Below are 53,365 nucleotides of genomic sequence, written 5' to 3' on the forward strand. Positions count from 1 at the left end.
CTCCACCTCGTGGCCGAGCGCGACCATCGCGTTGGCCTGGTTGATGACGGTACGGATCGTCCCGCCCTGCCCATAGGCATGCAGCAGCAGATATCGGATCTTCATGAGTATCCCCAGCTCCGGCACATGGCCCGGAGCGTCTCGGGCACCTCCTCAGGTGTGGGAAGTTCGCGGCCCGGCTGCACGCTGCCGGAGCGGATCTTGTCTCGCCAGTCGCCGAGCCCCTTGGTGAGGACGTCAGGCCGGCCGTACGCGAGCATCTCCGGCTCCCAGGGGACGCCCAGGAACTCGCAGACGGCTCTCGTCTCGCGCTCGGGATCGGCGGTCAGGTCCTCATAGCGCACGGTCAGGCCGGTGTGCGCCTTTCTGGCCCGCTGGACCGCCTTCATGTAGCGCAGCGCGTCGGCCGCCGCCGCTTCGCGGTCGCGCTTGTCCGGGGCGGCCTCGTACCAGGAGGCGGCGATGGAGGCCGGGTGGCGCAGCAGGAAGACGAAGCGCGCGTCGGGCCAGCAGGTGGCGATGCGCTCGTGGGCGAAGGCGTTGGCCGGGGTCTTGTCCACGATGTGCCGCTTGCCGCTGCGGATCAGTTCGCGGTGGAGCACCCGGTCCCAGAGCAGGTGTTCCAGGTCGGCCCGGTTGTGGCCGAGCGCCGCCATCGACCGTTCCGCCAGTGACGTCCCGAACTCGACCCCGAGCCGGCGCACATGCAGCTCGTGCGGGGCGTGGACCAGGGAGTGGGCGTCGAGCATCGCGCGCAGCAGGGTGGAGCCCGATCTGACGGGCGACAGGATGAACACCGGCTCGCTCAACAGCCTGTCGGCGGGGTCGGCAGGTGGTCTTGCCGGGCTCTCCGGAGCCGCCTTGCTGACCCGCGAGAACTGGACGCCGGCATATTTGCCGAGCGCCTTGTTGATCTTGTGCTGCCAGGTCATGCGCTTGGAGGTTACCCAGCGTTCCTGGCAATTGGCTGGCAGCGGACAATCGGCGCGGGTCAGGTGAAGAGGGAGTTAACGCTGGTGCAGCAGCGGGTGATCGCCTGCGGGCGGGCAGGTGAGCGGACCCGGCGACCGTGCGTACGCGCCATAAAGTCGCATCCGCAGGCGGACGAGGAGGAACCCGATGGCGCACGGCTACCCCACATCGGTGCCCTACCGGGCGGGCACCGACGGTTACCACACCTTCCGCATCCCGGCGGCGGTGGTGACCGGGGCCGGCACGATCCTGGCCTTCGCCGAGGGGCGGCACGGCTCGGCCGGCGACTCGGGCCACATCGACATCGTGCTCAAGAGGTCGACCGACGGCGGTGCCACGTGGGACGGACCGCGCGTGGTCGCCTCAGAACCGCGCAAGGGCACCGCGGGTAACCCGGCCCCCATCGTGACCCGCGACGGCCGGATCGTCCTGGTGTACGTGCGCAACGGCCCCGCCGCCACCGAGGACAAGATCAGGCGCGGGCAGGTCGCCGCCGCCGATGGCCGCCGCGTGTACATGCAGGCGAGCGACGACGACGGCGTCACCTGGTCGGCGCCCCGCGAGATCACCGCGAGCGCGAAGCGGCCCGAGTGGCGCTGGTACGCCACCGGCCCCGGCCACGCGGTCGAGCTGCGGCAGGGGCCGCACGCGGGCCGCCTCGTGGTCCCCGCCAACCACTCGGTGCCCCCGACCGGTCGCGACAACGGCACGGAGGGCAAGTACAACGGCGGCCACTGCCTGCTGAGCGACGACGGCGGCACCTCGTGGCGCATCGGGTACGTCGACGGCAACAACGACGGTTACCTCAACATCAACGAGTCCACGGCCACCGAGCTGCCGGACGGCCGCCTCTACGTCAACTCCCGCACCGACTCCACCGCTCCCGGCAACCGGGCCGACGCCTACTCGGCCGACGGCGGGCAGACGCTCGAAGCGCCGTTCCGCCCGCAGGCCGATCTGGTCTGCCCGGTCGTGGAGGGCAGCGTGCTGCAGTGCGACGCGCCGGACGTCCTGCTGTTCTCCGCCCCCGGGACGCCCGACGCCAGGGCGGTGATGACGGTACGGGCCAGCGCGGACGGCGGCGTCACGTGGCGGCCCGTGCACACGGTGTCGGGCCTGCCCGCGGCGTACTCGGACCTGGTCAGGGTGGACGCGGACACGGTCGGGCTGCTGTACGAGACGGGTGACACCAGCGCCTACTCGACCATCGCCTTCCGCCGCGTCCCCATCGCCGAGCTCACCTGATCCGGCTCTCCAGCCAGGGCCGCAGGATCGGCAGGACATTGGCCACCTGCATCGCCCGTATGTGGTCGAGGCCGTCGAGCACGCGCACCTCCCAGCCGAGCGCTTCGAGCTCGGCGCGCCGGTTGACCATCGGCCCGGCGATGTCCACGTCCACGCCGCCCCACCGCTCGCCGTACTCGATCTTGTCGGCCGAGCCCGCGAAGCACAGGCGCGGGCAGCTCAGGCTCGCCTGCGCCGCCCGGTCGTCGAAGTCCTGCAGACCCTCGTAGAGCGTGACGAACTGCCTGGTCTGGGCCTCCGTCATGGTGACCTCGGCGGAGTCCCAGTCGTACTCGTTCTCGGCCTTGGGCTCCTCCTCCTTCTTCGGGGCGGGGTCCTGGCCGGACATCTCGTAGGTGGCCATGGTCACGCTGAGCATCTCCGCGTACGGTCCGTCGAGCGGCGGGTAGCCGCCCATGACGAGCGCCGACAGCCGGTCGGTCCTGATCGCCAGCTGCAACCCACTGAGCGCGAGCCACGAGTAGCCGTAGTAGGCGAACCGGTCGGCGTCCACTGCGTCGGCGACGGCGAGCAGGTCGGCGGCGATGTTGGCCGGGGTCAGCGTGTCCGGCTTGGGGGTGGCCAGGACGTGGCCCTCGTAGTCGAAGGCGACGACCCTGAACGCGTCCGACAGCCCGTCGATGAGGTTGCGGCCGAGCGCCGGGTCGACGCCCCATTTACGCATGTCGTCGGCCTTGGTGCCGTCGATCGGCACCGGGTTGACCGGCAGCAGCACTGTCGGGCCCCGGCCGTGCACCTCCAGGTGGATCGTGCTTCCGTCGTGCAGTTTGGCCTCGGTCATCAAGGATCTCCTTCTAACTCCATACGCTGTAAACCAATCATCCACACAATAGCTTATGCCGTAAAGAGTTGAGGGTGGCGACTAGCCAAGTTTCCGCAATACGCGATAGCATTCCATTATTCGGAATACGCTAGGAGAATCCATGGCCGAGGCCCAGTCGCCGGTGGGCAGCGTCGACCGCGCCCTGCTGATCCTGCAGGAGATCGGCAAGCACAGCCGGGGGGTGACACTCGACGAGCTGGCCACCCGGCTCGGCCTGCCCAAGAGCTCGCTCCACCGGCTGCTCGGCGCGCTCAAGCATCGCGGTTTCGCCGCGCAGCCCGAACCCAGCGGGCCCTACTTCCTCGGCACCGAGATGCTCGCCACGGCCTTCAGATTCTACGAAACCATGGACCTGCGCACGCTGGTGCGCCCGTTGCTGCTGCGGCTGAGCGAGGAGTTCGCCGAGACCGTGCACATGGCCATGCTGGACGGCGGCGAGGTCGTCTACCTGGACAAGGTCGAGGCGGTGCGGTCCATCACGATGACCTCCGTGGTCGGCGGGCGCAACGCGGCCCACTGCACGGGCGTGGGCAAGGCGCTGCTGGCGTGGACCTACCCGACCGACGAGGCGATCAAGGCATGGGCCGACCGCTACGGCCCGCTCGCGACCAGGACCCGCAACACGATCACGAACCCGGCCAAGCTGGCCACGCACCTGGACCAGGTCCGGCAGCGCGGCTACGCGCTCGACATGGAGGAGAACGAACCCGGCGTGCGCTGCGTGTCCGCCCCGGTCTTCCTGGGGCGGACGGCTCCCGTCGCCGCGGTGAGCGTGACCGCGATCAAGGACAGGATGTCACCGGCCCGGATGGAAGAGGTGGGCCACACCCTGCGGCGGGCGGTCGCGGAGCAGGGCTGACCAGCGGCCACGATCTGCGGTGGGCGGTCGCGGCGGCAGGGCTGATCGGTTGACAGTGCGATCTTCCGGGTGATCTCCTGGCACTCTGACTGGAATGACGTTCTGACATACGGAACAAGGGAGTGGCGATGGAGGTCGTACCCGTTCCGCACGCGCGGCTGGGTGAGGGGCCGTGCTGGGACGAGCGGACGGGGACGCTGCTCTGGGTGGACATCCCCGCGGGCCTGGTGCACCGGCTCGACCCCGCCGACGGCTCGCACGAGTCGATCGACGTGGGGCAGCCGGTGGGCGTGGCGGTTCCGCGTGCGTCCGGCGGGCTGGCGCTCGCCGTCAGGGACGGTTTCGCCGTACACGATGGAGAGCTGATCGACGGGGAGCTGACCGTCGTCGCGCCCGTGACGGCGGCCGAACCACCCGGAAACCGGATGAACGACGGCGCGTGCGATCGCGCGGGCCGGTTCTTCGCCGGGACCATGGCGCAGGACGACACTCCTGGCGCGGGCTCGCTCTACCGCCTCGACCCCGACCGCCGTGTCGAGCGGATCCTCGACGGCGTCACGATCTCCAACGGCATCGGGTGGAGCCCCGACGAGCGGCTGCTCTACTACGTGGACACGCTCACGGACCGGGTCGACGTCTTCGACTACGACCCGGCGACCGGTCAGGTCGCGGATCGCCGGTTGTTCGCCGTGCTCCCGAGCCCCGACGGCCTCACGGTAGACGCGTCGGGGCATGTGTGGGTGGCGCTGTGGGGCGGCGGGAAGGTGGTCCGGCTGCGGCCGGACGGGCAGCCCGACCTGACGGTGGAGGTGCCCGCCACCAACGTGACGAGCTGCGCCTTCGGCGGCCCCGACCTCGACATCCTGTACGTCACCACCGCCTGGGACGGTCGGACCGGCGGCGAGCTGTGGCGGCGGCGCACCTCGTTCACCGGCCTGCCCGCCAACCCCTACCGCGACCTGAACCCGTGACCGCGACCTCAGCCCCCGCCCCGATCAGCCCTTGACCGCGCCGGTCAGCGCCTGGACGAACCGGCGCTGGCCGAACAGGAACACGCCCAGCACCGGCAGCGTCGTCAGCACCGTGCCCGCCATGATCGCCGGCCAGTCGGCCCGGTGCTGGCCCTGGAACGACGTCAACCCCACCTGCACGGTGTAGTTGGCGTCCGAGTTGATCGCCACCACCGGCCAGAACAGGTCGTTCCAGGCGGTGATGAACGTGATGACCGCCAGCGCGGCCAGCGCGGGCCGCGCCACCGGTAGCACCACCTTGAAGAACACCCCGTACCGCGAGCAGCCGTCGATCCGCGCGGCCTCCTCCAGCTCCCTCGGGAAGGACTGGAAGAACGAGGTCATCAGGAAGATGCCGACCGCCGAGCTGAGCTGCGGCACGATGAGCGCGCCGAGCGTGTCGGTCAGCCCGACCTTGTTGAAGATCAGGAAGGTCGGGATCACCGTGAGCTGGAAGGGGATCAGCGCGGTGGCGATGACCAGGACCAGCGTGATCCTGGAGCCGGTGAACCTGATCCTGGCGAACGCGTAGCCCGCCAGGCTGCAGAGCGCCAGCTGGGCCAGCACGATGGCGCCGGACACGATCACGCTGTTGAGGAACCAGCGGGGGAAGTTCGAGCCGTTGAGCACCGTACGGTAGCCGCCCAGGTCGATGCCCTCCGGCCAGAACGGCGGCGGGAACCGGTTGAGCTCGCCCTGGGTCATCACCGAGCTGAGGATCATCCAGACGAACGGCAGCACGGTCACCACCGACATCGGCAGGAGCACAAGATGCCACTTGCTGGGCAGGCGGAGCTTCACGCCATGGCCCCCTTCCTGCGCGCGACCAGGAAGCCGCCGACGATCAGCACCAGGGTGCCGACGAACAGGACGTACGCCACGGCCGCGCCGTAGCCGGCCGTGAAGTAGTTGAAGGCGAGCTGCCAGATGTAGTAGACGATCGTCACGGTCGCGTTGGCCGGGCCGCCCTTGGTCGTGGTCATGACCAGGTCGAAGAACTGCAGCGCGTCGATCACGCCCCAGACCGTGAGGAAGAGCGTCATCGGCCGTACGGACGGCACGATGATGTGCCGGAACGTGGTCCACCGGCCCGCCCCGTCGATCGAGGCGGCCTCCAGGATCTCCTTGTTGATCTCCTGGATCGCGGCCAGATAGATCACCACCGCGAACCCGAACCGGGTCCAGAAGAAGATCAGGGTGAGCACGAACATGGCCTGCGAAGGGCTGCTCAGCAACCCCTGCACCGGCAGCCCGAGCTTGACGAACAGCCCGTTCATCAGCCCGAAGTCCCGGTCGAAGATGTAGCCCATCAGCAGCCCGGCCGAGGTCGCCGAGGCGATGTAGGGCACCAGGAAGCAGGTCCGGTAGAACCCGATCCCGCGTACCTTCCTGTTCAGCAGCACCGCCACGAGCAGGCCCGCGATCAGCGACGCCGGGATGTAGAGCACGACGAGCAGCCCGGTGTTGCGCAGCGCCTGGAAGAAGACGGGGTCCTCCAGCAGCGCCCGGTAGTTGGCCAGCCCCACGTTCCGCCCCGGCGTCTGCAGGTCGGAGTCGGTGAAGGACAGCGCGAGCGCCCACACCATCGGGACCAGCGAGAAGCCGAGGATGATCAGCGAGGCGGGGCCGGCGAAGGTCCAGCCGGCGACGTTCTCGGCGAGTCTGCGGCGGTCGCGTGGCTGCCGGTGGCCGACGGCGGCCCGGTCCAGGGCCGGCGCGGTGCTGTTCACGATCCTGGTACGGCGAGCGCCGCGTCGGCCTTGGCGGCCGCCTCGTCCAGGGCCGTCTTGGGATCGGCCTTGCCGAGCAGGGTCTGCGCGATGGCCTCGGCCACGAACGCCGACACCCGCGGATATCGGGTCGTCGGCGGCCTGACCCGCTTGGCGTTGGTCAGGTTGGTGGAGATCACCTCGATGCCTGGATATTTCGTGAGGTAGTCCTGGTAGCCGGGCAGCTTGGTGATCGACTCGCGGATGGGCAGCGAACCGGTGTCCTTCATCCACTCCAGCTGCTGTTCGGCCGCGGTCAGCCAGGTCAGGAACGTGGCGGCGGCCTTGACCCGCCGGTCGTCGTGCTTGAACACCACCCAGTTGTCGGGTCCGGAGACCGTCTCGTGGTTGCCGTTCGTACCGGGGAGCTGGGCGACGCCGTAGTCGACCTTGGCGGCCTGCAGGTCGGGCAGTACCCACGGGCCGGCCAGGAACATGCCGAGCCGGCCGGATTCGAAGAGCTTCTGGCCCTTCTCGGCCGGGCTGGAGTCCAGGTAGAGCGACTTGTCGTCGATGGCCATGCCGCGCAGCAGGCCGAGCGCCTGCTGCCCGGCGGCGGAGTTGAAGACGGCCTTCTTGCGGTCGGGGGAGAGCACGTCGCCGCCCGCCTGCCAGACCAGCGGCCACAGACCCCAGACGGCCTCCTCGCCACCGCTGATCGCCCAGGTGGTGCCGAAGGTGCCGGACCCGGCGTCGGTGGTCTTCTTGGCGATCGCCCGGAAGTCGTCCCAGGTCCAGTCGGGCTTCGGCGCCTCGATTCCCGCCTTGGCCAGCAGCTTCTTGTTGTACAGGACCACCATGTTGTCGACCACCGCCGGGAAGCCGATGACCTTGCCCTCGACGGTGGCCGCTTCCCGCTCGCTGGCCCAGAAGTCCGCCCAGCCGACGGCCGGATCCTTCGCGTACTGCGTGAGGTCGGCCGTCTTCGGGTTCCTGGCCAGGTTGGGCGCCCAGGACCCGTAGAGATAGGCGATGTCGGGATAGGCGTCGGAGGTGAGCGCGGCGGTGAGCTTGGGCAGCATGCCGTCGGCGGTCGCGGCCCCGGACTCGAGGCTCACCTTGATGTCCGGATGGGCCTGGTTGAACTGGGCCACCAGCTTCGCGATCGACTTGGCGGCGGCGTCCGACTGGCCGTCCCAGACGGTGATCCGCACCGGGCCGCCCGCCTGCTCACTCCCGGCCGCCGAGCCGCAGCCGGTGGCGAGCAGGGCGATGCCCGTGACGGTGGCCAGGGCGCGCCTCATCGGACGCCCTCGGGAAGGAGGTCGCCGTGGGCGGCGATCATCTCGTCCACGAGGTCGTGGATCTGCTGGAGGGTGAGCGTGGCGGCGGCGTTCGGGTCGAGCATGGCCGCGTGGTAGACGTGGTCGCGGCGGCCTTCGAGCGCCGCCCGTACCGTCAGGTCGCCGACGTTCAGGAACGTCTGGTTCAGCGCGGCGAGCTGGGGCGGCAGGTCGCCGATCCGGGTCGGGCGCATCCCCGACCGGTCGACCAGGCAGGGCACCTCGACGCAGGCGTCGGGCGGCAGGTTACCGATCAGCCCGTCGTTGCGTACGTTGCCGTGGACCACCCGGCGGGTGCCGGTCTCGATCGAGTGGATGACCTCGGAGGCCAGCTCCATCGCGGGCTCGATCTCCACGCCCTCGCCGGCCGCCAGGCGCCGCTTGGTCTCCTCGTAGGTGTCGAGGTTCTCCTCCGACCAGCGCAGGTAGATGTCCACCGGGATGCGGAAGTGCGCCACCTGGTCGTCGTGGTGCAGGAACCAGGGCAGGTATTCCGAGCCGTGCTCGCTCGACTCGGTGGGGAAGTAGCCGAAGCGGCGGTACATCTCCACCCGCACGGTCCTGCGCAGGTCGGGATCCCGGGCGATCACGTCGTCGAGCGCCGGGTACAGGTCCTGGCCACCGTGCTCGAACCGCAGCACGAACGCCTGGTGGTTGGCCCCGGCCGTGACGAAGGAGACCTCGTCCTCGGGTACGCCCACGAGCGAGGCGAGGCGCGCCTGCGTGTCGCGCACCGAGTGGCAGAGCCCGACGACCCGCTTGAAGGGGGTGCCCTGGTAGACGGCCCGGGGGATCATCGCCATCGGGTTGGTGTAGTTGAGCAGTAGTGCGTCCGGCGCCAGCTCGGCCAGGTCGTTCCCCAGCCCGACCATCACCGGGATCGTACGGAGCGCGCGGAAGATGCCGCCGATGCCGAGGGTGTCGGCGATCGTCTGGCGCAGGCCGTAGCGGCGCGGGATCTCGAAGTCGACGCGGGTCGCGGCGTGCCCGCCGACCGCGATCTCGTTGATGACGTAGTCGGCGCCGTCCACGGCGGCGCGGCGGTCGAGATGGGCCTCCACCTTGGCGCCGAGGCCGAGCGCGGCGACCATCCACTCGGCCATGGCCGCCGCGGTGGCGAGCCGCTCGGGGTTGATGTCATGGAGGACCAAGGTCGAGTCCCCCAGCTCGGGGAAGGTCAGGATGTCGGAGAGGACGTTTTTGGTGAATTCGACGCTGCCGGCGCCGATGAAGACGATGCGTGCCATCGGGCTCTTTCCCTCCACGGACCACGGCGGGCGTGAGGGCCCGCTGCGTGCGGCGAGTATAGCCATCCATCCACGATACAGACTAGCATTCCGCTGTGCGGAAAGCTTTGGAAGAACCGCCTGGTGGGCGTTGCACGCCTTTTGTGAGGAATTCTCGACATCGAGACAAGATTGACAACGTGTGATCTTGCCCTATTTCCTTGAGGCCGGAATAGCATTCCACCACTCGGAATAGAAGGTGTGAGTATGGTCAACCTCCGATCGTTCTTCACCCGGACCGCCGTGGCCGCGGCGCTGGTCATCGCGCCGGTGGCGGTCCTCGGCGCAGCCGAATCGGCCGCCGCCGCCACGACCACTTCCACCGCCGACGCTCGTGCGGCGATCTGGAAGCCCCCGCTGCAGAGCCGCTGGCAGTACCAGCTCCAGGGCAACTCCGCCTACCCCGCCACCGGCGGCGTCAACGTCGACATCTGCCAGGTCCCGCAGACCGGGGGCGCCTGCGTGAAGCCGACGGTGTTCGACATCGACCTCTACGCGGACGCCGATGTGGTGGGCAACAACACCACGCTCAACACCGCCGCCGTCTCGGCCATCCACGCGAAGGGTGCCAAGGCGATCTGCTACGTCGACGCCGGCTCGATCGAGGAGTACCGGCCCGACTACCAGACGTTCGTCGACTGGGACAACAGCCACGGCAATTCCCTGCTGGGCAAGCCGTTCAGCGAGGAGTTCCCGAACGAGCGCTGGGCCAACATCAACAACGACAAGGGCCAGCGGAACTTCCTGCTGACGATGATGGCGGCCCGGGTCGACAAGTGCGCCCAGGCCGGGTTCGACGGCGTCGAGTTCGACGTGGTGAACGCGCACGAGGAGGGCAAGTCGGTCACCGGCTGGACGGTCACCCCGGCCACCCAGCTCATCTTCAACCGGGCCCTGGCCGCCCTGGGTCACGCCAAGGGCCTGTCGGTGGCGCTGAAGAACGACCTCTCCCAGGTGTCCGACCTGGTGGGCGACTTCGACTACGCGGTCAACGAGCAGTGCTTCGAGTTCGACGAGTGCGGGGAGCTGACGCCGTTCATCCGGGCGGGCAAGCCGGTGTTCCAGGTGGAGTATCTGACCTCGCCGTCCGGCTTCTGCAGCAAGGCGGCCACGCTCAACGTCAACGCCATCAAGAAGGCGACCGACTACTCCCTCAAGGATCTGCCCTACAAGCCCTGTAGGTAGGCGGGCGAGGTGGCCCCGCCGGGGGTGGGGCCACCTTTCCGTGAAACAGAACGCTGTTCCGGGCTACCTGCGGTTCATGAGCAGGCGCCAGGGGCTCGTGGAACCTGCAGACCTTTCCGAATAGCAGAATGCTCGTGCGCATAGCGGAACCAATGCTACGTTCGGAGCCGAGCCGCGACAGTGGAGGGCCTCATGCGTGGACTGGCAGGGAAGCGGGTGCTGATCAGTGGTGGCAGCAGCGGCATCGGCGCCGCCACCGCGCGCCGGTTCCTGGAGGAGGGCGCCCGGGTCGTCCTCGGCGGCCTCGACGAAGCCGAGGTGGACCAGGCGGTGACCGAGCTGGCTCCGCTGGGCGAGGTGCACGGGCTGGCGGGCGACATCAGCTCGGAGGGCGACGTCGCCCGGCTGGTGGACGGCGCGATCGCGACACTGGGCGGGATCGACGTCCTGATCAACAACGCGGGCATCGCCTGGCGCGAGCCCTTCCTGGAGATCACGCCCGACCACTGGGACCGGATCGTGTCGGTTAACCTGCGGGGGATGTTCCTGGTCGCCCAGGCTGTGGCCAGGCATCTGGTGGCGCGCGGCGCCGGCGGAGTGATCCTCAACATGTCGTCCACGAACGGGCTCGGCGGCGAGGCCGACTACGCGCATTACAACGCCTCCAAGGGTGGCGTGCTGCTGCTCTCCAAGACCATGGCCGTGGAGCTTGGAAAGCACGGCATTCGCGTCAATTCCCTTTGTCCCGGATATATCAAGACTCCATTGAATTCCACCATCTCGGCCGGGCTGGCGGATGATTTCGTGTCGGCGTACGAGCGTGACCACATCCCGCTCGGCCGGGCCGGGCTGGCCGAGGAGGTCGCGGCCGGATACGCCTTCCTGGCCTCGGACGACGCGGCCTTCATCCACGGCACCGAGCTGGTCATCGACGGCGGGCAACTCGCCATCATGTGAGCACTTTTCTCGCTGATCGCGGCTGAATCGCCGTTAATAATTCGCGTGGACTTTCCGATGAATTCGCGATCTCATATCCCCGCCGGTGTCGCCGAGTGGGGAGAGATGAATGCGGAGAATAGTGGGCATCGCCGCGGCCGTCGCGGTCACGATCGGCCTCGCCGCCGTGCCCGCAGCCACGGCGGCGAGTGCCTCACCGCAGCCCGTCGAGATCACCCGTTTCCTCGGCGAACAGCGGCTGCCGTACAAGATGCCCTACGCCGGCACCACGGTCGGTGGCCTGTCCGGACTCGATCGCGACCCGCTCACCGGCACCTGGTACCTCATCTCCGACGACCGCGGCCGCTACGGCCCGGCCCGCTTCTACACCGGGCGACTCGCCTTCGACTGGAGGACCGGCGCGTTCACCGGCGTGCACCTCACCGGTGTCAACACCTTCCTGCGCCCCGACGGGAGCACCTACCCGCCGTACGGCGAGCCCGGGTCCGCCGATCCGGAGACCATCCGCTACGACCGGTGGACCGACCGGCTGCTGTGGGGTGACGAAGGCGACCGTCCGGACGCGGGGCACCCGGACATCCCGCCGTCCGGCCTGTACGTCCACCGGGCCGACGTCCAGGGACAGCAGATCGGCGAGCTGTCGATGCCCGCCAACCTGCGCATGACCGGCACGGACACCGGGCCCAGGCGCAACTTCGGCATCGAGGGCCTGGCCATCACCTCGCGCACGATCACGACCGCCACCGAAGGCCCGCGTTTCGAGGACGGGGAGCCGCCGACCGTCGAGCACGGCGCGGCGGCCCGCCTCACCGTATGGAGCCGCTTCAGGAGCAAGCCCAGCGCCCAGTACGTCTACCCTGTCGACCCCCTGCCCACCGCTCCTGTCCCGCCGACCGGGCAGTCCGACAGCGGGGTCTCGGAGCTCCTGGCGATCGACGAGAACCGGTTCCTGGCTCTGGAACGCACCTGGCTCGAAGGCGTCGGTTACCGGGTGAAGCTGTACGAGATCGACCTGCGTGGAGCCACGAACGTGCTGGCCAGGAACAGCCTGACGACCGGCGGGCCCTACCGGGCGGTCTCCAAGCGCCTGGTCACCGACCTCGATGACATCCGGACGCCGGTACAGAACCTGGAGAGCCTCGCCTGGGGACCACGGCTGCGCACGGGCGAGTGCACGCTGGTGATCGGGTCCGACGACAACTTCTCCGCCGAGGAGACGACGCAGTTCCTGGCGTTCGCCACCCGGAGCTGCTGAACCTGCTCGAACTCGCTTCGCAAAACGGTGAAGCGTCGCGGAGGGTCTGGTCGCCCGAACTAGCCTGACTTTTCATGACGTACCGGCCGCCGCAACAGCCACCGTATCCACCCCACCACCAGCAGCAGTTCAACGCCCCGTATCCCCCGCAGCAGCAACCCCCCGCCTTCGCCCCGCCTCCCGTGGTGATCGACGTCGGCGGGGACGCCAAGAGGAAGGCGTTGATCGGCGGCTCCGTGGCCGGGGTCATCGGGCTCATCACGATCGTGTCGTCACTCACCGGCCAGGTCAGGGGCGGCGCCGGGACCACTGTCGTCGCCGTGCTGTTCGGGCTGCTGTTCCTGGCCATCGGGGCCCTCCCGATCATCACGTGGCGCAAGCTCAGCCGCCCTCGCCGGCTGGTCTTCGACGGTTATGGCGTGCGCTGGGACGATCCCCAGGGCAGGCCGTGGTCGGCGCCGTGGGCCGAGCTGTCGGGAGTGGGCATCTCGCGCACCCAGCAGCGCCGGGTCAAGCTCGCCGACTACATCATGCGCAAGGTGATGGTGCGCCTGGATCTCTTCCCGGCCGACCCCGGGTTTCGCGCTCGCCACCCGGAACTGGAGCACCTGTGGGAGTTCCACACGGTCAAGAACGGCTATCGGCTGCCTCTCGGCTCCAACCCCAAGTACATTCCGGTCATCGAGCGGGCGATGCGGCAATATCGGCCCGCGGCCTACCTGGGGATCCGCGACGAGGGGTTCATGGTCGGCCTGGTGTAGGGACCGCAATGTCTCTCTGGAGGGACCCCCTTCGGGGAGGGGAGGAAGACGGTCCGTCGGGCTGGGGTCTCTGGACGGCCTCAGTGCGGGCGGGAGAGGCGGCGGGCGGCCAGGAGGAGGGAGAGCAGGCCGACCCCGGCGGTGACGGCGAGCTCCATGAGGACGGGCGAGTGGACGGCGGCGGGCTCCGGCCGCGCGAGGTAGGGGGCGATGGTCCGCCGGAGCAGGTCGATCACGTAAGTGAGCGGGTTGGCCATCATGAGAGCGGTCAACCAGCCCGGCAGGCCCGCGATCGGGAACAGCGCGCCCGACAGGAACACCAGCGGCGTCAGCGCGCACCCCAGTGCCGCGTGGAAGGACGGTGTCGGGGAGATGACCACGGCCAGCAGAGCGACGAACGCGGTCATGGCGAACGCGATCAGCGCCATCTCGGCGACCAGGGCGAGCATCAGCTCAGGCGCGTACGGGATGTGCGCCACCCCCGCCAGACCCAGGACGAACACGCCCTGACAGGTGGCCACCGTGGCGGCGCCCGCGCACCGGCCCGCCAGCAGGCTCACCCGATGGACGGGCGCGACCAGCATCTCCCTGAGGAAGCCCGCCTCGCGGTCGACCGCGACGGAGGCGCCGATGGCGATGGCGGGTGCCTGGACGGTCATCAGCAGTACGCCGGGAAACAGGTAGGTGAGATAGCCGTCACCGCCCGGGAGCATGGCGCTGAGCCCGGTGCCGAGGACCAGCAGGTACACGACCGGCTGGACCAGGGTCATGATCAGACGGGCGGGGTTGCGGACATAGTGGAGCAGTTCGCGCTGCCAAACCACGTGGGCGGCCCGCGTCTCCCACCAGAGCCGGCGCAGGAGACGTGACCAGAGGGAGGGACGGGCGTCCACGGTCACGGCCACACCCCCGGACGTGCCGCGCCGTCCAAGGTCCGGCCGGTGTAGCGCAGGAACACCTCGTCGAGGCTGGGACGGCGTACCTCGATCGAGTGGACGGGCACCCGCAGCACGGTGCACACCCAGGGGATGGCGGTGGCCGCGTCGGTCACCTGGACGTACAGGCCGTCAGGCCCCCACGCGCTGGACAGGCCCAGATAGTCGGACAGCGTGGCGGCCGCGGCCTGGTCGTCGCCGGTGCGCAGATGGATGCGGTCGGTGCCGATCAGTCGCTTCAGTGCGGCCGGGGAGTCGTCGGCGACCACCCGGCCCCGGTCGACCATGGCGATGTGGTCGCAGTATTCGGCCTCCTCCAGGTGGTGGGTGGTCAGGAACACGGTGATGGCCCGGCGATGGCGCAGCTCGCGCAGGTGCTCCCAGATCTCCGCGCGGGCCTGCGGGTCCAGGCCGACCGTGGGTTCGTCGAGGAACAGCACCCCCGGCTCGTGCAGCAGCCCGCGGGCGATCTCCAGCAGGCGTCTCATGCTGTCGGACAGGGTGCGTACCAGCGTGTCGCCGCGGCCGGTCAGGCCCACGAGGTCCGCGGCCTCGGCCACGCGGCGGCGCGCGTCGTGCTTGCCCAGGCCGTAGAGGGTGGCGTGGAAGGCGAGGTTCTCGCGGACGGTCAGGTCGGCGTCGACGGTCGGCTCCTGGAAGACCAGCCCGATGCGCCGGCGTACTTCCTTCGGGTCGTCGCGCACGTCTATGCCCGCGACGAGGGCCCGGCCGCCGCTGGGCCGCAGCAGCGTCGACAGCATCGAGATCATGGTGGACTTGCCGGCCCCGTTGGGCCCGAGGAAGCCGAACATCTCCCCGGCCTCGACGTTCAGGCTGATCCCGCACACAGCGCGCATGCCCTGGTAGGACTTGCGCAGCGAGCGGGTGTGGATCGCCCCCGGCCTCATGGGGCGGTCGGGGGGGCCGCGACGGTCATGATCGGCCGGTAGTAGCCGGCCGGGTAGGGCTCGCCGACGGGCTGCCCGTTCACCTGTACCCAGGCGTGCGCGCGGAACGGCTCCACGCGCACCCCCGCGCACCAGGTGGGCCAGGTGCCCCGGAGCCGGCACAGGATGGCCGTCGCCAGCGAGCGCTGCAGGCAGGCGGGCCCGGCGCAGCGCGCGCTCACGGCGACCACGTCGTCCCTGGCGGTCAGGGCCTGCGCGGCGGTGGCGGCGACGGCGCCGCGCCGGATCACCCCCAGGACGCGCCGGATGCGGTACGGCCTGAGCCCGGCCAGTGGCCGGGCCGCGGCGACGGCAAGGAGCGCCGCCGATGTCCTGGCCGGCGAAACCCGAGCGCGTGACTCGGAGGTCATCGGGTGGCTCACGGCATCACCAGTCCGGCTCGGCGCAGGGCCGCCAGCAGGTCGGCGACGTCGCGGTCCGCCTGCTCGACGGACAGCCCCGGGTGGTTGCCGGTCAGCCTCTTGGACACCTCGCCCGGAGAGGCGCCGCAGAGCAGGGCGCGCAGGACCAGCGTGGCGGTGGCGTTGAGCTGCCAGTAGCGGCCGGTGTGCTCGTCGAGCAGCACCATGCCGTCGATGGAGTGCGCGGCGGACACGCCGCCGCGCAGGCTGAAGGGCATCAGGAGTCTCCCGTGGTCATGGCCGGCATCCGGTGTGGGGTCAGTGAGCGCAGCCATATCTCGCAGGCGAGCGTCTGCGACAGGGGTTCCATGACGTGCGGCCGCGGGTGCACGCCGAGCAGGGCGGCACGCAGGGCGCCGGTGTCGATCAGCCCGAGCCGGCCGAGCTCCGACGCCTCGAACAGCTCCAGCACGCTGTCACGATGGCGCCGCCAGCCGGCGTAGAAGTCGGCGCCGTACTCGCCCTTGGTCGAGCGCTCGAGCATCTCGGCCGGCACGACGCCGTCCATCGAGGCCGCCAGCAGCGGCTTGTAACGGCCGAGGCCGGCGCGCTCCTCCGGGCGTACGGACAGGGCGGCCTCGATCACGGCGTCGTCCAGGTACGGCGCGGCGTACGGGAGACCCAGGCGGGAGGTGGCCTGGTCGATCTGGCGCAGCCCGGCCCCGCCGGTGCGCGCGTAGAGCAGGGTCTGGTGCTGGGCGCGTAGCGGCGACAGCGGCGCCGGGCGCGCGGCGGCGATCCCGGCCAGTACGTCGCGGGCCGCGTGCACGGCGCAGGCGGTGGCCCAGGGCGGCATGCGCAGCGGCGGTCCCCAGGCCATCGAGTAGGGGTCCGCGGCCGCGGGCGTGGTGCTCAAGTCGGTGACGCAGCGCTCCAGCCAGGCCGGGTGGTCGGTGCGGTCGGCCAGTGCCCGCAGCATCCGCCACCAGGAGCTGCGCCAGCGGGCCCGGCGGGCGCGCAGGTGCGCGGGCGCCGTGAACGGCCGGTCTCTGACCAGGTCGTGAAGATAGGGCGGAAGTGCCGAGAACAGCTCGTCGCCGCCGACCCCCATCAGGTGCAGCCGGGAACCGGCGGTGCTCAGCCGCCAGGCCAGGTCGGCCAGCCGTGCCGCGTCGCGTACCCAGCCGGAGGGTTCCTCCATCGACGGCTGGGGCTCGGTCAGCCCGGCGAACCACAGCGGGAGCTCGTCGCTGCCGATGACGTGGTGTGTCGCATCCGGCAGGCCGGTGGCCGCGCGGAAGGCCCAGGCCGGGTCGTCGTTGCCGGGGTCCATGCCCTCGCAGTGCACGGTGATCAGGCTTGCCCGGCCGCGGGCGGCCAGGAAGCAGAGGCTGGTGGAGTCGATGCCGCCGGACAGGTCGGCGCTGATGGTGCCGCCGTCGGCGGTGCACGCGTCCACGGCGCCGGTCAGCGCCTCGCGGAGCGCCGTCGCCCCCTCAGCCAGGGGCAGGGCCGGTTCGGGTGGGTGCCACCAGGTGCGGATGCCGGTCATGCCGGTGGGCTCGATCAGCAGCGTACGGTCGGGCGGCAGGCAGCTGACGTCGCGCCACACACCGAGGTCCTGCAACGGGCCGACCACCCCGCTCGGCAGCAGCCGCGTGGCCAGCACCCGCTCGTCGATCCGCCCGCCGGTCGCCCACGCGAGCACGTCGGAACGGCTGGCGGCCACGGTCACACCGCGTACGCGGGCATGGAACACGCGGCGGACGGCCGAGGCGGTGCCCCGCACCGCGACCCTGCCGTCGATCGAGGCGACCAGGTGGAAGCTGCCCGTCAGCCCCGCGACGACCTGCTCGATCCGCTCGACGTCGGGTATCCGGGCCAGCCGCAGGGCCAGGTCAGTGGCGGTGACCGGGCAGCGCCCGATCACCGCCACCCGTGCCGCTCCCGCCGCCGCCAGACGGATCTGGTGGCCGGGCCAGTCCCCGATCAACCACGGCCGCCCGGAGGCGTGGTCGATCACCTGACTGGCTCCAGGAAGCAGCACGCCTGCCGCGGCAAGACCGGCTTCACCGTCGGGGAGGACGGCGAACCACATCTCACCTAGCACCGATGCTCCCGCCCGTCAGCCGGAGAACCACTGGAACGGCTGGGGGGCCCAATCAAGGACGAAGCCTGACGGGAAACCACGCGTCAGGTCGGCGAAATCGCCGACTTCGGCCAGGGCCGGCGGCTCGTACGCGGCTGGTGTGTACATGACCTTCTCCTTTCAGAGATGATGTCGGTCACGCCCATGTCTATCTACCTGGCACTGTCACTGACAGTAGCTATTCGGTTACTAATAGCGATGACCATGGTCACGGTTTCTGTGCTGACCGGCTACTGGCCCCCAGATGGCTGGGGACGGGCACGCAGAGGGGTCAGTAGGGACGGGCACGCAGCGGGGGTTGGGGACGGGCGAGCAGCGGGTTGGGGACGGGCACGCAGCGCATCTCGCCGCCGTCGGCGCCGAGCCAGCGCAGCAGCAGGTTGGCCTTGGCGGGCACGTGGCCGGCGGCCAGCAGGGTGCGGACCTCTAGGTGGTCCGCCGCGTACCCGGCGAGCAGATCTCTTGCCCGCGCCCACAGCTCGCCGCCGAGGCCGGGGTGGCGCTCCTCGATCGCGCCGGCGATCTCCCAGAGATTGTTGGTCACCAGGCAGTAGACCAGCCGCTCCCAGCCGTAGGCCGCGCTGACGCCCGGTGTCGTGTCCGGGTGCCGGTCAGCAACCAGCTTGACACCCTCGTGGTCACGGAAGATCACCTGCGCCGGGGCGCCGGTGGCGTCCACGCCGATCAGTACGTTCTGCAGGTGGCACTCCAGGACCACACCGTGACGCAGGTACGCGTGCAGGACCGGTGGTACGACGTGCTCCAGGTAGCCCTGCCACCAGGCGAGCGCCCGGTCCTCGTCGAGGCCGTCGAGCGGGTTGCCGGGAAAGCCCTCGCTGACCCCCGCCGCCAGCAGCGCCGTCAGGCCGGGCCGCAGGTGCGCCCCCAGGCCGTCGCGCACGACCACCGCCAGCGCCTCGCCGCCGTCGCCATCGCCGAGGTTCACGGTGCGGTAGCCCCGGTCGGAGAGTACGGACGGTCTCGGCAGGTGGGCGGGCAGGTCGTCGAAGACCTCCCGCAGCCGGCGGTCGACCGAGGTGAGTTGGCGCAGGTCGCGGGCCCAGAGGCGGCGGACGTCGTTCGTGATCCGGACGTCGAGACTGAACTTGCAGAACAGGTCCACGTCGGGCAGGTACACGGTGCGCAGCGAAGAGGTGGGCACGGCCATGGCGGTGGTTTCGCCGAGATAGCGCAGTCGGCCGTCCCGAACGGCGGCGGTCTCGCCCAGGTTCTGCAGCCGCCCGTCCCGCAGGGCGGCGTGGCCGCCCAGCAGCTCCAGTTGCCAGGGATGGGCGGGCAGCAGGAGGCCGCCATCGGGCGGCTGCGGTCCAAGGACGTCCAGCGCGGTGGCGTCGCCCTCCTCCAGCACGATCTCGGGCGCCAGCCCGAGCAGGATCAGCGGGAAGCGGGCGCGGGCCTCGGGCGCGTAGGGGAGCCAGGCGTCCGGACCGAGGCCGCCACGGGCCTTGGGAGCCGGGTGGTAGCGGTGCCCGGCGACCAGGGCCTGCTCGGACCGCAGGAACAGCTCGGTGGGCTCGATGAACGGTCGGGTGTTCGACGTGGGGGTGCGCCGGGTGGACAGCAGAGTGGCGACGACGTCCCTGCTGTGGCGGATCTCGCCCGCGAGGGTGTCGTTGGACACGCCGGTGTACGCGGTCAGCTCCTCGGCGGTCAGCGCCACCAGGCGGTCCAGGGACAGGGGGAGCCAGCCACCGGGCGTGTACAGGGCGGGGTGACCGGGGTAGCGTCCGGCGCGCACGCGCAGCAGGTGTCCGGTCGTGGGCAGACGGTAGGTCCGGTGGCCGTCGTTCTGGCCGCACTCGGGGCTGACCACTTCGCGGACCAGGCAGTTGAGGAGAGCCGTCATCGTGAGAGCGTCGGCGACGGTCACCTGTGCCGGGTCCGGCCCCTCGGGATGGTGCGCCATCGCGGATCCCTCACCACTCGTATCGGTGGTCATACACGGGGTAACTACCCGTTATGAGTATTGAATTGGAGGATCCCCCTCAAGGTCGGGCAGAAGCGGAATTTGCCGCAAAGCTGGCACAGGTCCGTCCCGGTCTGGCCGCCGCCTACGCCGAGGCGCTGCCGGGGGCACGGACCACCATCCTGGGCCTGCTCTGGCGGGGGCTGCTGTACGAGCCGGTGCCCGGGTTGGCCGGGCGGGAGGGCCCAGACGGGCGCGAGGGCGCGGTCAGGCAGGACGGCGTGGCCAGGCACGATGGCGGAGCCTGGCGTGAGAGCGCGGCCGGGCGGGTCCGGTTGGCCGATGGGCGTCTGCTCACCGGGCCCAGCCGTATGGCGTACGACCTGGGGGCGGGGGAGGACTCGGCGGTGCTGCTGGACGGGCAGGCTTACCCGCGGCCGGGCGAACTGCTGGCCGCGCTCGGGCTGCCGGGATCGGAGCGCTTCGGCGCCGATCTGGACCGCAGCGTCGCCTCCCTGGCGCTCGCGCGTGCCGGAGCCAGGCTGGGGCTGGGGACCGGGGCGGAGGAGGGGTCGCTGGAGTGGTTCGAGCAGAGTGTGGTGGACGGGCATCCGTACCATCCGTCCTGTCGTAACCGGCCCGGGGTGTCGCTGGCGGAGCAACTGGCGTACATGCCCGAGCACCGGCCCATCGTCGATCTGGATCTGGTGGCGGTGCCGGCGTCGCGGTGCGTGGTCATCGGGGCCTGGCCCGACTGGCTGCGCGACGGTGACCGGCTGCTGCTGCCCGCCCATCCGTGGCAGAGCAGGCATGTGCTGCCGGAGCTGGGGTTCCGGCCTTTCGTGGCCGGCGGGATAGCGGCCCGGCCGCTGATCTGCGTACGTACGCTCGCGCCCGTCGGCGGCGGGCCGCATTTCAAGACGGCGTTCTCCACGCGGCTGACGTCCAACGTACGGGACATCTCGCCGGGCTCGATCCGTGACAGCGCGCCGCTCTCGGCCATGCTGGTGCATCTGGCCCGGCGGCTGGGCGGGCCGCTGCGGATCACCCGCAACCTGGCCGCCGCCTGCGCGGTGGTGGATGGCGAGCCCAGTGCCGACCTGGCGGTCCTGGTGCGTGAGTCGCCGACTGAGTACGCGGGCGCGGGCGAGACGGTGCTTCCCGTGGCGGCCCTCATCGTCCGGCCCACGTCCGGCGGCCCGCCCTTGATCCACGGCGTCGTCCAGTCTCCGTCCGGCGGTCCACGCCTGGGTGCGGCCGTGGAGTGGCTGGGGGAGTTCGCGCGGCAGGCGTTGGAGGCGGCGCTGGGGCTGCTGGCGTACGGCGTGACGCTGGAGGCGCATGGGCAGAACCTCCTGGTCGTCCTGGACCGTCACGGTCGCCCGATCCGCCTGGTCTACCGGGACCTGGCCGACATACGGGTCAGCCCCGCGCGCCTGCGCCGCAACGGCCTTACGCCGCCCCCGCTCAGCGCTCGCCTCATCACCGACGATCCGGACGAGCTGCACGCCAAGCTGTTCGGCTCGCTCGTCGGCACCACCTTCAGCAGTCTCGTCTCGGCTCTCGGGCAGGGCGACCGGGAGGCGGAGGAGCGGCTGTGGGCGGTGGTGGCGGCGGTGGCCGGTCAGGTGTTCGACGACCTGCCCGCCACCGCCGACACCCGTGCTGACCGGGCAGCGCTGTTCGGCCCGGAGCTCCCTGTCAAGGCGCACACGGTGATGCAGTTCGAAGGCGGCCCCACCGGCGACCGCTGGGCCCGGCTGCCCAACCCGCTGTCGCGGACCTGACCCACGCGCCCCTCAGACGTCGAAGCCCACCGGCACCCGGGCCCCCGTGCGGGCCGACTCCAGGGCGGCCGTCACCATGGCCAGGCTTCGGATGTTGTCGTGGCACTCACCTTGCGGCGGCCGCCCAGTACGCAGCCCGGCCAGGAACTCCTCCAGCCCTTCCGCCAGCCCGCTGAACCGGGCCCGCCCCGGGTACCGATCCGGTTCGGGTGGATGTCTGCGTACCTTGTGGCCATTGGCCCCTTCCACCGTCGGCCGCCGTTCGCCGTCCCAGCGCGCCGTGCCGTGCGTGCCGGCGGCCCGCCAGCTGCCGGTCCAGGACGTCGCCTGGCCGGGCGCGGACCAGCTCCCCGTGAACGTGTAGCGGAGCCCGCCGGTCATCTCGAAGATCGCCGTGGCGGAGCAGGCACCGGGATACCAGGTCCACGCCGGCCGGAACGACTCGCAGTAGACGCTGACCGGATCGGCCCCCGACACCGCGCGGGCCGCGTCGAACAGGTGGATCGCCATGTCCTGTAACAGCGGGTGCTCCAGCGTGTCCAGGAACGGCGGCCCCTTGTACGGCATGAAGAACTCCGAGGTCAGCAGTCCGAGCGGCCCGAGCTCGGCCACCGTCCTGCGGAAGGCCACCAGGTTCGGCAGGAAGCGGCGGTTCTGGTTGACCGCGAACAGCCGCCGCGCCCGGTCCGCCGCGCTCACCATGCTCCGCGCCTCGTCGAGCGTGATCGACATGGGCTTCTCGCTGAGCACCGACACCCCGCGCTCCAGGGCGGTGACGGTGACCTCGCGATGAGCCCCGGGGACGGTGCAGTTGACGATGAAGTCGGGCTCCTCGCCGTCGAGCACGGCGGTGAGGGAGGCGCTGACGGGCAGCCCGTCCAGGCCCAGGGCGGCGGCGGAGGCGCGGGCGCGCTCCTCGGCCACGTCCACCCAGCCGACCAGTTCGGTGCCGGGATGGGCGAGCAGTTCGGGTGCCCATTGGCCGCCGATGTACCCGGCGCCGACGACCACGGCCCGTAGCGGACGGTCCTCGTCGAGGGTGATGAAGGTCATGCGCTCCTACCAGGTGATGGGGGTGTGGGCGTTCCGCAGAGGGTCGCCGACGCCGGACGCGGGGGCGGCCCACAGCACCGCGTTGGCCAGCACGCGCCGTACGTCGGGGTGGTGGTAGACCGGGTGCCCCTGGTCGCCGGGGCTGAAGTAGAAGACCCGGCCCAGGCCTCGGCGGTAGCAGCAGCCGCTGCGGAAGACCTCGCCGCCGCTGAAATTGCTGACGAAGACCAGCTCGTCGGGCTCCGGGATGCCGAACGGCTCGCCGTACGTCTCCTGCTCACCGATGACCAGCGGCCGCGGTACGCCCTCGGCGATGGGGTGGCCGGGGGCGACCGTCCAGACCAGCTCGCGCTCGGCCGCGTCGCGCCAGGTGAGCGAGCAGGTGGTGCCCATCAGTTTGCGGAAGATCTTCGAGTAGTGGCCCGAGTGCAGCACCAGCAGGCCCATCCCGCCGAGCACGCGCTGATGCACCCGCTCCACGACCTCGTCGGACACCTCCTCGTGGGCCATGTGCCCCCACCAGGTGAGCACGTCGGTCTCGGCGAGAACCTTCTCCGACAGCCCGTGCTCCGGTTCCTCCAGGATCGCGGTGCGCACCTGTACGCGGTCGCCGAGCCGCTCGGTCAGGCCGGCGGCGATCGCGCCGTGAATGCCCTCCGGGTAGCGCAGGCGTACGTCCTCCTCGCGTGGCTCGTGGTAGTTCTCGCTCCAGACGGTGACCTTGATCGGCATCCGTGTGCCTCCCCGAGGGGCCCTGCGGCCCTCTGAACGTCGTGGACCCTTTGTTGGATGGTTCTCGCCGCTATCGGGGGCGTTGAAGCCGGTTTCGGGGGAGAGGATGACCCCGATGTGCCTTTCGTGGCGATTCAACGGCCAGGTGACTCCGCTGGCCGTAAAGCACGGCCACATCCGGCCGGTGGCGGGGTCATCTGCGCTGATCCTCTTTCGCGGATGATGAGCTGAAGGTCGCAAAGCCGCATGTTGCCCAGGAGCGCCCATGTCCACGATTGAGACGCCGGAATCCCAGCAACGCCCCGCCGAGCCGCCGGTCATCGAAGAGCCGGGCCGCCGCAGGTGGGTGACCGCGGGGATCGGCTCGGCCGTCGCGCTGGTCGCCCTGGCCGCGGCCGGGTACGGCATCTTCCAGACCGTCTCGGCCAAGCCCGCCCAGCCGTACGGCGGGACGCCGCCCTGGTCCATCCCGGACGACCCGGCCCCCGGGATGAAGGCCGCCGGTCTCACCGCCGGGCCGATGGGCACCGCCGAGCACTACCACGCCCATCTGAGCCTCTTCGTGGACGGCAGGGAGGTGGCGGTCCCGGCCAACATCGGGATCGAGGGGGAGGACATGACCCCCGTACACACCCATGACGGCCGCGGCGTGATCCACGTCGAGTCCCGCGCCAAGGGCGAGGTCTACACCCTCGGCCAGATCTTCAAGCAGTGGGGCGTCACCCTCTCGGCGAACCAGATCGGCGCGCTGCGGACCGGCAACGGCAAGGTGCTCACCACTCAGGTCGACGGCAAGCCGTTCACCGGCGACCCGGCGAGCATCGTGATCAAGGCGCACGAGCAGATCTCGCTCGTGTACGGCGTGCCGGACCCGTCCTTCAGCCCGCCGACCAGCTTCACGTTCAAGGCAGATGAGTAGGAGTACTCACGCCGATCGCTGCGTCAGCCGGTAGCGCGACGGCGGGATCCCGTAGCGGTCCACGAACGCCTGCCGCAGCGTCTCGGCCGTGCCGAAGCCGCAGCGGGCCGCCACGCCGGCCATGGGCAGGGTGGTCGAGGCCAGCAGGTGGGCGGCCGCCTCCGTACGGGCCTGCCGGACGAACCGGCCGGGCGTCTGTCCCAGGTCCTTGATGAACAGCCGGGTCAGGTGCCGCTCGCTCACCCCGGCCTCGGCCGCCAGCGTGGCGGTGGTCAGGTCGGCGGCCAGGTGGCTGGTGACGTACTCGGTCACCTGCCTGACCAGCTTGTCCTCGCCCGCCGGCGCGCCGGTGAAGATGCTCATCTGCGCCTGGTTGCCGGGCCGTTGCAGGTAGGTCACCAGGGTGCGGGCGACCTTCCTGGCCAGGTCAGCGCCGTGGTCGTCCTCGATGAAGGCCAGCGTGAGGTCGAGAGCGCTGGTGACGCCGGCCGCCGTGATGACGTTGCCGTCGCGGATGAAGATGGGGTCGGGGTCGAAGGTCACCGAGGGGTGCCGGACCGCGAGGTCGCGCGCCCACTCCCAGTGCGTGGTCACGCGCCGGCCGTCCAGCAGGCCCGTCGCGGCCAGGATGCCGGCTCCCGTGCACACCGACGCGACGCGGCGGCTCTCGCGGGCGAGGCGTCGCAGGTGCGACAGGATCGGCCGGTTCTCCGCCGCCTCCTGGTGGCCGATGCCGCCGACGACGACGACCGTGTCAAGGGGGCCGGTGACGCGTTCGAGGACTTCCTGGGCCTGCAGCGTCAGTCCGGTGCCACAGGTGATGGGGTTGCCGCCGAGGGTGGCGAGCCGCACTTCGTACAGGGGGCGGCGGGCGTGGTGGTTGGCCGTCACCAGGGAGCTGGTGATGCAGGCGATGTCGAGCAGCTCCGCCGCCGCGTATCCGATGACGATGATCCGCCGTACGGTCATGGCCAGACCCTACGTCGGAAGGACCGGGACCCCAAGTTTCCGGACCTGTCGATTTGCCCGCCTTTTGGCGGGGAGACGCGGGGTGGGACAGTCGGCGCATGACACAGAGATCATGGGGCCGATTCGCCTGGCATTACGTGGAGATGGTCATCGCGATGTTCGTCGGGATGTTCGTGCTCGGCTTCCTGTTCGACGCCGTCGGGCTCGGGCTGTCGTACGACCGGGATCCCGAGCTGGCCTACCTGCTCATGGCGTTCGACATGTCCGTCGGCATGGCCGTCTGGATGCGCTTCCGGGGTCACGGGTGGGCCGGCACGCTGGAGATGTGCGCCGCCATGTTCGTGCCGGTCGTGCCGCTGTTCCCGCTGCTGTGGCTGGGGGTCGTCGACGGGATGGGGCTGATGATGGCCGCGCACGTGGCGATGTTCCCGCTCATGCTGCTGGTGATGCTGCGCCGGCGCGACGAGTACGCCCACGCGCACTGAACCGGCTGGCATTTGTAGCAAGCGTTTGGTTGGATCGCCGTATGGACGACCGCGAGATCGCCGACCGCCTCCAGATCGCCGAGGTGCTGGCCCGCTACGCCTACGCCATCGACTCGGGGGACTGGGACCTGCTCGACGAGGTGTTCACCCCTGACGCGGTGATCGACTACCAGACGGCGGGCGGCATCCGCGGCACGCGGGCCGAGGCCAAGATCTGGCTCGCCGACGTCCTGGCCAACTGGCCCGGACGGCTGCACCTGATCGGCGCCACGAGGATCGCCTTCGAGGCCGGCGAGGCCCGCGTGAGCGCGGCGTTCGCCGACACTCTCGCTCCCTCGCGCGAACTGGTCTCCGCCGACAGCAAGGGGCTGATCCAGGGCGGGGGCTGGTATCACCATCGGATGCTGCGCACCGCCGACGGCTGGCGGAGCCGCGAACTCGTCGAGGAGCAGTCCTGGCGCACCATCCAATGAGTCAACGCTGGTCGATCAGCACGGCGCCGGTGCTGCCGCGCGGAGTCAGCCTGGCCGCCTGGTCCTCGAACGGGGGGACGGTCTCGCCCGCGATCAGGGCCAGCAGCCGCTGGGCGGCGTGCGCTCCGTACGCCGGGATGTCCCGGGTCAGCGCGGTGAGCGGCGGGCGGACCACCTGCGCGAGCGGGGAGTCGTCCCAGGCGACGATCGACAGGTCACGCGGCACGTCGAGCCGCATCTCCTGGGCGACCGACAGGCCCGCCACCGCCATGATGTCGTTGTCGTAGACGATCGCGGTGGGCCGCGCCGCCGAGCTGAGCAGCCGCCTGGTCGCCCTGGCGCCCTCCTCGCCCGTGTAGTCGGTGTGCACCGTCACGTGCTCGGCCGCGCCCGCGCACGACTCCGCGAACGCCCGATCGCGTACGGCCGTGTGGACCAGGTCAGACAGTCCGGCGACGCGGGCGATGCGGCGGTGCCCGAGCGCGACGAGATAGGCGATGGTCTCGCGGATCGCCTCGCCATCGTCGGACCAGACCGCCGGCAGCGGGCCCGACTCGGCGGGATGGCCGATCACCACGACCGGCATGCCCAGCTGCTCCATGGCGGGCACCCGGGCGTCGGAATAACGCAGGTCGACGAGGAAGGCGCCGTCCGTGCGGCTCTCGCCCCACCAGCGCCGGTAGACCTCTATCTCCTGCTCATGGTCGGCGACCACCTGGAGCATCAGGGCGTACGAGTGGTCCGCGAGCTCGCCCTCGATGCCGCTGATGAGCTCCATGAAGAACGGCTCGACGCCCAGGAAGCGCGCGGGACGGCACAGCGCGAGCCCCACGGTGTGGGCCCTGGCGCCGTTCAGCGCGCGGGCGGCGCTGTTGGGCCGCCAGCCGATCTCCTCGGCGATGGCGACGATCCTCGCCCGGGTGGCCTCCGACACCCCCGGCTGACCGTTGAGCGCGTAGGAGACCGCCACCTTGGAGACTCCCGCCCGGCTGGCGATGTCGGCGATCGTCGGTCTCTTCACGAAACCCTCCTGTGAACCGGTTATCTTCCCAAACTCTAGGTCACCTACTCCAATTGTCAGTGGCCCCGTCAAAAACGCTTATCCGGTTCAGTCAGAAATAGTTACTCGGCAGAGGCATAGCGCGGCAGGCTCCCCGGCGTCTGAGGGCTGATATCAACCCTTTGGAGGTGATCGTGGACGCTGCGGACGAGCAAGGCTTCCGCGAGTTCGTCTCTGCGCGCTCTCCCGCCCTGATGCGGCTCGGCTTCCTGCTCACCGGTGGTGACCAGCACGGCGCCGAGGACTTGGTCCAGACCGCACTGACGAAGCTGGCGGCGAAATGGCAGCGGGTCGAGGCGCCCGAGGCGTACGCCAGGCAGATCATGTACCGCCAGCAGGTGAGCTGGTGGCGCGCGGCCAACCGGCGCGGCGAGATCGTCCAGGCGGCCCCGCCAGACCTGCCGGGAGCGGACCGCACGCACCAGAGCGAGCTGCGCATGGTGCTGCGCGGCGCTCTGGCCAAGCTCACCCCGAAGCAGCGCACGATACTCGTGCTCCGCTACTTCGAGGACCTGCCCGACCACCAGGTCGCCCGCGAGCTGGGGTGCTCGGTCGGCACGGTCAGAAGCACCACGCACCGATCACTTGCCCGGCTCCGGCTGATCGCCCCCGAGCTGGCCATGGAACTGGAGGCCGCGACATGAGCCGACTGCTTCGCGACACCCTGGAGGAGTGGGCCTCGGAGGCGCGGGTCCCGCACGACCTGGCGGACCGGGCGCTACGGAGGCGCGCCTGGCTGCCCATCGGCGCGACGGTGCTGGCGGTCGGGCTGGCGGTGGCCGTCGCCGTGTTCGCCTTCGGCCTGCGGGGCGACAACACGACCGTGCGCCCGGCGACCGACGGCGTGAGTGTCCCGGTCAGGCCGACGGTGACCTCGACCGACGTACGCGGCGACGAGGAGAACGCGCCGCCGCGGAAGCTGGTCGCGGCCGGGAACGTGGCCTTGTCCGCGTACTACGTCACCAAGACCGAGAAGCTGGAGGGCAACTGGGTACGGGACCGGCGCGTCTGGTCGCTCTACGACCCGCGCGATGACACCTATGAGCAGACCCCCTGGGCCTGGGTGGACGTGGCGCCGGGACTCCAGCTCGCCGCGGTGGTCGGAGGCGACCTGATCGGCAAGCAGGTGGGCATCCTCGACATGAACACCCGGCAGGTAAAGGCCTGGATCGGGCTGGAGCACGCCGTCGGGTCCGTGGTCTGGTCGCCCGACGGCACCAAGGTCCTGGCCACGGCCTACTCCGAGTACCCGGAGCGGTGGCAGGTCTTTGGGAAGGACGCCAGGACGATGACGATGCCCAAGTCCACGCGGATCGGCTATTACGTCATCGACGTCGCCACGGGTAAGGCCGACTACCACGCGCGCGAGCCGTTGGATGACAACGCGTCTCCGGGCAACATTGGCGCGCGCCAGGACCTCGGCTGGAGCCTGGACGGGTCGATGCTCTGGGAGCCCACCGACACCATGCCGGACAAGCTCTGGCTCGACCTCGACGGCGAGCGGCGGGAGGCGCCGGCCGATCGGTACGTCGATTACACGGGCTGGTCGAAGGTCTCGCCCAACGGCAAACTGGTTCTCGGCCCCAACGGCCTGCCGACCCGCATCACCGACCAGTCCGGAGCGGTCGTCGGCGAACAGAAGGTGCTCCAGCTGCTCGCCTGGGCCGACAACGACAACGTGGTCGCGCTCGGTTGCGCGAGGAAGTGCGGGAACGAGTTCGACAACGGTCTGGTGCTGGTCAGCGTCGACGGCTCCCGGGTGACCCGGCTCACCGGTAGCCATGACAGGAACAACGACCCCTGGAACTGGGTCCTCACGCCCAGAAACTAGCCATCTGGACGCCGGTCAGTCGATCTTGAACTCGTCGACGTTCTCCGTGGTCGCGACCTTCACCGGCACGGCCACGGTCTTTTCGATCTTCTCGCCCTTGGCGGCCTTGACCGCGGCGGCCACCGCCTGCTGGCCGAGCAGCGCGGGCTGCTGGGCGACGCTGGCGTTCATCGTGCCCGCCTTGACCGCCTTCAGGCCGTCGGGGGTGCCGTCGAAGCCGACGACCTTGACCTCCTTGCCCGCCTTGGCGCCGAGGGCCTTGATCGCGCCCAGCGCCATCTCGTCGTTCTCGGCGAACACGCCGTTGATGCCGGGGTTCGACTGGAGCAGGTTCGTCATGACGTCGAGGCCCTTGGTCCGGTCGAAGTCGGCCGGCTGCTGGGCCACGACCTTGATGTTCGGGAACGCCTTGATCCCCTCGGTGAAGCCCTGCCCGCGGTCGCGCGCGGCCGAGGTCCCGGCCACGCCCTGCAGCACGACGACCTGGCCCTTGTGGCCGAGCAGCTCGGCCAGTTCCTGGGCGGCCAGTTTGCCGCCCGTCACGTTGTCGGAGGCTACGGTCTGCGTCACCTCGGCGCCGTTGACGCCGCGGTCGGCCGCGATGACCGGGATGTTGGCGCGTTGCGCCGCCTTCGCCGCGGGCGCCGCCGCGTCGGAGTCGACCGGGTTCAGGATGATCGCCTTCATGGCCTGGCTGGCGAAGTTCTGGACCTGGTTGACCTGCTGGGAGGCGTCGTTCTGGGCGTCGGTGACGGTGAGCGTGGCGCCGACTCTCTGGGCCTCGGCCTGCGCGCCGTCGCGGAGCTGGACGAAGTACGGGTTGTTCAGCGTCGACACGGTCATGCCGATCTTGACGTTGGCTCCGCCCGGTGAGGCGGAGCTGTTCGAGCCTGACGGGCCGGCGGAGCCACAGGCGGTGAGGCCGAGCGCGAGAGCGGCGCCGGCTATGACGAGCGCGGGAATCCGCATGATCTATCCCTTTCCTATGACATCCCCCTGCGCCGCAGGGTGTCGACGAGGACCGCGAGCGCGATGACCACGCCGATCACGACCTGCTGCCAGAAGGCCGAGACGGAGAGCAGGTTCAGGCCGTTGCGCAGGACGGCCAGGATGAGCGCGCCGACGAACGTGCCGAGCGCCCGGCCCTTGCCGCCGGACAGGCTGGCGCCGCCGATGACCACGGCCGCGATGGCGTCGAGCTCGTAGCCGGCGGCGGCCTGCGGCTGGGCCGAGGCAAGTCGGCTGGCCAGGACGATCCCGGCGACCGCCGCGAATGCGCCGGACAGCGCGTACGTGATGAGCTTCTGCCGGGAGACCTTGATGCCCGACAGCCGGGCGGCCTCCTCGTTTCCGCCGATGGCGTACATCGCGCGGCCCACATAGGTGCGGTTGAGTATCACGGCCGCGAGGGCGCCCATGACCAGCATCACGAGGACGGGGACCGGTAGGTAGCCGCCGATGGTGTCGCCCAGGTGGGAGACCGCGTCCGGCATCGGGATGGGGCTGCCCTGGGAGATGACCAGGGCCAGGCCGCGGGCGATGCCGAGCATGGCCAGCGTGGCGATGAACGGCGGCAGCTTGCCGTACGCGATGAGAGCGGCGTTGACCAGGCCGCACGCGACGCCGACCACCAGGGAGACCACGGTGGCCAGCGGCCAGGGCAGGCCGGGGACGGTGGCCGTCCACGCCAGGACGATCGCGGAGAGCGCGGCGACGGACCCCACCGACAGGTCGATGCCGCCGGTGACGATGACGAACGTCCCGCCGAAGGCGAGGATCGCGGTGACGGCCGCCTGTACGCCCACGTTGAGCAGGTTCGTCACGCTGAGGAAGTCGGACGACAGCAGCGACAGCGCCACGACCAGCACGACCAGCGCCACGAGCGCGCCGTTCTCGGCCAGCCAGGACCGCCGGAGGAAGACGTTACTGACCACGGGGACCCGCCACCTCGGCGACCGCCAGCGCCATCACGCCGTCCTGGGTGGCCTCGGCCGCGGACAGCTCGCCGACCAGCCGCCCGCGCGCCATCACCAGGATCCGGTCGCTCATCCCGAGCACCTCGGGCAGGTCGCTGGAGATCATGAGCACCGCGTGCCCCGACGCGGTGAGCTGGTTGATCAGCTGGTAGATCTCCACCTTCGCGCCCACGTCGATGCCGCGGGTCGGCTCGTCGAGGATCAGCACCCCCGCGTCGGCCTCCAGCCACTTGCCGATGACGACCTTCTGCTGGTTGCCGCCAGAGAGCGTGCGTACCTCCTGGGCCAGGCCGGTCATCCGGATGCCGAGCTGTTCCGCGACCTCCGCGGCGGCCCGGCGCTGCCCGCCGCGGTCGACGAATCCGGCGCGGGTGGCCTCGCGCATGGTGACCAGCCCCAGGTTCTCGCCGATGTCCGCGCCCAGGACCAGCCCTTGGCCCTTCCGATCCTCGGGGACCAGCCCCAGGCCGGCCTCCATGGCCGCGACCACGTCCCCCGGCGCGGGCCGCCGGCCGCGCACGGTGACCTCGCCGGTGTCGTAGCGGTCGGCGCCGAACACCGCCCTGGCCACCTCGGTACGACCGGCGCCCACCAGCCCGGCCAGGCCGACCACCTCACCCGCGCGCACCTCGAAGGAGACGTCCTCGAAGACGCCCTTGCGGCCGAGCCCGGTGACCCTGAGCAGCGGCTCGCCCGCCTGGCCGCGCCGGCGCGGGAACTGCTGGTCGATCGGGCGGCCCACCATGAGGCGGACCAGCTCGTCCTGGGGCGTGTCGGCGGGCACCTCGCCGACCGAGCGGCCGTCGCGCAGCACGGTCACGCGGTCGCCGATCTCGGCGATCTCCTCCAGGTGGTGGGTGATGAACACGATCGCCACCCCGTCCTCACGGAGCCGGCGGACGATCGAGAACAGCTTCTCGACCTCGCCGGTGGTGAGCACCGCCGTCGGCTCGTCCATGATCAGGACGCGGGCGTCCAGGGCGAGCGCCTTGGCGATCTCCACCATCTGCATGCGCGCGATGCCCAGCCGGGCGACCGGCGTACGCGGATCGACGTCCACGCCCACCCGCGCCAGCAGCTCCACGGCCCGCTCGTGCATCTTCTTGGTGTCGACGAAGCCGAAACTGCGCGGTGGCCGGCCCAGCGACAGGTTCTCGGCCACGCTGAGCTCGGGGACCAGGTTGAACTCCTGGTAGATGGTGGCGATGCCGAGCCGTTGCGCGTCGCCGGCCGTACGGATGTGCACGACTCGCCCGTCGAGCAGCACGCGGCCCTCGTCCGGGTGGTAGGCGCCGGAGAGCATCTTGATGAGCGTGCTCTTGCCCGCGCCGTTCTCACCCAGCAGGACGTGCACCTCACCGGCGCGTACGGTCAGGTCGACGCCGTCGAGCGCCAGCACACCCGGGAAGCGTTTACGCAGGCCCTCGGCCCTGAGAAGCTCCACTCCACGATGGTGTCCGCCACCGCGCCGACCATTCCGCGAACGCGCAGGTAAAAGGCAGGTTTTTACGAGGAAAGTACCCGTCTGGCACGGTGGCCGCTCATGTCAGCCTCGGTACGAGCCGACGCGCGGCCGTCGAGGTTGACCATGCCGTGGACCGCGACCCGGAGCCGGGACACCGGCGGGTAGCGGGACAACGGCGGGTCGGCTGGGCACATGGTTGCCACCTCTCAGGGGATCAGGAGGGCCTTGACCGGGGTGGTGTGGCCGTTCATCAGAGTGGTGAAGATGTCGGCGCCCTGGTCGAGGGGGTAGGTGTCGGTCCAGCTGAGGTCCCATCCGCCGACCAGGTCGATGGCGGCGGTGAAGTCGCCGTTGCCGTAGGCGAAGGAGCCGAGGACGCGTTTCTCGGTGCGTACGAGGTCGGTGGCGTCGAAGCCGGGGTCGGCGGCGGCCAGGCCGAGCCATACCGTCACGCCGCCGGGGCGCAGGTGGGTGAGGGACTGCTCGTGCGTGGCGGCGGCGCCGACGGCGTCGAAAATGACGTCGTACTCGCCGGTCAGCTCGGGGCCGGTGGTGGCGCCGAGCCGGGCGGCGATGGCCAGGCGTTCGGGTGCGCGGTCGGCGACATGGACGGACGCGGCCTTGCCGGCGAGGGCGGTGTGGAGGCAGGTGAGCCCGATGGCGCCGGCGCCGATGACGCCGACACGGGCTCCGGCGGGGTGGCCGGCCAGGCGCCAGGCGTGCACGGCGTTGGCGGCGGGCTCGACGAGGGCGGCGGCGGTGCGGCTGACGCCGTCAGGCAGGGGGATGACGGCGGCGGTGGGTACGGCGACGCGTTCGGCGAAGCCGCCGGGCCGGTGAATGCCGAGGATCTTCCGGTTCCGGCAGATGTTGGGCTGCCCTTGGGCGCACAGGTCGCAGGTGCCGCAGGCCAGGATGGGGTTGACGATGACGGCCTGTCCGTCGTCGGTGTGGCCGGTGAACTCGTGTCCCATGATGAGGGGCGGCACCCGGAAGCCTGGTGTCCTGACGCCGTGCAACTCGCTGCCGCAGATGCCGGACGCGGCCACGTGGACGAGCACCTCGCCGGCGCCGACCACGGGCTCGGGCACCTCGCGCAGCTCCACGACGCTCGGACCGGTGAACACCAGGGCCTTCACGCGCGCCCCTCTCTTTTCCGTATTTCGTCTATTCCGTATTACGGAATGCCATTCCGAATCAGCGCTAGCAGACCATTGCCGGGAAGGAGGTGTCAAGTGCCGGGCGACTCAGGACCCGCTCAGCCGTCGTCTTCCTGCTGCCGACCGCTCCGGCGGACGCGGTGGCACCGCAGCGCCGGCACCACCTTCGGCTTCCAGATGAACCGTCCGGCGGGCAACACTGCGACCCCGTCCGGATACACCTGCGCGTCCCCTTGACCACCCCGAATCGTTGACGGGGGCGCAGCCCATCCCGCGCCGCGCCCCCGTTCGCGTGTCCACACTGCGGTCAGCGATCCACACCTGCGCGACCTGCCTGTTAGCGTTATCGCGGAGGTGGTGATCCGCATGGCTGGGGGATCGGACGGCAAACCGCGCACCAGGCCCGCCGTGCTCGGCGATGTGGCCGCGCTGGCCGGCGTCTCGGCGATGACGGTCTCGCGGGTGCTCAACGCGCCCGACCGGGTCCGCGCCGAGACCAGGGAGCGCGTGCTGGCCGCCGTGCGCGAGCTGGACTACTGGCCCAACTCGGCTGCTCGCCAGCTGGTCACGGGCCGCTCCGGCGTGCTCGGCGTGGTCAGCATCGACACCACCCTGTACGGCCCGGCCTCGACCCTCTACTGCATCGAGCAGGCGGCCCGGCTGAGCGGCTACACCGTGAGCATCGCCAGCCTGAGCCTGCTCAACCGCAAGTCGATCGAGGAGGGCGTGCACCGCCTCCGGTCCCAGTCCGTCGACGGCGTGGTCATCGTCGCGCCCCACGAGTCGGCGGTCGACGGGCTGCGCTACCTGCCGCCCGATCTGCCGGTGGTCGCCGTCGACGCGGGCAAGGAGGTCCCGGTGCCGGTGGTCATGGTCGACCAGCGGGCGGGCGCCGCGCGGGCGACCCGCCACCTGCTGAGTCTCGGCCACGAGACCGTCTGGCACCTGAGCGGGCCGGTCGACTGGATCGACGCCAGCGGCCGGATCGAGGGCTGGCGAGGAGCCCTGGAGGCCGAGGGCCGGCCGGTGCCCGAGCTGTTACGCGGCGACTGGAGCTCCCGCTCGGGCTACCAGCACGGCAGGCGGCTGGCCGCCGACCCCTCGGTCACGGCCGTCTTCGCCGGCAACGACCAGATGGCGCTGGGCGTCCTCAGGGCGATGCGCGAGGCCGGGCGCCGGGTGCCGGAGGAGGTGAGCGTGGTCGGCTTCGACGACATCCCCGAAGCGGCCTACTTCTGGCCCCCGCTGACCACGGTCCGGCAGGACTTCGGCGAGGTCGGTCGCAACGCCTTCCACCTGCTGCTCGACCAGATGGCCGGCACGAAGCGGGAGACCCAGCGGCTGGTGGAGCCCGAGCTCGTGGTCAGGGAGAGCACGGGCGCCAGCCGTACGAGGTGATCAGCCAAGAGTGATCAGCCGAGGCGGATCACGTTCCAGGAGACAGGGGGCAGCAGCACGCGCAGGGGATCGTGCTGGACGTCCGGGTTGGTCCGAGGGGCGACCGCGTCCGGCGCCTCGGCCGTGTTGCGCGCGTAGACGTCGGGGCCCGACAGCGTGGTGGCCTCGACGACGCGGACGTCGCCCAGCGACCGCGCGTCGATCTCCAGGGAGAGCGGCTCGTCGGTCGAGCGGTTGACGGCGAAGATCACGGTCTCGTCGCCGGAGTGCGTGGCGACGGCGTGCAGCAGCGGCACCTCGCCGTACTCCTTGGTGTCGTGGCTCGGAGAGGTCGCCTCGACGCGGAGCACGTCGCCGGCGGCCAGGCGGGACGCCTGCGCGAAGGGGTGGAAGGTGGTCTGCTTCCACGCCGATCCGCCGGGCGAGGTCATGATCGGTGCGATCACGTTGACCAGCTGGGCCAGCGAGGCGGAGGTCACCCGGTCGCTGTTGCGCAGCAGGGTGATCAGCAGGCCGCCGAAGGCCACCGCGTCCGCCAGGTGGTAGTGGTCCTCCAGCAGCGGTGGCGCGACCGGCCAGTCCCGTGGCGGCTCGGCGGCCTGGAAGCGGGACAGGTACCAGACGTTCCACTCGTCGAACGAGAGGTTGATCTTCTTGCGCGACTTCAGCCGGGCTCCGACGCTGTCGGCCGTGGACACGACCGACTGGATGAAGTACTCCATGTCGGTCGAGCAGGCCAGGAAGCTCGCCAGATCGCCGTCCTTCTCCTCGTAGTAGGCGTGGCAGGAGACGTAGTCGACCACGTCATAGGTCTCCTCCAGCACCGTGGCCTCCCACGCGCCGAAGGTCGGCATCGACGAGGCCGAGCTGCCGCAGGCGACCAGCTCCAGATCGCCGTCCACCATGCGCATGGCGCGGGCGGTCTCGGCGGCCAGCCGGCCGTACTCGCGGGCGGTCTTGTGGCCGGTCTGCCACGTGCCGTCCATCTCGTTGCCCAGGCACCACATCCGGATGCCGTGCGGCTCCTTGGCGCCGTTGGCGATCCGCAGGTCCGACAGTGTGGTGCCGGACGGGTGGTTGCAGTATTCGAGCAGGTCAAGGGCCTCGGCGATGCCGCGCGTGCCGAGGTTGAGCGCCATCATCGGCTCCACCCCGGCCTTGCGGCACCAGCGGACGAACTCATCCACCCCGACCTCGTTGGTCTCGGTGCTGTGCCAGGCCAGGTCCAGCCGCCGGGGCCGCTCGGCGACCGGCCCGATGCCGTCCTCCCAGCGGTAGCCGGAGACGAAGTTGCCGCCCGGATAGCGGACCGTGGACACGCCCAGCTCGCGGGTCAGGTCGAGCACGTCCCGGCGGAAGCCGTCCTCGTCGGCCGTCGGGTGGCCCGGCTCGTAGATGCCGGTGTAGACGCACCGGCCCAGGTGCTCGACGAACGTGCCGAAGGTGCGGCGGCGTACCGGGGCCACGCGGAAGGCGGGGTCGATCGTGAGATGTGCTTCGTGCACTGTGCAGACTCCTCGGAAGTGATGCCTAGATTGTTAGCGCTCTCATAGACCTGGTCAAGGCTCTTGACAGCTCACGTGTTACCGCAAACACTCGGGTAACCCGAAAAGAGGCCGCTCATGGAAGGTCCCTCGTCCGTCTCCCGCCGCCACCTCCTCGGTGGCGGCCTCGCTCTTCTCGGTGCCGGCGCGGCCGGCTGTGCGATCCCCGTCGGCCTGGGCTCGGCCCAGCGGCGGGTCCGCTACTGGCACTTCCTCGGCGCGAGCGACGGCATCATCATGAACCGGATGGTCGGCGCGTTCGCCAAGGCCAACCCCGACGTCTTCGTCGAGGAGAACGTGCTCGCGTGGGGCGAGCCGTACTACACGAAGGTCGCGATGGCCGGAGCGGGCGGGCGCTCGCCCGACCTGGCCACGTTCCACCTGGCCCGCCTGTCCGGGATCGGCGCCGGCCGGATACTCGACCCGATCAACGTCGACCTGCTCGCCAAGAACGGCCTGCGGGCCGCCGACTTCAGCCCGCCCATCTGGGAACGCGCCCACGTCAACGGCGAGCTGTACGCCGTGCCGTTCGACGCCCATCCCATGGTCCAGTACTACAACACCGACCTCTCCCGCCGGGCCGGCCTGCTCGGCGACGACGGCAAGCTGAAGCCGACCACCGGGACCGACGAACTGCTGGCCATGCTGCGCAAGGCCAAGGACGCGCTCGGCGGCAAGCCGCCGCTGGTCTTCGACGCGCTCGGCCTCGGCACGGTGGGCCCGTGGCGGGTGTGGGAGTCGCTGTACGCGCAGAGCGGCGGCACGCTGGTGTCGGACGACGGCACCCGGATCACCCTCGACGACACCAAGGCACTGACCGCGCTGCGGTTCATGCGCCAACTCGGCCAGGAGGGGCTCTGCAACCCCAAGACCGACTACGGCGCGTCCGTGGCCGCCTTCACCAACGGCCTGGCGGCCTTCCTGTGGAACGGCGACTGGGAGACGACCGGGCTCAAGGAACGCAAGACGCCGTTCAGCATGGCCCGCTTCCCCAGTGTCTTCGGCAGCGGCGCGGCCCAGGCCGACTGCCACTCGTTCGTGCTGCCGCACCAGCGCAACCGGGACCCGGAGACCGAGGCGGCGACCTACCGGTTCATCGCCTACCTGGTCAAGCACAGTGCCGACTGGGCGGTGGCCGGGCACGTGCCCGCCTACCTGCCCGCGCTTGAGGAGCCCGCCTACCTGGCGCTGCAGCCGCAGTCGGAGTACCGCTCAGTGATCACCGAGGTCGCCCTGGACCCGAAGGTGTGGTTCGCCGGGTCCGCGTCGCGGCTGTGGATCGAGTTCGGCGGCGCGTTCTCGCCGGTCATCAGCGGGGCGCGGACGCCCGAGCAGGGCCTGGAGACGGCCAAGCAGGCGCTGCGCCGGCTCATGTCAGCCCCGAACCCCTTCCCCGCCAAGGAGGGATGATGGCCACCACTGCCGCCGCTCCCGTCACCACCACTCCCGTCGCCCACGTCCAGGTACGGCGCCGCTGGACCCAGCACGGACTGCTGTTCGTCGCGCCCTTCCTGGTGATCTATGCCGCCTTCCTGGTGTGGCCGACCGTGCTCGGCCTCCGGATGAGCCTGTCGAGTGTCAACATCGCGGGCGGCAACAACGAATTCGTCGGGTTCGCCAACTACGCCGAGGCGTTCGGCGACCCCAGAATGTGGCACTCACTGTGGAACACCGTGGTGTTCACCGTGCTGAGCACGATCCCGCTGGTGCTGCTCGGCCTGGGATTCGCCCTGCTGGTGCACAACCTGCGCTTCCTGCAGTGGCTGTGGCGGCTGTCGTTCTTCGGGCCGTTCCTGCTGCCGTCGGCCGTGGTCGCGGTGCTCTGGCTGCAGATGATCTATCCGCCCGAGTACGGCCTGCTCAACGGCACTCTGGGCACCGACGTCCTCTGGCTGGGCGACCCGGGCGTGGCGATGTGGTCGATGGTGCTGACCACCGTCTGGTGGACGGTCGGCTTCAACTTCCTGCTCTACCTCGCCGCCCTGCAGTCGATCCCCCAGCACCTGTACGACGCCGCCGCGATCGACGGCGCGACGGCGTGGACCAAGCTGCGCTCGATCACGCTGCCGCTGCTCGGCCGGACGACCGGGCTCATCGTGATCCTGCAGCTCCTCGCGTCACTGAAGGTCTTCGACCAGATCTACCTGATGACGAACGGCGGCCCCGAGGAGGCCACCCGGCCGATCATCGAGTACGCCTACGAGGTCGGCTTCTCCGGCTACCGCATCGGCTACGCGTCGGCCATCACCTACATCCTCTTCGTCCTGATCGTCATCGTGTCGCTGGGGCAGCTCCGGCTGCTCCGCAAGCGCGAGGAGGCCCTGTCATGACCAAGCGGTTCAGCCCCTCCCAGATCATCCTGCTGGTCGTCGCGGCGGCGCTCGCCATCGTCTGGCTCGCGCCCCTCGCCTGGGCCGTCGCCACCTCGCTGAAGCCCGAGAGCGAGACCACCAAGCTGCCGCTCCAGTGGTTCGGCAGCGAGCTCACCCTGGACGCCTACCGGCTGGTGCTGGCGACCGGCGGCATCGTCAAGTGGGCGATCAACTCGACGGTCACCGCGGTCGTCGTCACCTTCATGACCGTGCTGTTCTCGGCGATGGCCGCGTACGGGTTCGCGCGCACGCAGTTCCGCGGTCAGCGGGTGCTCCTGGCGGTCATCCTGGCCGGGATCATGGTGCCGCCGCAGGTGCTCATGGCGCCGCTGTTCGCGGAGATGGTCTCGCTCGGGCTGGTCGACACCTGGTGGTCGATCATCCTGCCGCAGGTGGCGGCGCCGCTGATCGTGTACATCCTCTACAAGTTCTTCCAGGACGTGCCGCTGGAGCTGGAGCAGGCGGCCTTCGTGGACGGGGCCGGGCGCTGGCGGGTGTTCTTCACGATCGTCCTGCCGCTGTCGCGCCCGGTGCTCGCGGCCGTGTCGATCTTCACGTTCATCACTACGTGGAACAACTTCCTCTGGCCGTTCCTGGTCTCGACGGACCCCAACACGATGACGCTCCCGGTCGGCCTGGCCAACGTGGTGCAGGGCACGTTCGGGCTCCGGTACGCGCAGATCATGGCCAGCGTGGTGCTCGCCGGGCTGCCGCTGCTGGTGGTCTTCGTCCTCTTCCAGCGCCAGATCATCCGAGGAGTCGCCCACACCGGCCTGGCCGGTCAGTGACACCGGGTATCCCTCCGGGGCAGCTTCTTCCGCTCCCGGAGGGACCTCAGCCGCGACGTACCGGTTTCTTCCGCTCCCCCGAAGGGGGTATTCCCCAAAGGGACCTCAGCCGCGACGCACCGGTGGTCAGAGCAGCTTGTCGAGGGTGATCGGCAGGTCGCGGACGCGCTTGCCGGTGGCGTGGTGGACGGCGCTGGCGATGGCCCCGGCGACGCCCGTGATGCTCACCTCGCCGATGCCGATCAGGCCCAGGGGCATGGTCGGGTCCGGCTCGTCCAGATAGAGGATGTCGATCGGCGGGACGTCGGCGTGCACCGGGATGTGGTAGTCGCCCAGACCCGGGTTCATGACGCGGCCGTTGCGCGGGTCGACGAGCGTCTCCTCCGACAGCGCCATGCCGATCCCCATCACGATGCCGCCCCGGAGCTGGCTGGCCGCCGTCTTCGCGTTGATCACCCGGCCCACGTCGAACACGCCGAGCCAGCGTGACAGCCGTACCTCGCCGGTGTCCGGATCGACGCGTACCTCGCAGAACTGGGCGCCGCTCGCGGCCTTGACCCAGCGCCGCCGGTCGTTGACGAACTTGGCCATGAACCTGACCTGCCCGGCCAGCGCGCCGAGGCCCGATTCGGAGCCGATCGCCGCCTCGACGGACGGCCGGCCCGCCCTGGACAGGATGGCCTCGTAGCTCTCGCCGGCGTCCGGCCGGTCGCGCCGGTAGAGCCCGCCGTCCCTGGCCTCGATCGCGGCGAGCCGCTGCCCGCGCAACGGCGAGTCGCCGGAGCGCCGGGCCAGAGCCAGCACCGACCCCTTCAGCTTCTCGCAGGCCGACAGCAGGCTGGCCGCGACGCTCGCGGTCTGCGCGGAGCCGCCCGCCATGGGCCCGGTCGGCAGGTCGGAGTCGCCGTACTCCACCCGAACCGCCTCGAACGGCACGCCCAGCTCGTCGGCGGCGATCTGCGCCTGCACTGTCGCGCCGCCCATGCCCATCTCGTGGAAGCCGCAGCGCACCACGACCGTGCCATCGGCCGAGAGCCGCACGGTGACGTTGGCCGTGAACTGCACCGACGAGTGGTAAGCCGTGGCCACCCCCATGCCGACGAGCCACCTGCCGTCGCGCATCGAGCCGGGCTCCGGCGTGCGCTCGGCCCAGCCGAACCGCTCGGCGCCCAGCGCGTACGCCTCACGCAGCTTCCGGTGCGCGAAGCGCTTGCCGTCGAGCGGGTTGCGCTCCGGCTCGTTGCGCATCCGCAGCTCGATCGGGTCGACGCCGAGCTCGCCGGCCAGCTCGTCGATCGCCGCCTCCAGCGCGAACGTACCGATGGACACGCCGGGCGCGCGCATGAACGTGTTGGGGAGCAGGTCCATCTCGACGAGTTTCTGCTGAACGAGGATGTTCTCGGCGTCGTAGAGATGATGGGACGCCTCGGTCACCGACTCGGAATTGCCGCCCGCCTTTCCGGTCCTGGTGACGCTGGTGTGGATCAGCGCGGTCAGCCTGCCGTCCTGGCCGGCGCCGAGCGCGACGCGCTGGGTCGAGGGCGTGCGCCCGCCGACCGTGCGGTAGACGCCCTCCCTGGTCAGCATCATCCGCACCGCTCTGCCGGTCGCCCGGGCGGCCAGCGCGGTCAGGATCGTGCCCGGCCAGATCGAGCCCTTGCCGCCGAAGCCGCCGCCGACGTACGGGGAGGTCATGCGTACATTCCGCTCGGGGATGCCGAACCTGACCGCGAGGTGCTTGCGCATCCAGGAGATGGCCTGGCTGCCCTCGTGCACGGTCAGCCGGTCGCCGTCCCACACGGCGGTGGTCGCGTGCGGCTCGATCGCGTTGTGGTTGTGGGGCGGGGTGGTGAAGCGCAGGTCCACCGAGACCGGCGCCACCGCCAGGGCCGCCTCCGCGTCACCCTTCTTGGCGCTGCCCGGCCCCATGATGCTGTTCGGCTGCGGCTTGGCGTTCGCCTCCTCCGCGGCGAAGTCCACCACGGCCGGGAACTCCTGGTAGGTCACCTCGACCAGGCTCGCGCCGTGCCGCGCCGCCTCCAGGCTCTCCGCGACGACGACCGCCACCGGCTGGCCGTCCCAATGCACCTCGTCGGTGTTGAGGTAATTGACCGAGGTGCCGGAGACCATCGTGCTCAGGTCGAGCATGCTCCGCGCGGGCGCCGGCTTCAGCACGGGCGCGTTCAGATGGGTGAGCACCGACAGGACGCCCGTCACCGCCTCGGCCGCCTTGACGTCGATGCCGGTGATCCGGCCGCGGGCGACCGTCGCGTGCACCAGGGCGGCGTAGGCGAGGTCCGGGTACGGGAACTCGGCCGCGAACCGGGCCTTGCCCGTCGTCTTCTCCGGGCCGTCGACCCGGTCGATGCCCCGGCCGACCGCCCGCTCGCGCGGCGGGCTCTGCTTCTCGGTGGTGGTGGTCATGCCAGGCTCCCGTCGCTGAGCCGCCGCAGCGTCGCCACGATCGTCCGTTGGGCCAGCTCGATCTTGAAGGTGTTGTCCGGCCGGCCGACCGCCGGCTCCAGCTCCGCCTGGGCCGCCCGGCGGAACGACTCCTCGGTGGCCGGGGCGCCGAGCAGGACCGACTCGGCCTGGCGGGCCCGCCACGGCTTGGCCGCCACGCCGCCGAGCGCCAGCCGTACCTCCGACACGACCCCGTCCGTGACCTCCAGCGCCGCGGCGACCGACACCAGGGCGAACGCGTACGAGGCCCGGTCACGCACCTTGCGATAGCAGGAGGGCGCCGTCAGCGCCGGCACCTCGACCGCGGTGATCAGCTCGTCGGGCTCCAGCGCCGTCTCCAGGTGCGGCGTGCCGCCGGGCAGCCGGTGGAAGTCGGCCATCGGCACGCGACGCAGGCCGCGTACGCTCTCCACCTCCACGGTGGCGTCGAGCGCGGCGAGCGCGACGCACATGTCCGAGGGGTGCGTGGCGATGCAGTCGTCGCTCGTGCCGAGGATCGCGTGGTTGCGGTTGAAGCCGCCGATCGCGTCGCAGCCGCTGCCGGGCACGCGCTTGTTGCAGGCCGACGCGCCGTCGTAGAAGTAGGGGCAGCGGGTGCGCTGCAGCAGGTTGCCGCCCACCGTGGCCATGTTGCGCAGCTGCGCCGACGCGCCCGCGAGCAGCGCCTGCGACAGCAGCGGAAAGCGGGTCGTGATCAGCCGGTGAGCGGCCAGGTGGCTGTTGCGCACCAGCGCCCCGACGCGCACGCCGCCGCCGGGCAGCTCCTCGATCTCGGTCAGCGGCAGGCGGGTGATGTCGACCACCGTGTCGGGCCGCTCGATGTCCTCGCGCATCAGGTCGACGAGGTTCGTCCCGCCGCCGAGGAACTTCGCGTTGGGCTCCGTCGCGATCGCGCGGACGGCCGTCGCCACGTCGGGCGCGCTGACGTACGCGAACGGCTTCATCGCGCGACCTCCTTGATGGCGTCGACGATCCCGTTGTACGCGCCGCAGCGGCACAGGTTGCCGCTCATGCGCTCCCTGATCTCGGCCTCCGACAGCCCGGTGGTGCCGGGCTCGGTGACCGCGCTGGGCATCCCCGCCCCGTGCTCGGCCAGCATGCCGATCGCCGAGCAGATCTGGCCGGAGGTGCAGTAACCGCACTGGAAGCCGTCGTGCTCGATGAACGCCCGCTGGATCGGGTGCGTGATCCCCTCGATGGTGGTGATGTCGCGGTCCTCGTACTGCACCGCGAGGGCCAGGCAGGAGTTGATCCGCTCGCCGTCGACCAGCACCGTGCAGGCGCCGCAGGCGCCCTGGTCGCAGCCCTTCTTCGTGCCGGTCAGGCCGAGGTGCTCGCGTAGCGCGTCGAGCAGGCTGACCCATGGTTCGAGCTCGAGCGAACGGGTTACGCCGTTCACCCGCATCCGCAGCGTGACCACATTGCCCTCCGAATGATGCGCGTCAGTTGAGGGCGACGTTAACAGGACGGTGTAATCTTAACAAGAGGACGACGTTTCCTTATCTTGCTCGTATGCTTGGCTCAACCATGACGCGATCGGCGTTTCTCCGGGCCAGGCGCCCGGAGCACAAGCAGCAGCGGCGCGAGGAGATCCTCGCCGCCGCTCGTCGGCTTGCCACTGAATCAGGGGTTCGCAACGTCAGCTTGGGCGGGGTCGCGGCGGCGGTCGGACTGGCGAAGTCCAACGTGGTGCGATATTTCGGGACCCGGGAGGAGATCTACCTCGAACTCACCGTCGAGGAGTGGATCGGCTGGGCGGACGAGGTCGCGGCCCGGCTCGCCACGGCCGCCGGTCCGGACGACGTGGTCGCCGCGCTGACCGACACGCTGGCCGAGCGAACGCTCTTCTGCGACCTGCTGGGCCACGTCTCGATCACGTTGGAGCACAACATCTCGGTCCCGGCGGCTCGTGCCTTCAAGCGGGCCGTGCACAGCGCGATCGACGACCTGGGAGCGCGCGTCGCTCTGGCCTACCCCGGCCTGACCACCGGTGAGGGGGTCGAGCTGGCCGGGGCGGCCGCCGCGCTGGCGGGCACGCTCTTCCCGATGTCGAACCCGCCGCCCGCCCTGCGTGAGCTCTACGCCCAGGACCCCGACATCGCCGCCCGCTGCCTGCCGTTCCAGCCGACGATGAAGCGCATGCTCGCCGCCCTCGCCGCCGGACTGCCCACACAGCGCTGACCCGCGCCGGGTTGACCGCGCCGGGCGGGCCGCCGTCGGGTTGGCGGTGCTGGGCGGGTCAGGGCGGCGCGGGTCAGGGTGGGCAGGTCAGGGTGTGGCGAGTGCCTCGGTCGGGGAGAGGCGGGAGGCGCGGATCGCCGGGTACAGTCCGGCGACGGCGCCGATGGCCAGGGTGGCCGCGAGCCCGCCGGCCGTCGCCCACGCGGGGATCACCGCGGGCCACCCCTGGTACAGCGCGTACCCCATGGTGACGCCGGTGCCGAGGAGCACCCCGCCCGCCCCGCCGAGCGCCGAGAGCAGCAGCGACTCGGCGAGGAACTGTGTACGGATCTGCCCGCGCGTCGCGCCGAGCGAGCGGCGCAGGCCGATCTCGGAGCGCCGTTCGAGCACCGAGATGACCATGGTGTTGGCCACCCCGACCCCACCGACCAGCAGCGCGACCGCGCCGACGCCCAGCAGCAGCCCGGTGAACGCCTGGCTGGTCGCCTGCTTGGCGGCCAGCGCGTCGGACGGCCGCGAGACGTCGACCTCGTTGGGCGCCTCCGGGTTGGCCGTGCCCGCCAGCACCGAGCGTACGGTCTCCAGCTTCGACTCCTCCGCGCGGGTGTAGAGGGTCGTCGGATAGCCGTCGAAGTCCAGCTTCGCCTCCGCGACGGGCCAGCCGACCAGCACCGCGGTGTCCAGCTCGTCGGCGAGCGGCACCGGGTCGAGTACGCCGACGACCGTGAACCGCTTGCCGCCCACGACCACCTGCGTGTCCGGCCCCGCCGCGCCCACCCCGAGCCGCTGGGCCGCGCTCGACCCGAGCACCGCGGCCGGGTAGCGCTGGGTGGCCGCGTTGAGCCAGGTGCCGCTGCGCAGCGTCGCGCCCACCGTGGCCGGCAGGTCGAGCCGGGCGGCGTAGGTGTTGATGCCGTTGGTCTGCGCCTTGGGCACCTCCTCCGACCGGTAGACCTTGGCCGCGCTGACCTTCCCGGCCGCCGAGACGGCCTGGACCGGCCCGATCCGCTCGATCATCGCCTCCGCCTCGACCGGCATCTTGGCCGGCTCGCCCATCAGCGTCTGCCCGGAGGAGACGGTGAGCAGGTTGGTGCCGAGAGCCGAGAGCGTGCGGTCGAGTTCGGCTCCCGACGAGGATGAGATGCCGACCACGCCGATCATGGCCGCGATGCCGATGGCGATGCCGAGCGCGGACAGGAAGGCCCGCAGCGGGCGGGTCCGCAGGCCGACGGCGCCGACCCGCAGCACATCGCCCGACCGCATCCTGGCCGGGGTGAGCTTCGGCAGTCCCGCGTGCTCGACGACGGCCGCCATCAGGCCACTCTCTCTTCGGCCGCGGAGTCGGCGACGATCTGGCCGTCGCGCATCCGTACCTGCCGGGGCAGGCTCGCGGCGATCTCCCGGTCGTGCGTGATGATCACGATGGTGGTGCCGGCCGCGTTCAGGTCGTGCAGCAGGTCCATCACCCCGGCGCCCGAGACGGAGTCCAGGGCGCCGGTCGGCTCGTCGGCCAGGAGGAGCGGGGGATCACCCGCCACGGCCCTGGCGATGGCCACGCGCTGCCGCTCGCCGCCGGACAGTTCGTGCGGCTCGTGGTCGAGGCGGTGACCGAGCCCGACCCGCTCCAGCGCGGTCGCGGCCCGCCGCCGTCGCTCGGCGCGCCCGATGCCGGTGTAGACGAGGCCGTCGGCCACGTTGTCGATCGCCGGGACCTTGGCGGCGAGGTGGAAGTGCTGGAAGACGAAGCCGATGCGGGTGGCCCGCAGTGCGGAGAGCCGGCCGTCCGACAGTTTCGCCACGTCGTAGCCGTCGATGCGGACGGTTCCCGAGGACGGGCGGTCGAGGGTGCCGACGACGTTGAGCATCGTCGACTTGCCCGAGCCGGACGGGCCGACGATCGCGACGAGCTCACCGCGCTCGATCTCCAGGGACACCTTGTCCAGCGCGGTGACGCCGCCGGGATAGGAGCGGGTGACGTCAATTAGAGAAATCATCGGGGCATCCCGACGCTCATGCCCTCGGTGAGGCCGTCGCCGGAGATCTCGACCCGGCCGCCAGAGAACAGACCTGTCTTCACACCGACATATCGGGACTTGCCGCCTTCGACGACCTCCACGCCGTACCCGCCTTCCTGGAGCGCCACGAGCGCGGCGATCGGCACGGTCAGCACGTTCTTGCGTTTCGACGCCGTGAACGTCACGTCCACCGCGGCCTGGTCCAGCCCCTTGGCGGCCCGCTGCTTACCGAGGGAGACCAGCGCCTCCACCCGCGTCTCGGGCTCCGCGCCCTGCCCGTCGCCCGGTTCGATGACGGTGGCGACCTCGGTGACCTTGCCGGACACGGTCTTGCCGTCGGGCAGCGTGACCGATGCCTTGGCGCCCTTCTTCGCCACCCGCTGGTCCTCCGTCTCCAGCTTGACGGTGATCACCTTGTCGGTGCCGGTGTAGGAGAGCACCTTCTGGCCCGGCGCGGTGGGCTGGCCGGCCTCGGCCTCCAGGCTGTCCACGCGTACCTTGCCGGCGGCGAAGACGACCCGGCCGAGCTCGACGACGCCGGTCTCGTCGAGGTTGCGGTCCTCCTGCCATTCTCTGACCGCGTCGGCCGTGGAGTCGGTGTACTCGTCGTCGACGGTGAAGCCGTCGTAGCCGAGGGCCTTGAGGTTGCGTTCGAGCTGCTCGACGTCCTTGCCCTCGGTGCCGATCCGCAGGTCGCGGTAGGCGGGCGTGGTGCCGTACATCAGCACCACCGGTTTGGCGTCGAGCCGGTACAGGGACTTGCCCCTGCCGACCGTGTCACCGCTGTCCGGCAGCCAGGTGACCGTGCCCGGCTTCCTGCTCACCGCCGTGGTGGTCGGTCCGTAGCCGAGGTCGCCGTCGGCCTCCCGCGTGTCGAGCAGCGTCTGCCTGGTCACCGTGGTGGTGGCGGGCGGCAGGGCGCCGGCCGTCTTGCCCGCCGCCCGGTCGCCGCCCAGGAGGCCCATGCCGTTCACGGCCGCGCCGGCCGTACCGATGACGGCGAGCGCGAGGAGCAGGCCCGCGACCCGCCTGCCGCGCCCGCGGCGGCGGCGCGGGCGATCCCCGCCCGCCGCCGCCTTGTCGTCGAGGGTGGCTGTGGACATCAGGAGCCGCCCTGGCCCATCTGGGGCAGGAACTCCTTCGAGCACTTCTCCTGCGCGGCCTTGAAGTCCGGGTCGTCGCCGGCCTCACCGGTCATGCGCAGCGCGCCGCCGTCAGGGTCGGGGAAGGCCTCGACGCCGTTGTCCCGCATGCACTGGGAGAACTTGCGCATCTGCTCGGCCATCTTGGGGTCCACCTTCCCGCCCGGGCCACCGCCGTTCGGCGCGTACTCCTTGCAGGCCTCCTGCGCCTTCCGCGCCGTCTCCGGGGAGATGCTCTTGTCCATCTTGAGCATGACCCCCTTGCCGGGTTCGGGGTCGTCCATGGGGACGCCGTTCTCGCGCATGCACTGGGCGAACTTGAGCCCCATCCCCGCCCGGTCCACGCTGGCCGAGGCGCTGGGGGCGGCGGCAGGTTTGCCGCTGCTCACCGATGCCACGTCGGAGCCCGCCGGGTCGTTCGCGCCGCAGCCCGCCAGGGCCAGCGTCAGTGCGAGCGGGATCGCGGCCAGGATGCCTCGTCGTCTCATGGTCTCCTCTTTCTTGCAGCTCGGGTGTACGAGACGAAAGCCAACAGCGCACGCCGTTTCCCCGGCGTTTCCATGGGTGCTAACGCCGAACAAACAGCGCAACCGGCACGATCGCCCCAGTACATGACCGAAGGGGACGAGGGCGCGATGCGGGTGCTGGTGGTCGAGGACGAGCGCATGCTCGCCGACGCGATAGCCGAGTGGCTGCGCGAGGAGACGCACGCGGTCGACACCGCGCACGACGGGGAGGCGGCGTTGGAGCGCATCGCGGTCAACGACTACGACGTGGTCGTCCTGGACCGTGATCTGCCGCTCGTCCATGGTGACGACGTCTGCCGGGAGCTGGTGGAGTCCGCGTCGACCGCGCGGGTGCTGATGCTCACCGCCGCCGCCGAGATCGGCGACCGGGTGACCGGGCTCTCCCTCGGCGCCGACGACTACCTGGCCAAGCCGTTCGCCTTCCCCGAGCTCGCGGCCCGCGTCCTGGCGCTCGGTCGGCGCTCGCGTCCGGCCGCGCCACCGGTGCTGCGGCGCGCGGGGATCACCCTCGATCCCGCGCGCCGGGAGGTGTTCAGGAACGGCAGGTACGTGCCGCTGTCGAAGAAGGAGTTCGCCGTGCTGGCCGAGCTGCTGCTCGCCGATGGGGCCGTGGTGCCCGCCGAACACCTGCTGGAGAAGGCGTGGGACGAGCACGCCGACCCGTTCACCAGCGCGGTCCGCCTGACCATCCTCAAGCTGCGCCGCAAGCTCGGCGAGCCGCCGGTCGTGGAGACCGTGTCGGGAGTGGGGTACCAGATTCCATGACCACTCCCACGCTCCGCAGCAGGCTCACCCTTGTGTACAGCACGCTGTTCTTCGTCGCGGGACTGACGCTGCTCGGCGTCACGTACTTGCTGTTCAACCAGCAGCTCGAGCAAAAGACGGTATCCATCATCGTCAGAGGCGGAGGTCCCGGCTCGCTGGACACCAACACGGGCTCGCTGGACGGCGACAAGGCCATGAACTGGATGAAGCAGCAGCAGAGCCTGCTGCGCGGCGCCGCGACCACCTCGCTGCTCACCCAGGGCGCGATCGCGCTGGTCGTGGTCGGCGGCGCGGCGTCGGGTGTGGGGTGGCTGGTCGCCGGACGGGTGCTCACGCCGCTGCGCCAGGTGACCGAGACCGCGCGGCGGATCGCGGCCGCGCCGGTCGCCGAGCGCGGTCTGCACGAGCGGATCGCGCTGAACGGTCCGGCCGACGAGGTGAAGGAGCTGGCCGACACCTTCGACACCATGGTCGAACGGCTGGACCACTCCTTCGACGGGCAGCGCAGGTTCGTCGCCAACGCCTCGCACGAGCTGCGCACCCCGCTGACGCTGAACCGCGCGCTGGTGGAGCTGGCCATGCATCGCCGTACGGCCTCGGCCGACGTCAAGCAGCTCGGCGAGAGCCTGCTGGAGATCAACGCCCGGCACGAGCGGCTCATCTCCGGGCTGCTACTCCTGGCCCGCGCCGAGCACGAGATCGGCGATCGGTCACCCGTGGATCTGGCCGACGTGGTGAGTCACGTGATCGCGCAGGCCACCGCCGAGGCCACGGAGTCGAAGATCACCCTGCACGAGGCGGCCGGGCCCGCGCCGACCAGCGGGGACGCGCTCCTACTCGAACGGCTGGTGCACAACCTGGTCGAGAACGGAATCCGGCACAACATCGACGACGGCACCGGCTGGGTGCGGGCCGCCAGCCGCATCGCGTATGACGGCCGCGTCGAGGTGGAGGTCAGCAACACCGGTCCGGCTGTGCCGCCGTACGAGATCCCGACGCTGTTCAAGCCCTTCCGCCGGCTCGGCCCCGAACGCGTGGTCACGGCCAAGAGCGCGGGGCTGGGGCTGTCCATCGTGCGCTCGATCGCGCTCGCGCACGGCGGCGAGGTCTCGGCCCGTCCCCGCGAAGGCGGCGGCCTGATCGTGACGGCCACCCTGCCACGCCAGAGCCCGGCCCACCACTAGACCCGTGCCCGCTCACTGGGCACTGCCCGGAGCAGTAGGCAATGCTCCACGCATCTGGGCCGATGCGCCGGAGATCATCGACCGCCGGCGACGTGAAGACGACGTCGGACACCTGTCACATCACTCGTCGTCCGGGAGGGCGGCCAGCGACTCGCGAGTATGCCCGAAAGCGGCGATTACCTCATCGAGCGAGACTCGCTCTCCCGTATCCGTGACCGACCGGGCAAGTACAAGCGCCAAATCACGCAGATCGGCCCCCGCCTCCTCCAACTCGTTGAGTCGGCGCATGCTCACCACGGCCGCCACCGACGCGACCGTCCGCTCACCCTCCAGCACCATGCGAATGGCTTCTTCCTTGAACTCCGGCGAGAACTGCCTACGACGCCTCGTCACGTACCCACCTCTTCCAGACTTCTGTCAGCTTGTAGCCGACTGTCCGGAATCTGCTGGGCATCTCACGGTTGCTGCCGTCACTCACTTTGTCGCCCGGCAATCCAGCTGATCAACCAGCCCAGACCAACTCGTAGATGGTGATCAGCTCAGCTTTTTCATCGACGTGGAAGTGAAGCAGGCCGTAATCACCAAAGGTGGCCTGCCGGTAATCCGTACGTCCGGGATACAGCACCTGCGCATCCCACGGCTCCTCCAGCAGATCGGCCGTCCGCTCAACCAGAGCCGTCAGGGCAGCATCGGGGAAGTCCTTCATCCTCGCCACCGCCGAAGAAGACAGAACCGGGCGAAAGCTCACGTACGCCGCGCCCGAGCCAGGCGCTCTTCCCAGTCGGGAATCGCCTCCTCAAACGCCATGACCTCGCCTGCGCCCCGGGCCGCCTCCTCAGCACGCTGATCGTAGGTGGGATCGGAGAAGGCGATCGAGTTCAGCCACCACAGGTTGAGGACCTCGGGCAGGCGATGGTATTCACCCGGCTCACGAGCTGCCTCCCACGCCTCGTGATACTGGGCCAGGAACACCGGACGCCACTTCTCCGGCAGCGCCCGAAGAATCGCTTCCGGGTCGTACCGAGGATCATGGACAGGCTGCGCGCTCATCCCCCCACGTTACCCGTCGGCTCCCCTCGCGCCCCAGAATCCGCACCATCTGAGAGGTCACTCCACTACAGGGGGCAGACGCCTTGTCGATCAGCTCCCGGGATTCATGAGGAGCAAGCTCATTCCGCCACCGCCGCCTTCCGTGAGGACTGTGCCCCCATAGCCAGGCCTTGCGCTCCGGAGGTCGGGTTGCCATCGAATCACCGGCTTACTGCAGCTTGACGCGACTCTGGAGCCTGCTCTCGGCCTGAAGGTTTCCGGTCAGTTCCTCCAAGGTCGCCCCGCAACGGACATTCGACAGCCCGCTGTCTCTGGGCACGAGGTTGGCGCGGATCGCGACCCAGCCGTCGGCCATGCCGATGATCTGCCATCCGGGGAACCTGCTGAGCACTTGCTGCAAGGTCAGGTTCATGGTTGCACTCCTGCGATCAGCGGCGAGTGCGAATGAGATCTGCGCAGTTCCGCGTAGCGCAGGGCGATGCGCCGTGCTGCTCTTTCTGGCTCTGGAAGCGGGTGCCTGGCATAGATGGCGCGCTTCCGGTTCGGCTCCCAGCCCGTACGCCACCAGAACCCGTCATGGTGACACCAGACGACGAGCCCGACCCACACGGAGACCAGCGCGATCCCGTAGCCGTCGTGTACGTCGCCAGGGACGTTCAGGTGGATTAACTCCCGCTGCAACTGCTCAGCCGCGTCCAGCGACGTAATGACCTCAGGGCCGGGCCGCGCGTGCTGTGGGTACATCCACCTACCTCCAGTGACTTCGGTGCCAGTACGCCAAGTGAAGCCAGGCCGACGGGACCTTTGAACTTCGCCGCAGCCCGTTGTCGGGACGTGTTGAGCCACCGAGAAACGTCCCAAGACGGCCTTGAAACGTCCCGGACGTTCGCGTCCAATGGAATGCGTGAACGAGCGGCTACGCACAGCAATGCTTCGCCACGGGGTGGCCCTGGAGGGCCTGGCCGAGACGTGTGGCGTCGAACCCAAGACGGTCGAACGCTGGATCAACACAGGCCGGGTTCCACACCGTCGGCACAGGTGGGCGGCGGCGAAACTGCTGACCGCTGACGAGACGTACCTGTGGCCTGACGTGCTGGAAAGCAGCGAGGCGCGCCGGGGCAGGGCGAACCGGTCGGAACTCGTAGAGGTCTTCCCCGACCGCGCCAGCGTGCCTCGTGAGCTGTGGCTACGGCTCCTCACCGACGCTCAGGAGCGGGTGGACGTCCTGGTCTTCTCAGGGACGTTCTACGCTCAGACACAACCCAAGATCGCCCGATTGCTGATTGAGATCGCGCGGTGTGGTGTTGCCGTCAGGTTGTGCTTCGGCGACCCCAGCGCACAGTCTGTGGAGACGCGAGATCGCGAGGAAGGACTCGGCGGAACGCTGGCCGCCAAGATCCGCTCATCCCTGACGTACTACCGGGCGCTGCCCGACCTGGATGGCTGCGAGATACGGCTTCACTCCACGACACTGTATGCCTCGCTGTTCCGCTACGACGATGACATCCTGGTCAACCCGCACGCGTACGGCGAACCGGCGTCGGCAAACCCGACCTTTCACTTCCGCCGCCTCGACGGCGGGACGATAGCCGACCACTACATGTCATCGTTCGAGCGAGTCTGGGCCGGAGCCGTTCCGTGGTCCGGCGCGGAGATCTGAAAGGCATCCCACATGGGACGAGTCGAGTACTGGAACGACCCGAACGCCCCGAAGGCGAACAGCCTGGTGCCGGCCTGCGGGACGGTCACCGTGGACGACGCGGGCCGCATCCTCATGCAGTGCCGGCGGGACACCGGTCAGTGGGCGTTGCCGATGGGCAAGATGGAGATCGGCGAGACGCCCTCGCAGTGCGCCGTGCGGGAGACCGAGGAGGAGACCGGCGTTCGTGTCGAGCCGGTCGGCATCCTCGGAATCTACTCCGACCCCGGCCACATCGTGGCCTACACGGATGGGGAGGTCCGCCAGGAGTACGAGGTCATGCTGATCGCCCGTCCGGTCGGCGGCCGGCCCGAGGCCAATGATGAGGCGAGCGACGTGCGGTGGGTCGAGCCGGGCGAGTTGCGCATGCTGGACATTCATCCGACTCAGTGGCGGCAGCTCAACGACTACCTGGAGCAGAGGCATTCCCACGTCGATTGAGCTAAGCCAGCTCGGAACGGTCGTGTCCCGTACGACGTTAGGGGCGCGGTCCGAAGCCCTGGTCGGCGAGCCAGGTGGCGCAGAGGCTTGGCCAGGTGGAC

At 70.3% G+C, this 53,365-nt stretch carries 57 protein-coding genes (1 of these 57 only partly in view); 22 read left to right on the forward strand and 35 right to left on the reverse strand.

Translation table 11 applies throughout. The annotated features are described in order from the left end of the window. Positions 1–105 carry the beginning of a glycosyltransferase family 4 protein gene (locus AB0C30_RS03080; RefSeq protein WP_357938969.1) on the reverse strand. Its footprint begins 1,068 nt before the window's first position, so 105 of the gene's 1,173 nt are visible here — the first part of the coding sequence; the start codon lies at positions 103–105; the stop codon falls past the left edge of the window. Further along, positions 102–932, reverse strand: a complete 831-nt coding sequence (locus AB0C30_RS03085; RefSeq protein WP_357938971.1) for a sulfotransferase — start codon at positions 930–932, stop codon at positions 102–104. The genes AB0C30_RS03080 and AB0C30_RS03085 overlap by 4 nt, the downstream gene beginning before the upstream one ends. A gap of 187 nt (positions 933–1,119) precedes the next feature. On the opposite strand from AB0C30_RS03085, the gene AB0C30_RS03090 reads away from it, so the two are divergent. Next, positions 1,120–2,217, forward strand: coding sequence for a sialidase family protein (locus AB0C30_RS03090; protein WP_357938974.1), 1,098 nt, complete (start codon positions 1,120–1,122; stop codon positions 2,215–2,217). Here the strand turns inward: AB0C30_RS03090 and AB0C30_RS03095 are convergent. After that, positions 2,210–3,058: an alpha/beta hydrolase gene (locus AB0C30_RS03095; RefSeq protein ID WP_357938976.1), complete on the reverse strand. Its 849-nt coding sequence runs from the start codon at positions 3,056–3,058 to the stop codon at positions 2,210–2,212. The genes AB0C30_RS03090 and AB0C30_RS03095 overlap by 8 nt on opposite strands. Before the next feature lie 142 nt (positions 3,059–3,200). On the opposite strand from AB0C30_RS03095, the gene AB0C30_RS03100 reads away from it, so the two are divergent. After that, positions 3,201–3,959 (forward strand): IclR family transcriptional regulator, encoded by a 759-nt coding sequence (locus AB0C30_RS03100; RefSeq protein ID WP_357938978.1) that lies wholly within the window; start codon positions 3,201–3,203, stop codon positions 3,957–3,959. A 128-nt stretch (positions 3,960–4,087) separates the two neighbouring features. Beyond that, positions 4,088–4,930, forward strand: a complete 843-nt coding sequence (locus tag AB0C30_RS03105) for an SMP-30/gluconolactonase/LRE family protein (protein WP_357938980.1) — start codon at positions 4,088–4,090, stop codon at positions 4,928–4,930. Positions 4,931–4,954: 24 nt separating this feature from the next. On the opposite strand, the gene AB0C30_RS03110 is transcribed toward AB0C30_RS03105, so the two are convergent. From AB0C30_RS03110 to AB0C30_RS03125, 4 genes are read right to left on the reverse strand one after another with little or no spacing between them, the layout of a single operon-like run. Next, positions 4,955–5,770, reverse strand: coding sequence for a carbohydrate ABC transporter permease (locus tag AB0C30_RS03110; RefSeq protein ID WP_357938982.1), 816 nt, complete (start codon positions 5,768–5,770; stop codon positions 4,955–4,957). After that, complete coding sequence (locus AB0C30_RS03115; protein ID WP_357938984.1) at positions 5,767–6,699, reverse strand: sugar ABC transporter permease; 933 nt, start codon at positions 6,697–6,699, stop codon at positions 5,767–5,769. The genes AB0C30_RS03110 and AB0C30_RS03115 overlap by 4 nt, the downstream gene beginning before the upstream one ends. Next, the gene (locus AB0C30_RS03120; RefSeq protein ID WP_357938986.1) at positions 6,696–7,982 is read right to left on the reverse strand and encodes an ABC transporter substrate-binding protein; all 1,287 of its coding nucleotides are present in this window, start codon (positions 7,980–7,982) and stop codon (positions 6,696–6,698) included. Before AB0C30_RS03120 ends, AB0C30_RS03115 begins: the two co-directional genes overlap by 4 nt. Next, positions 7,979–9,268 (reverse strand): alpha-glucosidase/alpha-galactosidase, encoded by a 1,290-nt coding sequence (locus AB0C30_RS03125; protein WP_357938988.1) that lies wholly within the window; start codon positions 9,266–9,268, stop codon positions 7,979–7,981. Before AB0C30_RS03125 ends, AB0C30_RS03120 begins: the two co-directional genes overlap by 4 nt. 246 nt (positions 9,269–9,514) lie before the next feature. On the opposite strand from AB0C30_RS03125, the gene AB0C30_RS03130 reads away from it, so the two are divergent. The 4 genes from AB0C30_RS03130 (at position 9,515) to AB0C30_RS03145 (ending at position 13,465) form a co-directional block, all read left to right on the forward strand. After that, positions 9,515–10,492, forward strand: a complete 978-nt coding sequence (locus tag AB0C30_RS03130; RefSeq protein WP_357938990.1) for an endo alpha-1,4 polygalactosaminidase — start codon at positions 9,515–9,517, stop codon at positions 10,490–10,492. A 192-nt stretch (positions 10,493–10,684) separates the two neighbouring features. After that, positions 10,685–11,449: an SDR family oxidoreductase gene (locus AB0C30_RS03135; RefSeq protein WP_357938992.1), complete on the forward strand. Its 765-nt coding sequence runs from the start codon at positions 10,685–10,687 to the stop codon at positions 11,447–11,449. Positions 11,450–11,558: 109 nt separating this feature from the next. Next, on the forward strand, positions 11,559–12,704 hold the full coding sequence (locus tag AB0C30_RS03140; RefSeq protein ID WP_357938994.1) for an esterase-like activity of phytase family protein: 1,146 nt from the start codon (positions 11,559–11,561) through the stop codon (positions 12,702–12,704). A 74-nt stretch (positions 12,705–12,778) separates the two neighbouring features. Beyond that, on the forward strand, positions 12,779–13,465 hold the full coding sequence (locus AB0C30_RS03145) for a hypothetical protein (RefSeq protein ID WP_357938996.1): 687 nt from the start codon (positions 12,779–12,781) through the stop codon (positions 13,463–13,465). A gap of 80 nt (positions 13,466–13,545) precedes the next feature. Here the strand turns inward: AB0C30_RS03145 and AB0C30_RS03150 are convergent, their stop codons facing one another. The 7 genes from AB0C30_RS03150 to AB0C30_RS03180 all read right to left on the reverse strand — a co-directional run bounded on the left by AB0C30_RS03150 (position 13,546) and on the right by AB0C30_RS03180 (position 19,785). Beyond that, positions 13,546–14,364, reverse strand: a complete 819-nt coding sequence (locus AB0C30_RS03150; RefSeq protein WP_357938998.1) for an ABC transporter permease — start codon at positions 14,362–14,364, stop codon at positions 13,546–13,548. Then, positions 14,361–15,308, reverse strand: a complete 948-nt coding sequence (locus AB0C30_RS03155; protein ID WP_357939000.1) for an ABC transporter ATP-binding protein — start codon at positions 15,306–15,308, stop codon at positions 14,361–14,363. The genes AB0C30_RS03150 and AB0C30_RS03155 overlap by 4 nt, the downstream gene beginning before the upstream one ends. Further along, entirely contained in the window at positions 15,305–15,730 is a 426-nt protein-coding gene (locus tag AB0C30_RS03160; protein WP_357939002.1) for a lasso peptide biosynthesis B2 protein, read from the reverse strand. The genes AB0C30_RS03155 and AB0C30_RS03160 overlap by 4 nt, the downstream gene beginning before the upstream one ends. Further along, positions 15,727–15,987, reverse strand: coding sequence for a lasso peptide biosynthesis PqqD family chaperone (locus tag AB0C30_RS03165; RefSeq protein WP_357939004.1), 261 nt, complete (start codon positions 15,985–15,987; stop codon positions 15,727–15,729). The genes AB0C30_RS03160 and AB0C30_RS03165 overlap by 4 nt, the downstream gene beginning before the upstream one ends. Further along, a complete protein-coding gene (locus AB0C30_RS03170) occupies positions 15,987–17,819 on the reverse strand; it encodes an asparagine synthase-related protein (protein ID WP_357939006.1) in 1,833 nt (610 codons plus the stop codon). The genes AB0C30_RS03165 and AB0C30_RS03170 overlap by 1 nt, the downstream gene beginning before the upstream one ends. Positions 17,820–17,834: 15 nt before the next feature. Continuing rightward, complete coding sequence (locus tag AB0C30_RS03175; protein ID WP_357939008.1) at positions 17,835–17,966, reverse strand: lasso RiPP family leader peptide-containing protein; 132 nt, start codon at positions 17,964–17,966, stop codon at positions 17,835–17,837. Positions 17,967–18,129: 163 nt separating this feature from the next. Beyond that, a complete protein-coding gene (locus AB0C30_RS03180) occupies positions 18,130–19,785 on the reverse strand; it encodes an IucA/IucC family protein (RefSeq protein WP_357939010.1) in 1,656 nt (551 codons plus the stop codon). Positions 19,786–19,838: 53 nt separating this feature from the next. Between AB0C30_RS03180 and AB0C30_RS03185 the strand changes: the two genes are divergently transcribed. Next, positions 19,839–21,572 (forward strand): IucA/IucC family protein, encoded by a 1,734-nt coding sequence (locus AB0C30_RS03185; RefSeq protein WP_357939012.1) that lies wholly within the window; start codon positions 19,839–19,841, stop codon positions 21,570–21,572. A 12-nt stretch (positions 21,573–21,584) separates the two neighbouring features. On the opposite strand, the gene AB0C30_RS03190 is transcribed toward AB0C30_RS03185, so the two are convergent. Both AB0C30_RS03190 and AB0C30_RS03195 read right to left on the reverse strand, forming a co-directional pair. Beyond that, positions 21,585–22,625, reverse strand: coding sequence for a Gfo/Idh/MocA family oxidoreductase (locus tag AB0C30_RS03190; protein ID WP_357939014.1), 1,041 nt, complete (start codon positions 22,623–22,625; stop codon positions 21,585–21,587). 6 nt (positions 22,626–22,631) lie between these two features. Then, positions 22,632–23,357 carry a ThuA domain-containing protein gene (locus tag AB0C30_RS03195; protein WP_357939016.1) on the reverse strand — a complete coding sequence of 242 codons (726 nt, stop codon included), beginning with the start codon at positions 23,355–23,357 and terminating at the stop codon, positions 22,632–22,634. Between the two features lie 265 nt (positions 23,358–23,622). Between AB0C30_RS03195 and AB0C30_RS03200 the strand changes: the two genes are divergently transcribed. Further along, positions 23,623–24,276: a hypothetical protein gene (locus AB0C30_RS03200; RefSeq protein ID WP_357939018.1), complete on the forward strand. Its 654-nt coding sequence runs from the start codon at positions 23,623–23,625 to the stop codon at positions 24,274–24,276. Positions 24,277–24,282: 6 nt separating this feature from the next. On the opposite strand, the gene AB0C30_RS03205 is transcribed toward AB0C30_RS03200, so the two are convergent. Continuing rightward, on the reverse strand, positions 24,283–25,245 hold the full coding sequence (locus AB0C30_RS03205) for a GlxA family transcriptional regulator (protein WP_357939020.1): 963 nt from the start codon (positions 25,243–25,245) through the stop codon (positions 24,283–24,285). Between the two features lie 98 nt (positions 25,246–25,343). Between AB0C30_RS03205 and AB0C30_RS03210 the strand changes: the two genes are divergently transcribed. Together AB0C30_RS03210 and AB0C30_RS03215 are read left to right on the forward strand one after the other, a co-directional pair. Next, positions 25,344–25,730 carry a hypothetical protein gene (locus AB0C30_RS03210; RefSeq protein ID WP_357939022.1) on the forward strand — a complete coding sequence of 129 codons (387 nt, stop codon included), beginning with the start codon at positions 25,344–25,346 and terminating at the stop codon, positions 25,728–25,730. 41 nt (positions 25,731–25,771) lie between these two features. After that, positions 25,772–26,203 (forward strand): nuclear transport factor 2 family protein, encoded by a 432-nt coding sequence (locus AB0C30_RS03215; RefSeq protein WP_357939024.1) that lies wholly within the window; start codon positions 25,772–25,774, stop codon positions 26,201–26,203. Between the two features lies 1 nt (position 26,204). Here the strand turns inward: AB0C30_RS03215 and AB0C30_RS03220 are convergent, their stop codons facing one another. Continuing rightward, positions 26,205–27,224 carry a LacI family DNA-binding transcriptional regulator gene (locus AB0C30_RS03220; RefSeq protein ID WP_357939026.1) on the reverse strand — a complete coding sequence of 340 codons (1,020 nt, stop codon included), beginning with the start codon at positions 27,222–27,224 and terminating at the stop codon, positions 26,205–26,207. Positions 27,225–27,397: 173 nt separating this feature from the next. Here AB0C30_RS03220 and AB0C30_RS03225 point away from each other — a divergent pair, with 173 nt between their 5' ends. Together AB0C30_RS03225 and AB0C30_RS03230 are read left to right on the forward strand one after the other, a co-directional pair. Further along, complete coding sequence (locus AB0C30_RS03225; RefSeq protein WP_357939028.1) at positions 27,398–27,907, forward strand: SigE family RNA polymerase sigma factor; 510 nt, start codon at positions 27,398–27,400, stop codon at positions 27,905–27,907. After that, complete coding sequence (locus tag AB0C30_RS03230) at positions 27,904–29,094, forward strand: hypothetical protein (protein WP_357939030.1); 1,191 nt, start codon at positions 27,904–27,906, stop codon at positions 29,092–29,094. Before AB0C30_RS03225 ends, AB0C30_RS03230 begins: the two co-directional genes overlap by 4 nt. A 15-nt stretch (positions 29,095–29,109) precedes the next feature. Here AB0C30_RS03230 and AB0C30_RS03235 read toward each other — a convergent pair whose 3' ends face one another. The 4 genes from AB0C30_RS03235 to AB0C30_RS03250 form a co-directional block, all read right to left on the reverse strand. Then, complete coding sequence (locus AB0C30_RS03235) at positions 29,110–30,063, reverse strand: substrate-binding domain-containing protein (protein ID WP_357939032.1); 954 nt, start codon at positions 30,061–30,063, stop codon at positions 29,110–29,112. A 14-nt stretch (positions 30,064–30,077) separates the two neighbouring features. Then, positions 30,078–31,028 (reverse strand): ABC transporter permease, encoded by a 951-nt coding sequence (locus AB0C30_RS03240; protein ID WP_357939034.1) that lies wholly within the window; start codon positions 31,026–31,028, stop codon positions 30,078–30,080. Next, the gene (locus AB0C30_RS03245; RefSeq protein ID WP_357939036.1) at positions 31,018–32,514 is read right to left on the reverse strand and encodes a sugar ABC transporter ATP-binding protein; all 1,497 of its coding nucleotides are present in this window, start codon (positions 32,512–32,514) and stop codon (positions 31,018–31,020) included. Before AB0C30_RS03245 ends, AB0C30_RS03240 begins: the two co-directional genes overlap by 11 nt. A 227-nt stretch (positions 32,515–32,741) precedes the next feature. Further along, positions 32,742–33,674, reverse strand: a complete 933-nt coding sequence (locus AB0C30_RS03250; protein ID WP_357939038.1) for an alcohol dehydrogenase catalytic domain-containing protein — start codon at positions 33,672–33,674, stop codon at positions 32,742–32,744. 387 nt (positions 33,675–34,061) lie between these two features. Here AB0C30_RS03250 and AB0C30_RS03255 point away from each other — a divergent pair, with 387 nt between their 5' ends. After that, positions 34,062–35,093 (forward strand): LacI family DNA-binding transcriptional regulator, encoded by a 1,032-nt coding sequence (locus tag AB0C30_RS03255; protein ID WP_357657101.1) that lies wholly within the window; start codon positions 34,062–34,064, stop codon positions 35,091–35,093. 14 nt (positions 35,094–35,107) lie between these two features. Here the strand turns inward: AB0C30_RS03255 and AB0C30_RS03260 are convergent, their stop codons facing one another. Continuing rightward, entirely contained in the window at positions 35,108–36,598 is a 1,491-nt protein-coding gene (locus AB0C30_RS03260) for an alpha-N-arabinofuranosidase (protein ID WP_357939040.1), read from the reverse strand. A 117-nt stretch (positions 36,599–36,715) separates the two neighbouring features. Here AB0C30_RS03260 and AB0C30_RS03265 point away from each other — a divergent pair, with 117 nt between their 5' ends. Genes AB0C30_RS03265 through AB0C30_RS03275 form a run of 3 tightly spaced genes read left to right on the forward strand, consistent with a single transcriptional unit; the run spans position 36,716 to position 39,797 of the window. Further along, positions 36,716–38,047 carry an extracellular solute-binding protein gene (locus AB0C30_RS03265; RefSeq protein ID WP_357939042.1) on the forward strand — a complete coding sequence of 444 codons (1,332 nt, stop codon included), beginning with the start codon at positions 36,716–36,718 and terminating at the stop codon, positions 38,045–38,047. After that, positions 38,044–38,967 (forward strand): sugar ABC transporter permease, encoded by a 924-nt coding sequence (locus tag AB0C30_RS03270; protein ID WP_357939044.1) that lies wholly within the window; start codon positions 38,044–38,046, stop codon positions 38,965–38,967. Before AB0C30_RS03265 ends, AB0C30_RS03270 begins: the two co-directional genes overlap by 4 nt. Next, complete coding sequence (locus tag AB0C30_RS03275) at positions 38,964–39,797, forward strand: carbohydrate ABC transporter permease (RefSeq protein WP_357939046.1); 834 nt, start codon at positions 38,964–38,966, stop codon at positions 39,795–39,797. The genes AB0C30_RS03270 and AB0C30_RS03275 overlap by 4 nt, the downstream gene beginning before the upstream one ends. 126 nt (positions 39,798–39,923) lie before the next feature. Here AB0C30_RS03275 and AB0C30_RS03280 read toward each other — a convergent pair whose 3' ends face one another. Genes AB0C30_RS03280 through AB0C30_RS03290 form a run of 3 tightly spaced genes read right to left on the reverse strand, consistent with a single transcriptional unit; the run spans position 39,924 to position 43,665 of the window. Then, a complete protein-coding gene (locus AB0C30_RS03280; protein ID WP_357939048.1) occupies positions 39,924–42,221 on the reverse strand; it encodes a xanthine dehydrogenase family protein molybdopterin-binding subunit in 2,298 nt (765 codons plus the stop codon). Continuing rightward, the gene (locus AB0C30_RS03285; RefSeq protein ID WP_357939050.1) at positions 42,218–43,204 is read right to left on the reverse strand and encodes a xanthine dehydrogenase family protein subunit M; all 987 of its coding nucleotides are present in this window, start codon (positions 43,202–43,204) and stop codon (positions 42,218–42,220) included. The genes AB0C30_RS03280 and AB0C30_RS03285 overlap by 4 nt, the downstream gene beginning before the upstream one ends. Then, positions 43,201–43,665 (reverse strand): 2Fe-2S iron-sulfur cluster-binding protein, encoded by a 465-nt coding sequence (locus AB0C30_RS03290; protein ID WP_357939751.1) that lies wholly within the window; start codon positions 43,663–43,665, stop codon positions 43,201–43,203. Before AB0C30_RS03290 ends, AB0C30_RS03285 begins: the two co-directional genes overlap by 4 nt. A gap of 122 nt (positions 43,666–43,787) precedes the next feature. Here AB0C30_RS03290 and AB0C30_RS03295 point away from each other — a divergent pair, with 122 nt between their 5' ends. Continuing rightward, a complete protein-coding gene (locus AB0C30_RS03295; RefSeq protein WP_357939052.1) occupies positions 43,788–44,441 on the forward strand; it encodes a TetR family transcriptional regulator in 654 nt (217 codons plus the stop codon). An 87-nt stretch (positions 44,442–44,528) separates the two neighbouring features. Here AB0C30_RS03295 and AB0C30_RS03300 read toward each other — a convergent pair whose 3' ends face one another. From AB0C30_RS03300 to AB0C30_RS03315, 4 genes are read right to left on the reverse strand one after another with little or no spacing between them, the layout of a single operon-like run. Next, positions 44,529–45,755: an ABC transporter permease gene (locus AB0C30_RS03300; RefSeq protein ID WP_357939054.1), complete on the reverse strand. Its 1,227-nt coding sequence runs from the start codon at positions 45,753–45,755 to the stop codon at positions 44,529–44,531. Further along, entirely contained in the window at positions 45,755–46,435 is a 681-nt protein-coding gene (locus AB0C30_RS03305) for an ABC transporter ATP-binding protein (RefSeq protein WP_357939056.1), read from the reverse strand. Before AB0C30_RS03305 ends, AB0C30_RS03300 begins: the two co-directional genes overlap by 1 nt. Further along, a complete protein-coding gene (locus AB0C30_RS03310) occupies positions 46,432–47,559 on the reverse strand; it encodes a peptidoglycan-binding protein (protein ID WP_357939058.1) in 1,128 nt (375 codons plus the stop codon). Before AB0C30_RS03310 ends, AB0C30_RS03305 begins: the two co-directional genes overlap by 4 nt. Then, positions 47,559–48,086, reverse strand: a complete 528-nt coding sequence (locus tag AB0C30_RS03315) for a hypothetical protein (protein ID WP_357939060.1) — start codon at positions 48,084–48,086, stop codon at positions 47,559–47,561. The genes AB0C30_RS03310 and AB0C30_RS03315 overlap by 1 nt, the downstream gene beginning before the upstream one ends. Before the next feature lie 147 nt (positions 48,087–48,233). On the opposite strand from AB0C30_RS03315, the gene AB0C30_RS03320 reads away from it, so the two are divergent. Both AB0C30_RS03320 and AB0C30_RS03325 read left to right on the forward strand, forming a co-directional pair. Further along, positions 48,234–48,890 carry a response regulator transcription factor gene (locus AB0C30_RS03320; protein ID WP_357939754.1) on the forward strand — a complete coding sequence of 219 codons (657 nt, stop codon included), beginning with the start codon at positions 48,234–48,236 and terminating at the stop codon, positions 48,888–48,890. Next, on the forward strand, positions 48,887–50,074 hold the full coding sequence (locus AB0C30_RS03325) for a HAMP domain-containing sensor histidine kinase (RefSeq protein ID WP_357939062.1): 1,188 nt from the start codon (positions 48,887–48,889) through the stop codon (positions 50,072–50,074). Before AB0C30_RS03320 ends, AB0C30_RS03325 begins: the two co-directional genes overlap by 4 nt. 120 nt (positions 50,075–50,194) lie before the next feature. Here AB0C30_RS03325 and AB0C30_RS03330 read toward each other — a convergent pair whose 3' ends face one another. The 5 genes from AB0C30_RS03330 to AB0C30_RS03350 all read right to left on the reverse strand — a co-directional run bounded on the left by AB0C30_RS03330 (position 50,195) and on the right by AB0C30_RS03350 (position 51,868). Continuing rightward, complete coding sequence (locus tag AB0C30_RS03330; protein ID WP_357939064.1) at positions 50,195–50,467, reverse strand: transposase; 273 nt, start codon at positions 50,465–50,467, stop codon at positions 50,195–50,197. 109 nt (positions 50,468–50,576) lie between these two features. Then, positions 50,577–50,780 carry a hypothetical protein gene (locus AB0C30_RS03335; protein ID WP_225299885.1) on the reverse strand — a complete coding sequence of 68 codons (204 nt, stop codon included), beginning with the start codon at positions 50,778–50,780 and terminating at the stop codon, positions 50,577–50,579. 38 nt (positions 50,781–50,818) lie between these two features. Further along, complete coding sequence (locus tag AB0C30_RS03340) at positions 50,819–51,124, reverse strand: DUF6247 family protein (protein WP_357939066.1); 306 nt, start codon at positions 51,122–51,124, stop codon at positions 50,819–50,821. A 208-nt stretch (positions 51,125–51,332) separates the two neighbouring features. Next, complete coding sequence (locus AB0C30_RS03345; protein WP_357939068.1) at positions 51,333–51,536, reverse strand: hypothetical protein; 204 nt, start codon at positions 51,534–51,536, stop codon at positions 51,333–51,335. Further along, positions 51,533–51,868, reverse strand: a complete 336-nt coding sequence (locus AB0C30_RS03350) for a hypothetical protein (RefSeq protein WP_357939071.1) — start codon at positions 51,866–51,868, stop codon at positions 51,533–51,535. Before AB0C30_RS03350 ends, AB0C30_RS03345 begins: the two co-directional genes overlap by 4 nt. Positions 51,869–52,067: 199 nt before the next feature. Between AB0C30_RS03350 and AB0C30_RS03355 the strand changes: the two genes are divergently transcribed. After that, a complete protein-coding gene (locus tag AB0C30_RS03355) occupies positions 52,068–52,784 on the forward strand; it encodes an XRE family transcriptional regulator (protein WP_357939073.1) in 717 nt (238 codons plus the stop codon). Between the two features lie 12 nt (positions 52,785–52,796). Further along, positions 52,797–53,264, forward strand: a complete 468-nt coding sequence (locus tag AB0C30_RS03360) for an NUDIX domain-containing protein (protein ID WP_357939075.1) — start codon at positions 52,797–52,799, stop codon at positions 53,262–53,264. Positions 53,265–53,365 lie beyond the last annotated feature (101 nt).

It is taken from the genome of Nonomuraea sp. NPDC048901, assembly GCF_040649695.1.
In the GTDB taxonomy this organism is placed as follows: domain Bacteria; phylum Actinomycetota; class Actinomycetes; order Streptosporangiales; family Streptosporangiaceae; genus Nonomuraea.

Coding starts and splice junctions, on each gene's coding strand:
- AB0C30_RS03085 (WP_357938971.1), bottom strand. CDS start 932: ATGACCTGGCAGCACAAGATCAACAAGGCGCTCGGCAAATATGCCGGC.
- AB0C30_RS03090 (WP_357938974.1), top strand. CDS start 1,120: ATGGCGCACGGCTACCCCACATCGGTGCCCTACCGGGCGGGCACCGAC.
- AB0C30_RS03095 (WP_357938976.1), bottom strand. CDS start 3,058: ATGACCGAGGCCAAACTGCACGACGGAAGCACGATCCACCTGGAGGTG.
- AB0C30_RS03100 (WP_357938978.1), top strand. CDS start 3,201: ATGGCCGAGGCCCAGTCGCCGGTGGGCAGCGTCGACCGCGCCCTGCTG.
- AB0C30_RS03105 (WP_357938980.1), top strand. CDS start 4,088: ATGGAGGTCGTACCCGTTCCGCACGCGCGGCTGGGTGAGGGGCCGTGC.
- AB0C30_RS03120 (WP_357938986.1), bottom strand. CDS start 7,982: ATGAGGCGCGCCCTGGCCACCGTCACGGGCATCGCCCTGCTCGCCACC.
- AB0C30_RS03125 (WP_357938988.1), bottom strand. CDS start 9,268: ATGGCACGCATCGTCTTCATCGGCGCCGGCAGCGTCGAATTCACCAAA.
- AB0C30_RS03130 (WP_357938990.1), top strand. CDS start 9,515: ATGGTCAACCTCCGATCGTTCTTCACCCGGACCGCCGTGGCCGCGGCG.
- AB0C30_RS03135 (WP_357938992.1), top strand. CDS start 10,685: ATGCGTGGACTGGCAGGGAAGCGGGTGCTGATCAGTGGTGGCAGCAGC.
- AB0C30_RS03140 (WP_357938994.1), top strand. CDS start 11,559: ATGCGGAGAATAGTGGGCATCGCCGCGGCCGTCGCGGTCACGATCGGC.
- AB0C30_RS03145 (WP_357938996.1), top strand. CDS start 12,779: ATGACGTACCGGCCGCCGCAACAGCCACCGTATCCACCCCACCACCAG.
- AB0C30_RS03155 (WP_357939000.1), bottom strand. CDS start 15,308: ATGAGGCCGGGGGCGATCCACACCCGCTCGCTGCGCAAGTCCTACCAG.
- AB0C30_RS03165 (WP_357939004.1), bottom strand. CDS start 15,987: ATGCCCTTCAGCCTGCGCGGCGGCGTGTCCGCCGCGCACTCCATCGAC.
- AB0C30_RS03175 (WP_357939008.1), bottom strand. CDS start 17,966: ATGTACACACCAGCCGCGTACGAGCCGCCGGCCCTGGCCGAAGTCGGC.
- AB0C30_RS03180 (WP_357939010.1), bottom strand. CDS start 19,785: ATGGCGCACCATCCCGAGGGGCCGGACCCGGCACAGGTGACCGTCGCC.
- AB0C30_RS03185 (WP_357939012.1), top strand. CDS start 19,839: ATGAGTATTGAATTGGAGGATCCCCCTCAAGGTCGGGCAGAAGCGGAA.
- AB0C30_RS03190 (WP_357939014.1), bottom strand. CDS start 22,625: ATGACCTTCATCACCCTCGACGAGGACCGTCCGCTACGGGCCGTGGTC.
- AB0C30_RS03195 (WP_357939016.1), bottom strand. CDS start 23,357: ATGCCGATCAAGGTCACCGTCTGGAGCGAGAACTACCACGAGCCACGC.
- AB0C30_RS03200 (WP_357939018.1), top strand. CDS start 23,623: ATGTCCACGATTGAGACGCCGGAATCCCAGCAACGCCCCGCCGAGCCG.
- AB0C30_RS03205 (WP_357939020.1), bottom strand. CDS start 25,245: ATGACCGTACGGCGGATCATCGTCATCGGATACGCGGCGGCGGAGCTG.
- AB0C30_RS03210 (WP_357939022.1), top strand. CDS start 25,344: ATGACACAGAGATCATGGGGCCGATTCGCCTGGCATTACGTGGAGATG.
- AB0C30_RS03215 (WP_357939024.1), top strand. CDS start 25,772: ATGGACGACCGCGAGATCGCCGACCGCCTCCAGATCGCCGAGGTGCTG.
- AB0C30_RS03230 (WP_357939030.1), top strand. CDS start 27,904: ATGAGCCGACTGCTTCGCGACACCCTGGAGGAGTGGGCCTCGGAGGCG.
- AB0C30_RS03235 (WP_357939032.1), bottom strand. CDS start 30,063: ATGCGGATTCCCGCGCTCGTCATAGCCGGCGCCGCTCTCGCGCTCGGC.
- AB0C30_RS03255 (WP_357657101.1), top strand. CDS start 34,062: ATGGCTGGGGGATCGGACGGCAAACCGCGCACCAGGCCCGCCGTGCTC.
- AB0C30_RS03265 (WP_357939042.1), top strand. CDS start 36,716: ATGGAAGGTCCCTCGTCCGTCTCCCGCCGCCACCTCCTCGGTGGCGGC.
- AB0C30_RS03270 (WP_357939044.1), top strand. CDS start 38,044: ATGATGGCCACCACTGCCGCCGCTCCCGTCACCACCACTCCCGTCGCC.
- AB0C30_RS03275 (WP_357939046.1), top strand. CDS start 38,964: ATGACCAAGCGGTTCAGCCCCTCCCAGATCATCCTGCTGGTCGTCGCG.
- AB0C30_RS03280 (WP_357939048.1), bottom strand. CDS start 42,221: ATGACCACCACCACCGAGAAGCAGAGCCCGCCGCGCGAGCGGGCGGTC.
- AB0C30_RS03285 (WP_357939050.1), bottom strand. CDS start 43,204: ATGAAGCCGTTCGCGTACGTCAGCGCGCCCGACGTGGCGACGGCCGTC.
- AB0C30_RS03290 (WP_357939751.1), bottom strand. CDS start 43,665: ATGCGGGTGAACGGCGTAACCCGTTCGCTCGAGCTCGAACCATGGGTC.
- AB0C30_RS03295 (WP_357939052.1), top strand. CDS start 43,788: ATGACGCGATCGGCGTTTCTCCGGGCCAGGCGCCCGGAGCACAAGCAG.
- AB0C30_RS03300 (WP_357939054.1), bottom strand. CDS start 45,755: ATGGCGGCCGTCGTCGAGCACGCGGGACTGCCGAAGCTCACCCCGGCC.
- AB0C30_RS03305 (WP_357939056.1), bottom strand. CDS start 46,435: ATGATTTCTCTAATTGACGTCACCCGCTCCTATCCCGGCGGCGTCACC.
- AB0C30_RS03310 (WP_357939058.1), bottom strand. CDS start 47,559: ATGTCCACAGCCACCCTCGACGACAAGGCGGCGGCGGGCGGGGATCGC.
- AB0C30_RS03315 (WP_357939060.1), bottom strand. CDS start 48,086: ATGAGACGACGAGGCATCCTGGCCGCGATCCCGCTCGCACTGACGCTG.
- AB0C30_RS03320 (WP_357939754.1), top strand. CDS start 48,234: ATGCGGGTGCTGGTGGTCGAGGACGAGCGCATGCTCGCCGACGCGATA.
- AB0C30_RS03325 (WP_357939062.1), top strand. CDS start 48,887: ATGACCACTCCCACGCTCCGCAGCAGGCTCACCCTTGTGTACAGCACG.
- AB0C30_RS03335 (WP_225299885.1), bottom strand. CDS start 50,780: ATGAAGGACTTCCCCGATGCTGCCCTGACGGCTCTGGTTGAGCGGACG.
- AB0C30_RS03340 (WP_357939066.1), bottom strand. CDS start 51,124: ATGAGCGCGCAGCCTGTCCATGATCCTCGGTACGACCCGGAAGCGATT.
- AB0C30_RS03345 (WP_357939068.1), bottom strand. CDS start 51,536: ATGAACCTGACCTTGCAGCAAGTGCTCAGCAGGTTCCCCGGATGGCAG.
- AB0C30_RS03350 (WP_357939071.1), bottom strand. CDS start 51,868: ATGTACCCACAGCACGCGCGGCCCGGCCCTGAGGTCATTACGTCGCTG.
- AB0C30_RS03360 (WP_357939075.1), top strand. CDS start 52,797: ATGGGACGAGTCGAGTACTGGAACGACCCGAACGCCCCGAAGGCGAAC.